The 57,671-nt window shown below is 23.0% G+C and carries 45 protein-coding genes and 1 pseudogene (2 of these 46 running past the window's edge); 6 read left to right on the forward strand and 40 right to left on the reverse strand.

Annotation, left to right across the window (positions count from 1 at the left end):
• The 8 genes from SCORR_RS05405 to SCORR_RS02905 form a co-directional block, all read right to left on the reverse strand.
• Nucleotides 1-56 carry the beginning of a hypothetical protein gene (locus SCORR_RS05405; protein ID WP_157705366.1) on the reverse strand. The gene continues 112 nt to the left of window position 1, outside the view, so only the first 56 of its 168 coding nucleotides appear in the window; its start codon is at nt 54-56; the stop codon falls past the left edge of the window.
• 209 nt (nt 57-265) lie between these two features.
• Nucleotides 266-751, reverse strand: coding sequence for a hypothetical protein (locus tag SCORR_RS02875; protein ID WP_094048944.1), 486 nt, complete (start codon nt 749-751; stop codon nt 266-268).
• Complete coding sequence (locus tag SCORR_RS02880; RefSeq protein WP_094048946.1) at nt 733-1,155, reverse strand: hypothetical protein; 423 nt, start codon at nt 1,153-1,155, stop codon at nt 733-735. The genes SCORR_RS02875 and SCORR_RS02880 overlap by 19 nt, the downstream gene beginning before the upstream one ends.
• 273 nt (nt 1,156-1,428) lie before the next feature.
• Entirely contained in the window at nt 1,429-3,222 is a 1,794-nt protein-coding gene (locus tag SCORR_RS02885; RefSeq protein ID WP_094048948.1) for a hypothetical protein, read from the reverse strand.
• Between the two features lie 348 nt (nt 3,223-3,570).
• Complete coding sequence (locus SCORR_RS02890; RefSeq protein ID WP_094048950.1) at nt 3,571-5,619, reverse strand: hypothetical protein; 2,049 nt, start codon at nt 5,617-5,619, stop codon at nt 3,571-3,573.
• A gap of 263 nt (nt 5,620-5,882) precedes the next feature.
• On the reverse strand, nt 5,883-7,697 hold the full coding sequence (locus SCORR_RS02895; protein ID WP_094048952.1) for a hypothetical protein: 1,815 nt from the start codon (nt 7,695-7,697) through the stop codon (nt 5,883-5,885).
• A gap of 174 nt (nt 7,698-7,871) precedes the next feature.
• Nucleotides 7,872-10,838 (reverse strand): glycoside hydrolase family 18 protein, encoded by a 2,967-nt coding sequence (locus tag SCORR_RS02900; RefSeq protein WP_094048954.1) that lies wholly within the window; start codon nt 10,836-10,838, stop codon nt 7,872-7,874.
• Nucleotides 10,839-11,164: 326 nt separating this feature from the next.
• Complete coding sequence (locus SCORR_RS02905; RefSeq protein WP_094048956.1) at nt 11,165-11,605, reverse strand: GNAT family N-acetyltransferase; 441 nt, start codon at nt 11,603-11,605, stop codon at nt 11,165-11,167.
• 386 nt (nt 11,606-11,991) lie between these two features.
• Between SCORR_RS02905 and SCORR_RS02910 the strand changes: the two genes are divergently transcribed.
• Together SCORR_RS02910 and SCORR_RS02915 are read left to right on the forward strand one after the other, a co-directional pair.
• Complete coding sequence (locus SCORR_RS02910; protein WP_094048958.1) at nt 11,992-13,476, forward strand: J domain-containing protein; 1,485 nt, start codon at nt 11,992-11,994, stop codon at nt 13,474-13,476.
• A gap of 646 nt (nt 13,477-14,122) precedes the next feature.
• A complete protein-coding gene (locus SCORR_RS02915; protein WP_094048960.1) occupies nt 14,123-15,643 on the forward strand; it encodes a hypothetical protein in 1,521 nt (506 codons plus the stop codon).
• 42 nt (nt 15,644-15,685) lie between these two features.
• Here SCORR_RS02915 and SCORR_RS02920 read toward each other — a convergent pair whose 3' ends face one another.
• The 3 genes from SCORR_RS02920 to SCORR_RS02930 form a co-directional block, all read right to left on the reverse strand.
• On the reverse strand, nt 15,686-17,251 hold the full coding sequence (locus SCORR_RS02920; protein WP_094048962.1) for a glycoside hydrolase family 32 protein: 1,566 nt from the start codon (nt 17,249-17,251) through the stop codon (nt 15,686-15,688).
• A 330-nt stretch (nt 17,252-17,581) separates the two neighbouring features.
• Nucleotides 17,582-20,341 carry a cation-translocating P-type ATPase gene (locus tag SCORR_RS02925; RefSeq protein WP_094048964.1) on the reverse strand — a complete coding sequence of 920 codons (2,760 nt, stop codon included), beginning with the start codon at nt 20,339-20,341 and terminating at the stop codon, nt 17,582-17,584.
• Nucleotides 20,342-20,622: 281 nt separating this feature from the next.
• Entirely contained in the window at nt 20,623-21,255 is a 633-nt protein-coding gene (locus tag SCORR_RS02930) for a bifunctional 4-hydroxy-2-oxoglutarate aldolase/2-dehydro-3-deoxy-phosphogluconate aldolase (RefSeq protein ID WP_094048966.1), read from the reverse strand.
• A gap of 43 nt (nt 21,256-21,298) precedes the next feature.
• On the opposite strand from SCORR_RS02930, the gene SCORR_RS02935 reads away from it, so the two are divergent.
• Nucleotides 21,299-22,096 carry a triphosphoribosyl-dephospho-CoA synthase gene (locus tag SCORR_RS02935; protein WP_094048968.1) on the forward strand — a complete coding sequence of 266 codons (798 nt, stop codon included), beginning with the start codon at nt 21,299-21,301 and terminating at the stop codon, nt 22,094-22,096.
• Here the strand turns inward: SCORR_RS02935 and SCORR_RS02940 are convergent.
• From SCORR_RS02940 to SCORR_RS03000, 13 genes and pseudogenes are all read right to left on the reverse strand, one after another.
• Complete coding sequence (locus tag SCORR_RS02940; RefSeq protein ID WP_094048970.1) at nt 22,093-23,118, reverse strand: nucleotidyl transferase family protein; 1,026 nt, start codon at nt 23,116-23,118, stop codon at nt 22,093-22,095. The two genes, SCORR_RS02935 and SCORR_RS02940, sit on opposite strands and share 4 nt — an antisense overlap.
• Nucleotides 23,111-24,259: a citrate lyase holo-[acyl-carrier protein] synthase gene (locus SCORR_RS02945; protein WP_094048972.1), complete on the reverse strand. Its 1,149-nt coding sequence runs from the start codon at nt 24,257-24,259 to the stop codon at nt 23,111-23,113. The genes SCORR_RS02940 and SCORR_RS02945 overlap by 8 nt, the downstream gene beginning before the upstream one ends.
• A gap of 3 nt (nt 24,260-24,262) precedes the next feature.
• Nucleotides 24,263-25,810 (reverse strand): citrate lyase subunit alpha, encoded by a 1,548-nt coding sequence (gene citF, locus SCORR_RS02950; RefSeq protein ID WP_094048974.1) that lies wholly within the window; start codon nt 25,808-25,810, stop codon nt 24,263-24,265.
• A gap of 1 nt (nt 25,811) precedes the next feature.
• Nucleotides 25,812-26,720, reverse strand: a complete 909-nt coding sequence (locus SCORR_RS02955) for an aldolase/citrate lyase family protein (RefSeq protein ID WP_094048976.1) — start codon at nt 26,718-26,720, stop codon at nt 25,812-25,814.
• Nucleotides 26,721-26,723: 3 nt separating this feature from the next.
• Nucleotides 26,724-26,987, reverse strand: a complete 264-nt coding sequence (locus SCORR_RS02960) for a citrate lyase acyl carrier protein (protein WP_157705368.1) — start codon at nt 26,985-26,987, stop codon at nt 26,724-26,726.
• Nucleotides 26,988-27,000: 13 nt separating this feature from the next.
• Nucleotides 27,001-28,992, reverse strand: coding sequence for a 2-hydroxycarboxylate transporter family protein (locus SCORR_RS02965; RefSeq protein ID WP_094048980.1), 1,992 nt, complete (start codon nt 28,990-28,992; stop codon nt 27,001-27,003).
• A gap of 239 nt (nt 28,993-29,231) precedes the next feature.
• Complete coding sequence (locus SCORR_RS02970; protein ID WP_157705370.1) at nt 29,232-30,107, reverse strand: viperin family antiviral radical SAM protein; 876 nt, start codon at nt 30,105-30,107, stop codon at nt 29,232-29,234.
• Between the two features lie 15 nt (nt 30,108-30,122).
• Nucleotides 30,123-30,473, reverse strand: coding sequence for a ClpB D2-like domain containing protein (locus SCORR_RS05410; protein ID WP_342746547.1), 351 nt, complete (start codon nt 30,471-30,473; stop codon nt 30,123-30,125).
• Nucleotides 30,474-30,938: pseudogene (locus tag SCORR_RS05530) on the reverse strand (AAA family ATPase); the annotation flags it as partial.
• Nucleotides 30,928-31,506, reverse strand: coding sequence for an exonuclease domain-containing protein (locus SCORR_RS02985; protein ID WP_094048988.1), 579 nt, complete (start codon nt 31,504-31,506; stop codon nt 30,928-30,930). The gene SCORR_RS02985 and the pseudogene SCORR_RS05530, both read right to left, overlap by 11 nt.
• Complete coding sequence (locus tag SCORR_RS02990) at nt 31,493-33,583, reverse strand: UvrD-helicase domain-containing protein (RefSeq protein WP_094048990.1); 2,091 nt, start codon at nt 33,581-33,583, stop codon at nt 31,493-31,495. Before SCORR_RS02990 ends, SCORR_RS02985 begins: the two co-directional genes overlap by 14 nt.
• 133 nt (nt 33,584-33,716) lie before the next feature.
• The gene (locus SCORR_RS02995; protein WP_094048992.1) at nt 33,717-34,760 is read right to left on the reverse strand and encodes an alcohol dehydrogenase catalytic domain-containing protein; all 1,044 of its coding nucleotides are present in this window, start codon (nt 34,758-34,760) and stop codon (nt 33,717-33,719) included.
• A gap of 751 nt (nt 34,761-35,511) precedes the next feature.
• On the reverse strand, nt 35,512-35,730 hold the full coding sequence (locus SCORR_RS03000; protein ID WP_094048994.1) for a hypothetical protein: 219 nt from the start codon (nt 35,728-35,730) through the stop codon (nt 35,512-35,514).
• A gap of 161 nt (nt 35,731-35,891) precedes the next feature.
• Between SCORR_RS03000 and SCORR_RS03005 the strand changes: the two genes are divergently transcribed.
• A complete protein-coding gene (locus SCORR_RS03005) occupies nt 35,892-37,379 on the forward strand; it encodes an MATE family efflux transporter (protein ID WP_094048996.1) in 1,488 nt (495 codons plus the stop codon).
• Between the two features lie 84 nt (nt 37,380-37,463).
• On the opposite strand, the gene SCORR_RS03010 is transcribed toward SCORR_RS03005, so the two are convergent.
• The 3 genes from SCORR_RS03010 to SCORR_RS03020 form a co-directional block, all read right to left on the reverse strand.
• Complete coding sequence (locus SCORR_RS03010; RefSeq protein WP_094048998.1) at nt 37,464-37,835, reverse strand: hypothetical protein; 372 nt, start codon at nt 37,833-37,835, stop codon at nt 37,464-37,466.
• A 62-nt stretch (nt 37,836-37,897) separates the two neighbouring features.
• The gene (locus tag SCORR_RS03015; protein ID WP_094049000.1) at nt 37,898-38,599 is read right to left on the reverse strand and encodes an ATP-binding cassette domain-containing protein; all 702 of its coding nucleotides are present in this window, start codon (nt 38,597-38,599) and stop codon (nt 37,898-37,900) included.
• Nucleotides 38,600-38,614: 15 nt separating this feature from the next.
• Nucleotides 38,615-40,669, reverse strand: a complete 2,055-nt coding sequence (locus tag SCORR_RS03020; protein ID WP_094049002.1) for a hypothetical protein — start codon at nt 40,667-40,669, stop codon at nt 38,615-38,617.
• Between the two features lie 154 nt (nt 40,670-40,823).
• Here SCORR_RS03020 and SCORR_RS03025 point away from each other — a divergent pair, with 154 nt between their 5' ends.
• A complete protein-coding gene (locus tag SCORR_RS03025; protein ID WP_094049004.1) occupies nt 40,824-41,027 on the forward strand; it encodes a hypothetical protein in 204 nt (67 codons plus the stop codon).
• Nucleotides 41,028-41,959: 932 nt separating this feature from the next.
• Complete coding sequence (locus tag SCORR_RS03035) at nt 41,960-42,139, forward strand: hypothetical protein (protein WP_094049008.1); 180 nt, start codon at nt 41,960-41,962, stop codon at nt 42,137-42,139.
• Between the two features lie 447 nt (nt 42,140-42,586).
• Here the strand turns inward: SCORR_RS03035 and SCORR_RS03040 are convergent, their stop codons facing one another.
• The 13 genes from SCORR_RS03040 to SCORR_RS03105 form a co-directional block, all read right to left on the reverse strand.
• Entirely contained in the window at nt 42,587-43,486 is a 900-nt protein-coding gene (locus SCORR_RS03040; protein WP_094049010.1) for a hypothetical protein, read from the reverse strand.
• A 788-nt stretch (nt 43,487-44,274) separates the two neighbouring features.
• Nucleotides 44,275-44,859 carry a hypothetical protein gene (locus SCORR_RS03045; RefSeq protein WP_094049012.1) on the reverse strand — a complete coding sequence of 195 codons (585 nt, stop codon included), beginning with the start codon at nt 44,857-44,859 and terminating at the stop codon, nt 44,275-44,277.
• 190 nt (nt 44,860-45,049) lie between these two features.
• Entirely contained in the window at nt 45,050-45,619 is a 570-nt protein-coding gene (locus SCORR_RS03055; RefSeq protein ID WP_094049016.1) for a hypothetical protein, read from the reverse strand.
• A gap of 295 nt (nt 45,620-45,914) precedes the next feature.
• Nucleotides 45,915-46,436 (reverse strand): hypothetical protein, encoded by a 522-nt coding sequence (locus SCORR_RS03060; RefSeq protein ID WP_094049018.1) that lies wholly within the window; start codon nt 46,434-46,436, stop codon nt 45,915-45,917.
• Between the two features lie 195 nt (nt 46,437-46,631).
• On the reverse strand, nt 46,632-46,853 hold the full coding sequence (locus SCORR_RS03065) for a hypothetical protein (protein WP_094049020.1): 222 nt from the start codon (nt 46,851-46,853) through the stop codon (nt 46,632-46,634).
• 66 nt (nt 46,854-46,919) lie between these two features.
• A complete protein-coding gene (locus SCORR_RS03070; RefSeq protein ID WP_094049022.1) occupies nt 46,920-47,150 on the reverse strand; it encodes a hypothetical protein in 231 nt (76 codons plus the stop codon).
• Between the two features lie 250 nt (nt 47,151-47,400).
• The gene (locus tag SCORR_RS03075; RefSeq protein WP_094049024.1) at nt 47,401-49,665 is read right to left on the reverse strand and encodes a hypothetical protein; all 2,265 of its coding nucleotides are present in this window, start codon (nt 49,663-49,665) and stop codon (nt 47,401-47,403) included.
• 87 nt (nt 49,666-49,752) lie between these two features.
• Nucleotides 49,753-51,183, reverse strand: coding sequence for a hypothetical protein (locus SCORR_RS03080; RefSeq protein WP_094049026.1), 1,431 nt, complete (start codon nt 51,181-51,183; stop codon nt 49,753-49,755).
• Nucleotides 51,149-53,677, reverse strand: a complete 2,529-nt coding sequence (locus SCORR_RS03085; RefSeq protein ID WP_094049028.1) for an AAA domain-containing protein — start codon at nt 53,675-53,677, stop codon at nt 51,149-51,151. The genes SCORR_RS03080 and SCORR_RS03085 overlap by 35 nt, the downstream gene beginning before the upstream one ends.
• Entirely contained in the window at nt 53,659-53,943 is a 285-nt protein-coding gene (locus SCORR_RS03090) for a hypothetical protein (protein WP_094049030.1), read from the reverse strand. The genes SCORR_RS03085 and SCORR_RS03090 overlap by 19 nt, the downstream gene beginning before the upstream one ends.
• Before the next feature lie 889 nt (nt 53,944-54,832).
• Nucleotides 54,833-55,024, reverse strand: a complete 192-nt coding sequence (locus SCORR_RS03095) for a hypothetical protein (RefSeq protein ID WP_094049032.1) — start codon at nt 55,022-55,024, stop codon at nt 54,833-54,835.
• A gap of 412 nt (nt 55,025-55,436) precedes the next feature.
• On the reverse strand, nt 55,437-56,399 hold the full coding sequence (locus tag SCORR_RS03100; RefSeq protein WP_094049034.1) for a PD-(D/E)XK motif protein: 963 nt from the start codon (nt 56,397-56,399) through the stop codon (nt 55,437-55,439).
• Nucleotides 56,387-57,671, reverse strand: the 3' portion of a protein-coding gene (locus SCORR_RS03105; RefSeq protein ID WP_094049036.1) for a Z1 domain-containing protein. It continues 140 nt past the right edge of the window; 1,285 of the gene's 1,425 nt are visible here — the last part of the coding sequence; the start codon falls outside the window, past its right edge — the gene reads right to left on this strand; its stop codon occupies nt 56,387-56,389. Before SCORR_RS03105 ends, SCORR_RS03100 begins: the two co-directional genes overlap by 13 nt.

Below are 57,671 nucleotides of genomic sequence, written 5' to 3' on the forward strand. Positions count from 1 at the left end.
AATCATCCATTTAGACTTTCGGTTGGTGCATTATGTTTAAAGCCTTTTTTAGACATAGAATGAACTATAAAATCATTTTGATTTACATAGTTAAAAATAAGCTCATTAGCAAAGGCAGAACCTCTATCAGATTGTATTATCTTTTGATTTGCTTTTTCAATGGCATAGTTATTTGTTTCTTTAAAAACAGATAATGCACTATTTGAATTTTCACTTTTATTAAAACTATAACTAACTATAGTTCTTTTTTCTCAATCATATAATATTAAACAATTAATTTTACTTCTATTTTTCCATTATTTAAAAATATCTTAAAGTTTGTTCCATCCATACCGGTTATATTTGGTCGACTATAATTCATTTCCACCAAGTCTTCTCTAACATAGATATTATGTTTTTTTGATTCTGATTTCTTTACACTACGTTTCTTTCTACTTGGATTATTTAATATTAATGGATGATCTACTCTAATTTTTCTAATCATTTTTTCATATACTTTTACGCCTTTATTTACATAAATTCACTTACTTATTAAATTTGCGCCGCTTGCTAAACTATTATTTTTTAGATTATAGTCTATTATTAGTTTTTTGGCTATTGTATATCTAGGACTATTAAAATTTGGTAAATCATTAAAATATAGACCATTTTTAAATATAATTATTGGGTTCTCTAAATTATTTTTTAGTTTAAACTTAGAAAATGTATTTTTATGAATTTTAAAATAACTAATTAATCTATTAGTTCCCAAGCCATGCGCTTTGCAATAAAATAATATATTTGACAGCATGCATAATGTTTATAAGCTTTTGTTGCCATTATCATTATCTTGTCCTTCATACTCATCTTCAACATGTTCAACATTATAGTTGCTGTGCAAGAAGGTATGGACTTTTCCAAAATTTCTTTACTTGCCATTGCTAATAGCTTTTCTTCTTTTTCGAACCTTACTTGTTTTTCTAAAAGTGTAATTTTTTCTTTTAAAACTTTATTTTCTTTTTCTTTTGTTTTTAAATCTTTAGATACAAAATCTTTTTTTAATTTTTTACTCATTATTTCAACTTCTTTGCATGTTTTAATTCTACTATCATAATGAGTAAGCTTACTTTTTTTATCTCAAATTCTTATTAATTGAGAACCAACCTTAATATTCATTTCTAAAGCAATTTTATCTAAATTCTCTCCTAACTAATACCTTTTTAAGGCTTTCTTTTTTTAAATCTTCACTATACTTTCTATGCATATTTTCCTTTCTAATATAAAAACCAGTTGTATATACAACTGGTCTACTTAGCTTCCTTTTTTCTTTTCCATTTTATATTATTATAAGTTTTACTTTATTATATTTTAAAATTCGGAACTAATATTTTTTTTATATAAAATGTAATTGGCTTTGTGATTGTATAAATAATTAATCATCACTTTTTATTAACCTATATCAGATTTTTTAAATTTATATAATGATATTAAAAACAATAATGATGTAAATATTATTAAAGAAACATTAAAATAAACCGGATTAACATAGTTATTATATGATAGTTTATTAATTTTATTAACTATTAATTCATAGTTAAATAAAATATATGGTAGAAAGAAGTTTTCTTGTTCATACATTTTTATGTTTGAATCACTATTTATATCAAATCACAAATCATTAAAATACACACCACTATTCAATGTATAATAACTTCAAGTACTAAAAAATGGATTTATAATAGAAGTAATATTATTTATTTTTTTATTTTTTATATACATTGTAAAATTATCATCTTGAATAATTGGGTAATTTGTTAAGTAATAATACTTAGTAGTATAGTTTAAGAAATATTGTTCAAGCACTCTTGTAGAGAATAATAATGGGAAATTAAAGTTCTCATTAAAGAAATTAGAAATAGAACCACTATCACATAGAGCTAAACCTTCATCTTTAGTAATATCAATTTTTGCGACAGCTGATTTAAAAATGTTTATCAAATCATCCTCAGTGAAGTTTAATGATTCATTTTTTTCAGTATTAAAGATAGTGTTTTTGTAGTTTTTATCAAAATAAATAAAGTCACCAAAATAACTATTCTTTTCTTTGTAAATATTAGGTATTTGACTAATAAGATCGTTAGTGAAATTATATAAATCATTTAAAATTAATTTATTATCTTCACTAATATCTCCTGTGTTAACTTTATCTTTTATATCTGATAAACCAATAAAATATGAATCTAATTTAAAAGATATTTCTACATGATTAGGTTTCTCATTATAATCATTATATGAACTTCATTTTTTACCTTTTGTTCCTGAAGATTGATTATTATTTTTTAAAATACCTTTTAAATTATATTTATGTGCATCATCACCCTTATTAATAACTCCAATACTGTCTCAAAAATTATTATATCTATATAAATATGGTTCTTTATTTGATGCATCATTCATATTTAGATACATTTTTAAAACTTCATCATCATCAAAGTTTGTTAAAAAAGAATTAATAGCCTTGCTTAGATATTTATACTTAATGTTTTCTTCATTTAATAGTTTTTCAAAATTAAATGTATCATACATTGTATTTGTTTTCATAATAATCGGTAAAGAGTTTGGCATTTTTATGTTCAAATCTAAATTATCATTTTTTTTGTCATATAACTTATTTGGAATAATTGCAATAAACCCCATAGAAATTAATAAAGAAGTTATTATTAAAGTTGGTTGTGTACCTAAAAATAATATTAAAAAAATAATTAAGTTAACTAATGAGTAAACTATAAATACTGAAAAAATTAAAAAGTAAAATGTTTTTCTAATGGTAAAGGTTTCAATTCCATTAATTATTATATTAATTATATTGAAACTTGCATATGAAAAAATTATTGTTGAAAATAATAATAATGAAATAGTTATATATTGTGTAATTAAATATTGTGATCTAGAAATACTATTGGAAACAATAATAAATATAGTTTTATCTTCTTGTTTTTTCACAAAAAAGAAAATCAATATCCGTATAATAAATAAAAATGTTAAGATATTTAAATAAATTATTACATAAAAATCAAATAATTCATTTCTAACATATCCTGTTTTTATAATTGAAAAAAAAATTGAAATAACAATACTAAATAAGTTTATCATTACAAAAAAAATCACAAATGATCTTTCATGAAATAAATTTTTAAACAAGAATCTAATTATACTTGTCATTTTAATTTTTTTATAATTCATTGTTTTTTTTCATACCTACTAATAGATATTATAAACTAATATTAATAATAAGCAATACTAAAGAGACCAGGTTGAAAGAAATTATATGGGGTTATTTAACTTTTAATTTAGTTTGACAGAGAGCCAAACTAAATTAATTACCCATGAATTATATTAAACTGCTAAAATAATTCTTATCTGAATTAGTAATATCACATTATTTTATTAAATAATCTAAAAAAATAAATTATTCTTAAAAATTATTACTTAATATTAAAATAATTTTATTATACAAGTTATGAATTTGTTTTATTATAGAATAAAAAAACCAACCATTAGACTTGGTTGGTTTATAATATCATTTTTATTTTAACTATTTGTATATTCTATGATTGCTTTTCATCTCATTGCTGAATTTCAAAATATTTTATCTACTCTAAAATTAATTTTCATAAAATCTAATTGAAAATACATATTTGTAAATCTATTTGGATTACCTCCATAGTAACCATCTGCAAGTACACCATATTCTGTTTTTCCCTCTGCAATTGAAGTTTCGGTTGGTAATATTCTATTAACTCTTATTGGTGGTCTATATCCAGGAGTACCATCAAAATTTCAACTATAGTGTGATTGATTTCCATTACTTAGCAATGAATTTCTTACTATCTGTTGTTCTTGATAACCAAGACCATTTTTTTGTGATAAACTTAAACTTTCATTAAATCTTGTTAAAAACTCAATATATAAAATTTCCATTCAATCATATTTAGCAGTTGGGTGAATATATTCCTTTTTAAATGTAAAATCTCAAATGTTTAATTGTTCATTTTCAAATATTCCATTCTTACCTTTTCCAGTAAACGCAGTTATAGCATCAACATTTCGAGTATTAGTTGTACCAAAAGTATCATGATATGATTGTATTCCCTTTTCTAAATTAGCTAGTACAGCTTTATAAGTAACCAATTCTTTATTATCTTTTAATGTAGATAAATCTTCATTTTTATTTATAGTGTAACCTATTGCGATATCAATATTATCAATCGGAGTTGTAATTCCTCCGTTTTCATTTCCACCATTAATTTCTAAAACTAATCCATTTAATTTAAATGTACTAAATTTAACGGTTTTGTTAATTTTTTCTTCAAATTTAGATTTATCTAAATCAGTATATAGTTTAAAAACACTTTCTTTATAGTCATTAAATCATGTTTCAAGTTTATCACCACTTAAATAGTTTTCAACTGGATTAACACCATCGGCACTGGTTATTACTTGGTTTCTAAAAATATAGTTATAAAGATCAGGATTTCCTACAATACTATCATCTTTTCAACCATTCTTATCTTTTTTCCAAGAATAAATGCTATCTTTTGAATTTAATGCATTAAAACTATTAGTTCAATTATTATTTTCGTCTAAATCATCAATTATTTTATCGGTTGTTGTTTTAATTTCAACATTTGAGATACCTTCTGGTGGGTTTAAATCAGTTGATAAACTTGTTTTAAGAGCAACAATCGCTTTTTTAAAATTACTATTAGAATCATTTAACTTATCATTTGATTCAAATTTATCATCTTCATTAGATATTCCTGATTCAATTAAAGTTGCACCACTTTCAAAATACTTATATTTTAATTCATTAGCTTTATTTTTTACATAATCAACAACATTATCTTCAGTTGTTATTTTGTAAGCAAAATTAAAAATATTATTTGCAGGTGGGTTTTCTAATTGTGTACCATCTTTTGATATATAATTAAAATTAATTGTAATTTGGGTATTATCTAACGAAGCCAAATAATTACTCTTAGATTCATCACCAGTTGTTTCATCAGTGCCACTTTCATATAAAGTTAGAGTTGCTTTATTATCATCAGAATTATTATTATTAAGTGTTGATAAACTAATTTCTACTAGATTATTAACATTATTAGTTAATATTGAATACTCGAATTTTTTAGCTATATTTGATATTTCAGTTTTAATAGTATCAAAATTTATTTTTTTAGCCACATCTTGAAAAAAATTATCTTTATAACTTGAGTTTTCTTGTTTATTAAACACTTCATCAAGATTTACTATATTAGTTTTAGAATTTGATTCACCATCTTTTGCACTTCCTTTATTTGCATTAACAAATTTTTTTAAAGTATTAATACTAAAGAATTGGTTTTTGTTATTACCATCGCTTGTTGCTTCAATTCAATTTGCTTTTGTTTCACTTATAATACTATTTGTTATTGCATTCACTTCTTTAAGATAACTATCTCTTATTGTTTCGTAAGAAACTATATCTTTATTTGGATCTGGTTCTTCTTCAGAATCATTACTATCACCACATGAAACAATACTAAATACCGGAGCAATAGTAAAAGATAATGATGATAATATTAACACTAATTTTTTCATTTCAATTTCCTTCCATTGATTTAAATGTACCACCTTATTATAGCAAACTGAAACCATATGTGTACAATATTTAATCTTTTTTTTAAATTGATGTAATATTTAAAAAAAACATAAATTAAATGTTACTACAAGTAATCAATTATATTGCATTTCTATTATCTTAAGTTTACTTTATAATATTTTCAAATTAAGACTAATAGTTTCTTTATAATAATTATCTAAATGCATTTAAAATTGAATAAATAATTAATTATCAAGTTATATTACCCTATATCAGATTTTTTAAATTTATATAGTGATATTAAAAACAATAATGATGTAAATATTATTAAAGAGCCATTAAAATAAACTGGATCAATATAGTTGTTATATGATAGTTTATTAATTTTATCATCTATTAAATCATAATTAAATAAAGTGTATGGTAAAAAGAAGTTTTCTTGTTCATACATTTTTATATTTGAATCACTATTAATATCAAATCAAATATCATTAAAATACATACCACTATTCAATGTATAATAACTTCAAGTACTAAAAAATGGATTAATAATAGAAGTAATGCTATTTATTTGTTTATTTTTTATATAAATTGTAAAATTATCATCTTGAATAATTGGGTAATTTGTTAAGTAATAATACTTAGTAGTATAGTTTAAGAAATATTGTTCAAGCACTCTTGTAGAGAATAATAATGGGAAATTAAAGTTTTCATTAAAGAAATTAGAAATAGACCCATTATCATATAGAGTTAAACCTTCGTCCTTTTTAGCTATACCAATTTTTGCAACAGCTGATTTAAAAATATTTATCAAATCAACCTCAGTAAAGTTTAATGAATCATTTTTTTCAGTATTAAAGATAGTGTTTTTATAGTTTTTATCAAAATAAATAAAGTCACCAAAATAACTATTCTTTTCTTTGTAAATATTAGGTATTTGACTAATAAGATCGTTAGTGAAATTATATAAATCATTTAAAATTAATTTATTATCTTCACTAATATCTCCTGTGTCAACTTTATCTTTTATATCTGATAAACCAATAAAATATGAGTCTAATTTAAAAGATATTTCTACATTATCAGGTTTGTTATTTTCAGAAAATGAACTTCATTTTTTACCTTTTGTTCCTGAAGATTGATTATTATTTGCTAAAATACCTTTTAAATTATATTTATGTGCATCATCACCCTTATTAATAACTCCAATACTGTCTCAAAAATTATTATATCTATATAAATAAGCTTCTTTTCCTTTATCTGATACGCCATTCATATTTAGATACATTTTTAAAACATCATCATCATCAAAGTTTGTTAAAAAAGAGTTTATAGCCTTGCTCAAATATTTATACTTAATATTTTCCTCATTTAAGAGTTTTTCAAAATTAAATGTATCATCCATTTCATTTGTTCTTATAGAAAACGGTTCAATAGAATTTGGTAATATAATATTCAAACTTAAATTATCATTATTTTTGTCATATAACTTATTTGGAATATTTGCAATAAACCCCATAGACATTAATAAAGAAGTTATTATTAAAGTTGGTTGTGTACCTAAAAATAATATTAAAAAAATTATTAAATTAACTAATGAGTAAACTATAAATACTGAAAAAATAAAAAAGTATAGTGTTTTTCTAATGGTAAAGGTTTCAATTCCATTAATTATTATATTAATTATATTGAAACTTGCATATGAAAAAATGATCGTTGAAAATAATAATAATGAAATAGTTATATATTGTGTAATTAAATATTTTGACCTAGAAATACTATTAGAAAGAATAATAAATATAGTTTTATCTTCTTGTTTTTTTACAAAAAAGAACATCAATATCCTTATAATAAATAAAAATGTTAAAATATTTAAATAAATTATTACATAAAAATCAAACAATTCATTTCTAACATATCCTGTTTTTATAATAGAAAAAAAAATTGAAATAACAATACTAAATAAGTTTATCATTACAAAAAAAATCACAAATGATCTTTCGTGAAATAAATTTTTAAACAAAAATCTGATTATACTTGTCATTTTAATTTTTTTATAATTCATTGTTTTTTTCATACCTACTAATAGATATTATAAACTAATATTAGTAATAAGCAATATTAAAGAGACCAAGAAAAAATTATGTTTTTTCTTTTTTTTCTGCAAAAAAACTATTAATTTAAAATAAAAAAAAACATATATAATTTATCTTTAAATAATATATGTTTTAAAGTTCAAATAATTAAAATTTTATAATTTATTTGGGTTTTTTACACCATCATCTCATTTACCGTTAAATGCTTTTGCAAAGTCATATTCATTTAAGTAACCAAGACCATGGTTTATTAATGATTTAGGTCTAGCAATATTATTAATTTTACCTCTATCATCATTCATTGATCACATTGCTATATATGATAAGTTAACAGCGTGTGCTCAATTGTATAATTCTTTTGCATCTTCTAATGTAAATACACCAGCAACTGTATCATTAACCCCTATCATTGGAGTTGCTCCAATTAATCTATGAATTTCTCCGTTTGTTGGGTTTGAAATTCCATAATTATTCATAATTGATTTTGCAATGTTTTCTTTAGTACTTTCAATAGCTTGTTGTGCTAAATCAAAATTTGTTAATCCTTTGCTAATTGCTTCTAAATAAATTGGGTCACCATAATCCATTAACATTAAGTTAATTACTGGCATATCTTTATATGATAAACCTGCTTCCTTATAAGCTTTAACAAATTTATCCATTACTTTATAACCAACACTAGTTAAACCACTTGGTAAAACTGGAAGAGTAATTGAGAAGTTTCAACTACTATCATCTTTTTTCATGTTTGCAAGAGTCATTGCTAATACATCATTTGAATCATCATCATTTTGTGCTCCACCTTCAATATCAAAGTCAATATTTTTAGGCATACTTAAAGTTTTATTACTTTCTGAAGCAGCATAGTCAGTTAAATCTTGGTTATATCCTTTTAATGCAGTTGCTAAACTAGAAGCGGCAGCATTTTTATCACCATTTGCTAATTTTAGTGCTAAATTTCATGGGTTTTTTTCAATATATCCACCAGTTGTAGCACCACCATAAGCTACTTTAATATTTTCAAAACTATTAGAATCAATTAATGGTTTTAACGCTTTGCCATAAAGAATAGATTTTCTTCATCATTCAAATCCATCACCTTTATTTTCTATACCAGCAATTGATAAATCTAAACTATCGTTATGTGCATTAACCTGTTGTACAAATGCTAATGTTAAATGATTCAATCCACTACTATCGGTAACTGATTTTATATCATTACCTTCATATAAACCAGCATCTAAATATGGCGAGAAATATGTTGAACTATCAACGTTATTTATTTCAGAAATGCTACTTTCTCTATTTGGATTTGCATCTTTTCATTTTACATATAAATTTTGTGATGATACTGTAGGAGTAGTTGGGTTTACAACATTTCCGTCATTTGTTGAACCACCATTTGATCACTGATTATCATTACCACCAATAACTCCATCTCATTGTGCAGCTCCTTGTTCTTTTTGGACTTCGTCAAGACTATTGTTGTTTCTTATGTCTTTATCATAATCCATAAATCCATCAAGGTCTTTGATATTATCTCCTTTTACTTCTTGTTTAGCTTTAGTTAGACTTCCATTTAATGCTTTTGCGAAAGTAAATTTTTCATAACCTGAACCAGATCTAATATTTTGGTCTAATGCATTTTTATCAGCATAATTATTGGCATTGTCTCCAGTTAATTCTAATTTTGATGGATAATCTCTTGTTAGATAAAACATTGAAACTTGTCCAATTTTCTTTTCATTAGCAAATTTTTTTAATTCAATTGCGTCATTTGCATCAAAATTATAGTAAGCTTTTTCTGCTCTAACTCCAATTCAAGGAGTAATAACCATTCTTGCGTAAGAATCTGATACTTCATATTTATTAACACCGTTTACATTGCTATTTAAAATTAATCTTTGTTCAGCAACTGCTTCAATTGCTTTTTTCATCACAGGAAGTTCTCAATCTTCTTTACCATTAGCATTATTATAGTCTGATACTGTTAAATAAGGTAACACAACATTTAATCTAAAGTTCATTCCTAAAAATTTTGTAAACATATATAATGGAAACTCTTCATCAGAAAGTAAACTTATATCACCATTTCAACCTTCTTTAACACCATTACCTGAAATTCCATCTTTTGTTGAAACAACCAATGAAAGTCTAATGTCAAATTCATTGTCACTTTCTAATAATATTTTTAATGCCCCTGCTAATAATCTTTGTGAATCTGCATAACTCCCTTTATTTGATAAATATGGAGATGCAAAATAAAAATCAAATTTTTTAGTTCCATAGTTTTTAGAGATTTCAGCTAATTTATCTGCAAGTTGTTCTTCATTATATCCATTTTTATAAGCTTCATGTCATAATGAATTTGCAAAAGGCCCAAATGAAATTGTAACTTTAGAAGCATCTAATTTATTTTCCCCATCACTTGGATTTGTTCATTTATCTCAACGTGCTTTAAATCAATCTGCTGATTTATTATCTGTTTTATTTGGTGCAGCATCTCACATTGGAACAAGTTCATTTTCATCACTTGCATTTTGCATAAACCCTAATGTAATTCCATCATTACCATCTTTTTTAAATAATGAACTATCATTTCATAATTTACCTAAATTATTATACTCATTATTTGCTGCTTTTGAAGAACCAAGATTAGCTTTATCTCTATAAGCTGAACCTAATCCTTTATTTTTTAATAAATATTCTTTACTATCTTCAACTATACCTATGTCTGTATATGGATTGAAACCTGTTCCTGTTCCTAATTTATCCTTTAATAAATCTTTTAAAGCAAGTGTTGATCTTGTATCATCACTTGAACTTGCAAAACTTAAATTATTTACTGATGCACTTCTACCTAAACTTGCACCTTTACTTAAACTACTATAATCTGTTTTTAATACACTAGCCCAATTCATTTCCCTAGTTTTCATTAGATTTTCACTTGTTTGAAAATCTGTACCACCTTCAGCGTTAGGGTTTTTAAAATCGATCGGATCATTCTGATTAGGATCAGAAAAACCGCTTGATTTATTAAACAATGGTGAACATGATGTTACCATTGTTGCTAATGGCGATACAACTAATACACCACTTAAAATTCCTAATAACTTTTTCATAAGTTTATTTTTCCTCCTATATTTGAAATATAACAAATTTAATAATTCAATGCAAACTATAGTGTTGAAAATAAGTAAAAAAACTTATAAAAACCTAGTGTTTAAGGGGCAAAAATAAAAAAAATAAAAAAAGTAAAAAAAAATTATTTTAATTATTGACTTAATTAATTTTTTTTGAGTGATTATGATTAAATTATTACTAAATTATAAATTTACTATACTATTCTAATTATATAAACTTTATTTTAATAATTATAAAGTAAAAAATTACCTTAAATTAATATAATAATTATCAAATATGTACTCTAACTGTTAAAAAGGGCTTTCTATAGGCACATTTTCATATCTATGTGTCTAATCCCATCTTCCATATATTCTTCACCAAATTCTTCAAAACCAAATTTTTTATAAAAATCTAGGGCATGGGTTTGTGCCTGAATATATACTTCACTGGCATATAGTTCTTTTTTTGAATATTCTTTTAAGAATTCTACAAGTTTTGAACCTACTTTTTTATTTCTAAATTTCTTGAGAACAGCAATTCTTCCTCAAAACCATCTATTACCTTTATTAAATACTCTTGCACAACAAACTGTTTCATTTAATAAATAACCTACTACATGATAAGCTTTATCATCATAATCATCTATTTCTACTGATATATCAACATTTTGTTCATCAACAAAAACTTCTTTTCTTATTATTAATGCATCAAAAAATACTTTATTGTCTACGTTAAAAACCGTTTTAAAATTAATACCTTCCATTTTGTGTTCTCCATATTTTTATTATAACTAATTTTCTTAAATCTTCAACACGACCAAGTAACATGAGCGATATAATTGATTAATAAATAAAACTAAATATTAGTTCAACAATTACACATTTATATACATCATTTGAAATATTACCAACTAAATCATATACTACAAAAGCAATATTTTGATATATTAGCAATTGATATTTTTTAATATTATTAACATTAATCAACAAACAGTAGAATTAACATTTATTACGTCTTTTTGTTGCTATTTGTTAGATTTATAAACTTTTTTATTAAATTAACATTGTATATTTTTTATTTCGCCCTTTTTGTTATAATTATTATATAAGATTTTTGACTTATTTAGCATTTAATGATAAGAGGTAAGATATGAATAAAATCAGGATATTGAAGAATATTATTTTGATTATACTTTTAAGCGTTGGATTGTCTGCTTGTCATTATCTTGAATATTTCCAACAAAGTAAAGAAAATTATCTTGAAGGAATTCTTAATTTGTATAATTATGATCTTATAAATAATACAAAAACATTAAATTATAATGGGAGATTATTCTGAATTATATTAATAATATTTGTAATAGGAGTATGATTCATTATTTATTCATTTTGAATGTTGGTTAATGGATTAATAAAAGATAAACAAATATTTAAAATAAATGTAGTTTATAGTTTTCTAGCATTTTTAACTGGTATATCAATATTATCTTTTGATTATTTAATTTTAAATGTTTTTAAGGAAATATTTTCGGAATTTTCAGAGAAAATTATAATAATTAATTATGATTCAACCTATATTATTATTAATTTTAAATATTTTTATATTACAATTTACTTCATTTGAATTATATTAGCTTTTATTAGGATGTTTAGTAATTCTTCACAAATAAAAATATTTAGATACTTATCATTTAGATATAAAATTGATGATAATGAAATGATTAATAATAAAATAGTAAAAAAAGATATAAAAAATAATAGTTCAAGAGTAAATAAGTCTACTAATAATTTAAGGTATGAAAAAGTATCTGCTAACTTTAATAGAGTATATTGAGAACCTGAATTTAAAGGTGATATTATTCTTGAAGCATTTGAACTTGAAGAATTAATCCAAAAATATAAAGAAACTTCTAGTTTCAAAAGTTTAATAGTATATAGTTATGAAAAAAAAATTAATATTTTTATTGCTGATGAAAACTTTAGTATTAGTCTATACCCCTCTTATGTAAATAATATTGAAAAGTCATATTTTGTAATTTCTTTATTATCAGAATACTCAAAAAAATTATTTATAACATCATTTTATAAATTCATTTATCATGTTGCCGCTTCACTTGAAAACAGTTTAAATATAGTATATTTACGAATATCAACACAAATATTAAAATTCAAAGAACTTGATAAAAAAATTCTTAATTTATTTTCAAAACATTTAATTGAGTTTATACAAAAATTATTTAACTCATTAAGACAGTTTGAAATATCAAATTATGAAAACTACTCAGAATGTTACAAGTTTATCGAAATTGGAAGAGAATTTTATAAAAACTTAACTTGAGAAATTTCTAAAGTATTTGAAAATACATATAACGAAATTATAAAATTACAAGATGAAATGTATACAGGTGAATATTGTGAAGATTTAATAATTCATAAAAATGATAAGGTTAAAACAGCATTAGACTTTTTTGGATTAGAATATAATTCAACCTATAATGAATTTAAGGCAAGATATAGAGAGTATGTAAAAATGTATCACCCTGATGCAAACCATTCATATACAGATGAATTTGTTAGAAAAACAACACTAATAAATATTAACAAAGAAATATTAGAAGATTATTATACTAAATAAATTATTTAATAATAAAAAAAATAAGTAATAGCTTTTACGATATTTTATTAAGTCTTTTAAAGTTTCAGATAAGATAACTTCATTAAGACTTAATACATCATCATTAAAAAATGTATCTATTTTAAAAATAGATACATTTTTTAATTATATATAATTTTGTTAAATTGAATAAATAAAATAATGTTTTAAATGTATATTAAAAAAACGCATTAATCCAAATTTACTAATATATTCTATATAAAAAAACAATTGTAAGAATATAACCCTTTCTTGTAGTAAGTTAATAACTCATATTCTATTGATTTAAAAAATACTCTTCTTATTTGTTTAATGATCGTTTAAACTTGTTTTTTTTATTTAAACTACCCTCTTAAGATAAACGATCATTCCTAAGTGTAATTAGAGTTAATTGATTTAAACAAAAAACTGTAAATTTACTATGTTTTTTTTGCTTTTTGCCATTTTATTTGAGTTATAATTTATAACTCTTTATAGATATATTATTAAAATATAGAAAATATAGTTTATATTTTAATAATATAAAAGTGCTTATAATTATACCATACATTAATACATAAATATATTAATATTGAAATTTAAACATAAAAGTGTTATAATAGTTTTGTAATTTAGGGAGGAAAAGAAAATGGCCAAATATAAATTGGCAAGGTCTATTTTACTATTAATTGTGTTAACTCTTACAAGTGTATCAATCATATTTATTCAAGTATACAATCTTAATATTAATAAATTTGATTATTATGTAAAAGAGTTATTAAACTATGACGATAATAACGGAGGCACTGTTATTAACCAGAATTCAAAATTATTTATTTTACTTATATGTATTTTGGTGTGCTCACTATTTTATTTATTAACTTCTGTAACATACTTGTTTGATTTTTTACCAAAAAAACACTTAGTAAAAACAAGCCACAAATTTGTTAATATTATCTATATATTTTATTTCTTTATTTCTGGATGTTTAATCTTATATTTTATATTCGAATTATATAATTTATACATTAAATCATTTTATTATGTAAAGATAGATGATAGTAATCAAGAACTTGTATATTATAATTCAAAAGATGTTTTTAATACTTCGCTTAAGCTATTTCTTATATTTTTTGTATTATATTTAACAACATTAGTAGTGCTAATACTTAATTTATTTTCATTAGATACTCAAGTTAAATTTTTTATACATATTTGTTTAATAACATTAACAAAAAGATTATTCGAAAGAAAGCTTAATGATAATAATAGGTTTGATAAAAAATATGATTATTATGTAACTCAATCATTTAAATACTATAGACATTCAAGACTATTTAAAATTGGGAAGTGAAACAAAGAATTTAGAGAAGATATAGTACTACAGAATAAAGAATTAGAAGACATAATAAAAAATTATGAATACAATAAATTTTGTAAGTACTTACACAAGAACATTGAAAGTAACAATTATAATACTTATTTAGGTGATGAAAGATTTGAATTAACACTATTTCCTTTTTATGTTAAAAATATTGAATCATCATTCTACTATATAAATTTATCAAATTATAATAGATTACTTTTTAAGGCAGCTTATTATAAGTTTGCAAATAATGCATCAATAACTTTAGATTTAAATCTAAGATTGATTAGTAACATTACAAAGATAAATATATTAACTTATAATAATTTTCACAAACAGATACTAAATGCATCTTCAACCATTTTAAGTGATTTTCTTTGTTTTCTATACAATGAATTAAGAAAGTTCGAATCAAATAATTATCAAGATTTTTACAGTATTTCAAAAATAATAGATTATGGTGAAGAATGATATTATGAATTAATTGATAAAGTTATTAATAAGTTAGAAAAAAACTATAATGATTTTCAAAATAAACACAATAAAAAAACAGGATCTAAAAATAGTTCTAAAAATAGTTCTGAAAATAATTCATTAGATAGTGCATTTAAATATTTTGGATTAAATACAAATTGTTCATATGATCAATTTAAAAGAAAATATAGAACCTATGTAAAACTATATCATCCTGATGCAAAAGTATTTTATGGTGGTGAAAGGTTTATTGATAAAGATATTGAAACTATAAATATTAATAAAAAAATTATAGAACATTATTTTAAATCAAAAGAAAATATTAGATAAAATAAAATCCATTTTTTTAATAAATGGATTTTATTTTATCTTTTATAAAGTATAAACATCATATTTTATTTTCAATTCATCTCCAGCTTCAAAGTTTATTAATTCAATATCATTTTCATCTAAAAATTTAAGCATAGTGTAAACAGATCCATCAGGAAACTTCATTTCAATAACAGTTTTATCAACTAATATCTCAATTTTATTTCTATATGGATTTTTTAAATTTACATTATACTCTCTAACTTTAGAAAATGGCTCATTATTCTTTAAAGGAGCAAATGATGAATCTCTTTTTACAGATATTTTATTATTTAAGAAATCTAACTTGACATTTGCATTATATAAATTAGCTTTAAAATTAAGAATAATCTCTTTATCATAATCAGTTAGATTTTCTAAATCAATTACCATTCTATAACTTCCACCTAATTCTGTAAAACTATTATTTTGATTTAAATAAACTGTCTTACTTAAATTAATGTTTTCAAATCCCATAAACTCAGAATTTATTATATAATTCGGATTAGATTTAGTACCTATATTTTGTAACTCTAATTCTCTAGCAACAGACATCGATCCAATTCTACCATCATCTGGTAAATTATAAATATAATTCCAACTTCCTAATCAACCTGTTGAAATTAATTTATCTATATTTAAAATTGACTGTTGGTTTGCCATAAATTTTGCAGCGTAATAATCAGGACCAAAATCATATCTTTTAGTGTTTTGATTTTCATCTGGTATAAATACAAAGTTTTTGTCAATATCCCCTACAACATAATACGTACCAGTATATAAATTATCGGCACTATCACCTCATCCACCATTACCACCATAAAATAAGACATATTTTTTTTCATTTGAGTTTTTTACATTCATTTGATATAAATTAGGACACTCTAACATTGGGTGTTTCGCATAGTATTTACCAGTTTTAAAATATTCCCCTGTTGGCTCATCTGCAACCCACACACCAAAATTATCATTTTCCGCTAAATACATTATATATTTTCCATCCATTTCAAAAAAGAATGGATCTCTAAAATCACCAGGATTATCATGCTCTTGTTTTCTATCAATAATTGGAGTATTTTTTATTGGTAAAAAATTGTATCCCCCATCAATAGAATAATAACCCATTATATTTTGCTCGTTTCTTGCAAATGATGAAACCATAGCAATAATTGTACCAGCTCCATAATTAAAGAAATTATTTTTATCTTCAAAAATTGACCCTGATGAAATATCGTTATAATAAGTTAAATCTTTATCCGCTGCAATACCAACATAATTTCAATTAATTCAATCCTTAGTTGTTACGTGATAAATTGTTGAACCTCATTTCCCATGATTATAACCATTATCATCAAATATAGCTTGATTGTTATATAAATAATATACATGTCAATATCCATCACGATAAAAACTTCCTAAGATATCATTCATTAGACCACGCTCTTGCATTTGGGCATGAAACTTATTATCAAATCTTTTTGAAAATGTTTTATCATAAACATTATATGAAGATACTGTTGCAAGTAAATATGCACCTATTGAAAAAATAATTAATAAAAAACTTGTAATAATTCATCGAAATTTATTCATATAGTGTCCTTCTATTTCATTAATACTAATAAGTAAATCACTTAAATTATTATATAGATTTATTTTTTTTAGTCATAATAATTTTGGTATTAAAACAAAATAAACCAGTTTATTATAACTAGTTTATATATAATTTATTATTATTCAGGAAAAAGTAAGTTAAGTAGACCAATGTTAATTTTGTTATACACTAATAACATTATTTAATAGTATGTGTATGTGTTTTATATATAAATTTAATTAAAAAATAACAACCAAGTATTATGATATATTAAACAAAAAAACATATATTTAAAATATATGTTTTTATATTCATTTTATTAAGAATAATTATTGACTTTTTATTGCACTCTTATTTTTTGAATAATAGCTTATAGTTTTTTTTAATAGGTTATATCCAAAATAAATAAATGGTAACTGAACAAATGAAAACAAGAAAAATAACAATCATAAATAATATGGCATGTTTTCAGTTCTAAATTCAAAGAATGCATTAAGTTTTTCTATTGGTAATAATGTTATCACAGTTGTTATTATTGCTAAAAACATAAAACTTATTAAATAATAATTAAGTTTAAATTTATCTTTTTTGGCAGTTTTGATTCTTAAACTAATTGGTAAAAATGTATCATTATATAATAAAGCATAAAATATTGGACCAAATATGATTGCAATATAAACACCAGTTTTTGCAAAATCAGCTCTATATGGATTTGTCGTATCTAAAATTAAAAAAGTTAATTGATAATTTAAAAATGCAAATATTGAATTAAATAATGTTGTTAAGGTTATTTGAAGTATTATACCTTTTAAAACGGACTCTTTTTTATTTAGTGGGGGTTTATTGTTCATTACCCCTTTTCTTTCCTTACCCATTCCAATTGGTATTGCAATAATTGTTTCAACAATAAAAATATGAAATAATATGTTAACTGAACTTAGGGCCAAATCTTTTTCAATCGCTAAAATTAATAAAATAGTAATTATTTGACTAATATTAGCTGCAATTAAAAATGAGATTGAGTACTTAATTTTTTCATATACATTTCTTCCTGAGTTAACACCTGAAATAATACTTTTAAAATTATCATCTGATAATATAACATCACTAACCTCCTTAGCAACACCACTACCATTTATACCCATAGCAATACCAACATCAGCTTTAACTAAACTAGGTGAATCATTAACTCCATCGCCAGTCATAGCTACAATGTTTTTTTCTGATTGTAAACAGTCAACAATCAACGCCTTATGTTCTGGATTAACTCTAGCAAATACATTGGTAGTTTTTAATTTTATTTTTAAATCTTCATCAGATAATTCCTCTATTTCTTGACCAGTTATCACATCATTGTGTTCATCATCAACAATTCCTAATCTAGAAGCAATTACATGTGCAGTTATTTTATGATCACCAGTTATCATAATTACTCTGATACCAGCATTACGAGCTATTTCAACAGCTTCCTTAACTTCAGGTCTAGGGGGATCTATTATCCCTAATGCACCTAAAAAAATTAAATCTTTTTCATACCTTTCTTTTGGCATTGTTTTTTCTTTGTATGCAAGACCCAAAAGTCTTAGCCCTTGACTAGCAAAATTTTCAATCGTATTAATAATAACTTTCTTATCTTCCTCTGTTAACTTTGTTTTCACGCCATCAATTAATTTATAAGAACAGTTTTTTAACACGTAATCGAGTGCTCCTTTTGAATAAACAAACTTTTTATCATCAATCAAATTTAATGTAGTCATCATTTTTCTTTTGGAATCAAAAGGAATTTCATCAATTCTTTTATAATCTTTTCTAAGTTTTTTGTAATTACATTTTGCTTTTATAGCTAATTCAATTGAAGCTAATTCGGTTGGACTACCAAGTTTTTTCTTACTAATAACCGCATCACTACATAGAGCAATACAATTAAAGAACTCTTTATTATTTTCTAAATCAACTTCATTTACTAAAGTTTCTTTAAAGTTGTAAAAAACTTTATCTACTGACATTTTATTTTGGGTTAGTGTACCAGTTTTATCAGTACAAATAACATTAATGTTTCCTAATGTTTCAATAGATTTTGGATTTTTTATTAACACATTTTTTCTAGCCATTTTTTTAGTAGCAACCATTAAACATATTTTAACTATAATAGTTAATGACTCTGGAATGACAGAAATTGCAGCTGATACAGCAATAAGCATTAATCTATTTCAAGATCTGACACCTTCATCTAGATTATCTTTGAATAATCAAGATAATCCAAATAAGATAAGACCTAAGATTAATGAAATTATACCAATAATGGTTGTTAATCTAATAACTTTTGCCTCAAGCGGTGTCTTTTCTTTATTTGATGTAGTAATATTTGTTGCTATTTTCCCAATTTGAGAATCTTTACCAGTTCCAAACACTACTCCTAATAATTTACCTTCCATAACCAAAGTTGACATAAATGCTATATTTTTTTGATCACCTAATACTAGATTATTAGAAGTTATAGCTTCATCATCTTTTAAAACTGGTTCATTTTCTCCTGTTAAAGCTGATTCATCTATAAGTGCTAATTGGTTTTCAATTATTCTAATATCAGCAGGCACAAAATCTCCTGCTTTTACATAAATAATGTCTCCTGGCACCAATTGTTCAATTGGAATTTCTTTTTTTACAGAATCTCTTAATACTAGTATTACTTTTTTCTCCTTAGAGTCTAAAGAAGATACATAATTTTGAGATTTAACTTCTTGTACTGTAGCAATTATAGAATTTATTATAACTATAAATGCAATTATTATTAAACCAACAATGTCTGGGGCTGTTAGTTTACCCACTACTAATGATATTATTAGTGATAAAACTCCTGCTACAATCATTATTAAACTCAATGGATCTAAAAATGTTTTAAAAAATATTAATAAGATACTTGGTTTTTTAGATGATGGCAATATATTTTCACCAAAAATTTCACGTTTTTTTAATACTTGATCTTTACTTAAACCTTTTTCAGGATTAACTTCTAACCTTTCAAATAGCGCATCATTTGATAATTGATACCATTCGAGGTCCTCATCAATGATAACCTTTTCTTCCATGTTACATTCTCCTCAAATAGAATATTACTCCTTATAATAATAATTGCAAATAATAATTATAAGTTTTATTTCATAAAAACCCTATTTTATTGGGTTCAAGACTAATTTTAAATTAATTAGTTTTTTACTAAATTATAAAGATTAATATAATCAAAACTACTAAATAAATAAAATTTATTATATGATGAATATAAAAAAATAAGCTAATTTAGAAAAATATAATAATTCTTGTATTTTACCCTATTTTTTATATAAATATTAGTTAAATATAATATATCATTTTATATATTATTAACCTTATTAACATATTTTCTTGCTATATTTACTATTTCTTCATAATCCAAACTTTCAGAAGCACCACCAAGATCAGCTGTTACACCACAACCAATACAACCAGCCTTAATAAATTTATCTACATTTTCATAGTCTATTCCACCAGTTGCTAATAATTCAAAATTAGGATGTGGATTATGAATTAATTGAATATAATTCATAGGCATTGAAGTAGCTGGAAAAAATTTGATTAGTTTTGCCCCATTTATATGTAAATTATACATTTCTGTTGGAGTTAATGCTCCAGCTACAAATAAGATATCATTATCATTTGATCATTTTAAAATTTCGATATTTGAAACTGGAGAAACCAAATATTGCGCCTTATTTTCTACCGCTTTTTTTGCTTCTTCTAAAGTTAACACTGTTCCAGCACCTATAAATAAGTCAGGGAAATCTTCGCGACAAGTTTTAATCAATTTATATGCATCAGGTATTGTAAGTGTTAACTCTATAAATTTTATCCCAGCTTCATGTGATGCTTTCACAATCCTATAAGCATTATTATAAGAATCAGTTCTCACGATTGTAGAAATACGATATTTTTTAAATTCTTCAATATGTTTTTTTATATTTGACATTAATTATATTTCCTTTCAATTATAATTTTATAGAGGTAATCATATGAAAAAAGTACTTAATAATGCACTTAAATCAATAAAAACAGAAATTACTTTTTATCCTTGTTTAGGATTAGTATCAAAAAAGAACTCTGGTAGTCACAATGATATGAATTATAAAACTTTTTTAAAAAGTTACAAAATATTAAAGCAATATTTAAAAGAGATAAATAATAAATTTAACACTATAAAGAATTTTGAAAATCTTAAAAATATTGGATTAAAGTATGAAATTGAAATGTTCAAAAAAACTAATAATATTAATACTCATAAAGGATTAATATTTGCTCTAGGTATTTTTTATTATTGTTACATAACTTATAATAAAAAATATAATAATCTAAAAAACTATATAAAAAGTTTTTGTAAAACTTTAGATAATTTTGATTATAAAAATATTAATACATATGGTTCTAAACTATATTTAAAATATAAAGTTAAAAGCGCTAGACATGTTGCTTGTGATGGTTATAGCGTAGTATTTGATATTTATAGTTTTTACAAAAAGAAAATTAAAGACTTAAAGTTAAAACATAATTACAAGTTATTTTTTTTACTTATAAAATGTTGTTTAGAAATTGATGATACAACATTAATAAATAAAATAGGATTTAATAATTATAATAAAATAAAAACCAAGATGAATAATATTTTGTTATTAATAGATAGAGATAAATTTGATAAAAAATTTTATTTAGAGATTAAAGAATTTAATGATTATTCAATACATAGAAATATTTCACCCGGTGGTGCTGCTGATATACTTGTTTTAGTTTTATTTCTTATTAAGAATAAGTATTAATTTTTTTTATATATATTTTTATCAATCATTCTTTTATTAAGATTTATTTTACTAATTATTTTTATTGTAGTATTAGGAACTAAATAATTTCATTCTTTGTTCTCATAAATGTTTTTTCTAACTTGAGATGCTGAAACAACTTCACCATTAATTTTTTGTCTTTCTATTTCTAAAAAAGAAATTTCGTTTTTATTTAGAATTTTATCTAAAACTTTATTATATAGATTAGTTGTTCTTGAGAATGGCTCATTACCTACTAATCTCGTAATAAATCTTTTCTTACTTTCAAATAGATTTACAAAAATTTTTGCATCAATCTCTGCCTGCGATAAGACAACTTCATTTTCATTATTTAAAAAATAACTTGGAAAAGTTACATTAGAAACAAGATAATTAGACCCATTTATTAAATCAACATTTTTAAAACTTTTAATATATGTAAGAATCATTTTTTGTCTTTCGTTATAAGTGAAAAGTGAAACATCTTCTTTAACTGGTATAATTAAAACCTTTTCAAAATTTTTTGATGCGTAGTCAATCAAAAATGCATGACCGTGAGTTAATGGGTTGCAATTCATCACTAATATACAAGTTTTATCAGCTGTAATAGATTTTAATAAATAATTTTTATATTTTAAATAATTGTCATAATTATTAGTCAAAAATACTACATTATCAGTTGTAACAATACTTTTAAAATTTAAATCTTCAAAGATATATTTATTTTTCTGTTTAGTATATACAAATATTTCTTTTTCGCCTTGAGAATAAATTAATCTTGATATTTCAGTAATTAATTTGTTTAATAAATTTTGATTTAAATAGTTTTCACTTACTGCAACACATTTTATTACGTTATTTAATTTACTACAAGTAGCAATTATATTTTGATTTTCATTTTTTATAACTAATGTAGCATCGACTAGGTTATAATCTAGATTAAATTTATTTAAAAATTCTTTCACTCTATTTACTTCAATTTTATTTTCTAAATCAATATAGTAAGTTGTTATATTATTCATTTTCCATTACCTTTATTATAATTTTTTGAATATCTTCAAAATATAACTCTATTGATTTATTTAATTCTTTGAAACTTTTTGTTAGTAATGCAATGCATATATTAATATGTTGTTCGTGTATAACATAAAAATAACTTTCAGCTTTTTTGCTAATTAAATATCTTACATTAGAAAATAATATTTCAAATTTATTAAAAAGGTTTTTGGTAAAATATTTATCTGAAATTGAAAATAATAAAGCATAAAACTCTTCATTTCATTTTTTTAATAAATCTAAATTAGATCTATCAAGAAATTGTAAGTATTCTAAAACTCTTTCTACAACAACTCTATGGTCTTTGTTTTTTATTTTTTCAAAAATATCTTTAAAGATAATTAACTTTGCACATTTTCTTAATTCTATTACTTCTGTTAATTCTGCATAAGTTAATTGTTTTACTATAACTCCAATATCTTTTCTTCAAGCTAATAAACCATATTCAGTTAAAGTAGCAATAACTTCTCTTATTTTTGTTCTTGATACATTATATTTTTTTGAAAGTTCTACTTCTTTTAATCTATCTGAAGGAGATAATTTTCCTTCTGAAACATCATTAATTATATCGTGCATTATATACTGTTTTGAAAATGCAAATGCTATTTCTAGATTTAATAAATTATCAACAACTTTTTCTAATTCTTCAATTGGATGTCTTTGTTTGAAGGCACAATTTTTTGCAAATTCATCACAAATCAAACATACCCTGGGTAACTTTGCTAGATTTTCTCTTGTAATTTTTTTGGTAAGCGAAAGATAAACATCAATATCTACTAAGCTTGAATGTTTTCCTAATATATCTTCAAAATCAAGGGCTAGTTTTTTTACTTGATATGGATCACCTTTTGCAACTTCAATGTAATATATGTATCCTGCTTCATCTTCAAAGAAATCGAAGTTTATTGTTTCATAAAACTTTTTCAAATTACTTAAATATTCATAGAAACATTTTTGGATGAACTTTAATTTTAAATCTCCTTTTTTACTTATTCCAGGAATATTGAGAGACAAGGTTACTACAAACTCTGAGTTTTCTAGTTTTGATTTTAATATCCTAGTTCTATTTTCACGTGCATCTAAAATTTTTTCTAGTAATTGTTGCATTTATTATAATTCCTTAACTTTATATATTATATCTATAATTGTCCCATCTCTATACTCAACTACTGCAACTGGTTTTGAATAATCGTACTCTATTTTTTTAGGTTTTCCAACTATACTATAAGCAAAGTCCATCATTTCTTTTAATGAAACTGTTTTGATGTTCTTGTTGTTTAAACTTTCTATAATATCTTTTCTTTTAGGATTTACAGCAATTCCATAATCAGTAACAATAACATCGACAGATGAACCAGGTGTAACAATTGAAGTTACCCTATCAACAACGCAACTCATTCTTCCTCTTATTAGTGGTAATGCTACAATTGTAATTTTAGCACCTTGAGCTGTATCTGGATGACCACCTTGTGCTCCTCTTATTACTCCATCACTACCAGTTATTACATTTACATTAAAATCTAAATCTACCTCTAATGCACTTAAGATAACATAATCAAGTTTATTTACAAATGGTGATTTATTATGTGCATTAGCATACATTGAAGCTGATATTTCAATATGATTTTTATTATTTGCAATAGAATTAACCGCTAGTGTATCAAAACATTGAGTATCAAATAAAGCTGTAGTTAATCCATCTTCTAATCATTTTACTTGATGTCCTGTAATACCTCCGAGACAAAATGACGATTTAATATTTTTTGCAATCATATTGTCAGTTAACGCTTTAATTGCTGATAATGAAGCTCCTCCAGTACCCATTTGAATAGAGAAACCGTTTTTAAATAATTCTGTATTTACAATTACTTTTGATATAAAATCTGCAATAATTTCTTCTTTTGGAGCAGAAGTCAATCTTATCTCTTTTGAAACTATTTTATTAGGATCTCCAATTTCATCTACAACAACCACATAATCAACTAAACTTTGTGATATTGATATTACTTTATTTGGATAATCAACCAAATGATCAGTTATTATAATAGTTTTTAAAGCATATTGAGCATCTACCATTCCATAACCCAAACTACCACAAGCAGATTTTCCGATTACTCCATTACAATTTCCCATTTCATCAGAAGAACTAGCTGCAATAAATGCCACATCAATTTTCAAATCACCAGATTCAATAGCTCTAGCTCTACCACCATGACTTCTTATGATCATTGTATTTTTAAATTCTCCAGATGAAACAAATTTACCTAATTCATCTCTACAACCTGATGTTTCTAAACCAGTTACAACACCTCTTTTAATATAATCAACTAAGAAATTATGTGCGTCAGTAAAACTACTACTAGCAATAGTTATATCTTTTATTTTTAACTTATCAATTATTTCCATTACAAGTTTAATAGTTTTATCACCACTTCTAAAATGATGGTGGAATGATATTGTCATTCCACTTTTTAATCCTGAATTTTTAATTGCTTCTTCAAGAGAAACAATTTTACTACGATTAACACCATAATTTGGTAGAGAAGTTTTATTTGTTGAAAAACCTGAAGTTTTTAATTCTTGAGGATTATATGCTTTAAGTTTATAACTTATATCTTTAATTTTATCTAATTCGGTTTGTTTTAATTTATCACTCATTTTAATAATCCCCTTTCTTAACTAAATCAAAATCTTCTGCTAACTTTAATATTTCTATTTGTTTTTCTACAACAGGTTTATCAACCATTGTTCCTCTAAATAAAAAGACTCCTACACCATCTTCAACACTCTTGTTAAATGCTTTTACCATTTCAAGAGCATACTCTACTTGATCTGGAGTTGGTTTTAATATTTCATTTATATATCTAATTTGATTTGGGTGAATAACTGATTTACCATTAAATCCTAATGATTTTACAAATTTAAATTCTTTTACAAACCCATCTTTATCATTAACATTTGAATAGACTACATCAAATACATCTAATTTAAGTGCTCTGGCAACATGCACAAGATGTTGTCTTGCATATAATAGTTCAGTTCTTTCAATTGTTTTATCACCTTTTAAATCTAGCAAGTAATCAAACCCACCAAGTGCTATTCCTTGAATTCTTTCTGATGATTTCGCTATTTCAAATGCATTTAATATTCCTAATGCACTCTCAAATGCTAAAAATAATAATACCTTATCTTCTCTATTGTATTTTTTTTCATATGTTTCTAAAGTTTTAACCGCATAATCAATGTCACTTACTTTTTCAACCTTTGGCAATCTAATCATATTCACATTAGATTGCACACAAGCTTCAATATCTTTCTCAAATCATTCAGTATCTATCCCATTAACCCTTACACAAGTTTCAATATTATATTTATTGTAATCCATATCAGTTAATATTTCTCTCAGTAAAATTCTTGTACTATCTTTTTCTGAATAAGATACAGCATCTTCTAAATCAAACATAATAGTATCAGGTTTATAAAATACAACATCACGATACATCGCTGGTTTATCTGCCGGTACAAATAACATATGTCTACGACTACGATTTATTTTCCAATTTTTCATAGACTATGAACCTCATTTTTCAAGAGCTGCTATGACTCTTGCTCTAATAACCGCTGGGATAGCACCTTGGTCATTTATTTCTATTTTTAAATTATTTACATTTTTTGATTTACATACATCATTAACAATTGAATAAATTTCATCCTTGTATTGTTTTAGAAACTTAGATTTAACATCTATTTCTAATTTGTTATTTGTTGAGTTGGAAATTACTACCATCAAATCTCCAGATTCAACACTACCTACTGTAATCGAAATATCTTTCATATTTTTACCTTTCTTATAACAATCCCACCGGAACTGCTTCATTTGCATATATTGAGAAGAAAACTCCTGCTAATATTAAAATAACACTTCCAGCTATCCTGCAAGTTATTTGTCCTCAAGGCATTAATTCCATTCTATTACTTGTTCCCAGTACCATTATTGCACCCGCTCCACCTTGGGCAGTCATGCATAAACCACCCGCTATTGCTGATTCAACTCCATAGAATTTGAATAATTTAGCAGCAAATAGTGGAAAAATTGATGCACCAACAACAAACGATAAACATAAAAGCAATGTAGTAGGACTTAAAGCATTAACAAATTTATCAAAATTAATATATACCATTCCAACAGCAAACATTAACAACCAAGTTGTTTGTTTGGAAATGAATATATTTACTTTACTAATTCCCTTTTTTATTTCTCTTGGAATTATATTTAATATATTTAAAGTTATACCAATTACAATCATTCAAGCATAGTTAGGTATTAGTATACCAATCATATCTTTTGTAAATACTTTATTTGCTAAAGTGTCTGATGCAATATAAATAATTCCAATAATTAATACAGCTACAGCAATATTTCTATCTTTTGCTTCTGATTTTCTTTCGGTTGTATGAATATCTTTTTTTACAAGTTTACCATCCCCAGATAATGATGGCCTAACTTTACCAATTGCTGATAAAATTCCAGCCATAATTACCGATAGAATAGAAGCAACAGTTGATACAGTTAAAGCAGAAGACATTCAATCTTTTTTATTAAAACCATTTTGAGCAGCTATTTCACCAATTGGTTGAATACCACCACCATTACCACTACATAAAATTGGTAATCAATAATTTAATAAAAATTCCTTCATTGACAAACCGGTTGCTAGCATTCCTAATAAACCGACAACTGTAGCTCCCAATGTACCTATAATAATAATGGCAAAAAAACCACCTGTTGCTTTAACAATCATTTTTTTTGGTATTAATATAACTGCACCAACCAATAAAACAGAAATATAGAATCCTACAAAATCCTGCTCTTCAAATCAAACTTTTATCGATGTTTCAACCTCTGTTGGCAAAACATTAAACTTAACAAACAAACTACCAATAATCATACAACCAATAAGTGCTCCACCTAAATATTTATTTCAAATAGGTATTTTTGTGAATAATACACCAAATACTATCGATAAAGTTAGTAGAATACTAAAAGCATAGATCATTTTATCTGTAACTATACCAGTTATAAATGCAGCTACAACAACTCCAACCATAATCAATAATAAATATAATGGTATAGTGTAAATTCTTAAAGTAATCCAATCCTTGAATGAATAATGCTTCATTTCAATCAATTGCTTTTGTTTCTTCAATTTCCATAATTCAAAATTCTCTTTTTTGCGTTGTTTTCAATTAATAAAAGCTAACTGAAAAGGAATATATTCCTTATTACTATTTTCATAAATACTTCTTTTGATTTCTAATAACCTTAATTTAAACTCCTTTTTATCAGTGTTTTTATTGATAATTTTACTTTTTTCTATTTTAAATTGTTTTTTAAAATCTATTTTAGCAAACTTTTTTTCAATTGATCTTATGTATACTTTTTCATTATAATTTACAGAGTTTTGAAACCCATCTTCTATGTCTTGCTTTGCTAAAACATAATTTTGTTCCATAATATCAAGATCTTCATCTAAATTTAATAATTTTTTTGAATATATTTCTTCAAGTGAGCTAAAATAATTATTATAATTAATATCATTTAATTTATTACTCTGATATTTTTCTTCTAGTACTTTTTTACTTAATTCAAGTTTATTTTTAAGTTTTTCTCTTTTATTTAAAAAACTAAGTTTACATTTTTGATAGTTTTTTTCCATTTTAAAGTACTCTTTTTCTTTATACGCATTTAATTTTTTGGATTTCTTCTCAAATATAACTAAAGAGTTACTCTTTTTACTAACATATTTTTCATTCTCTTCAGTCGTTAAAAACTTATACATACATACCTCTCTTTGAAACTATTATACACAATATTGTATACAATTATATATATTGTATACAATATTGTAAAAATAATTTATTTAATAATAAATAAAATTAAAGAAATACAAAAAAATGTCATTTCGCTTACAATGACATACACATTTTAATTGTTTTTATTGTTATAAATTTTTATTAGCTTACATTATATATTCTCTTTAACAACAAAGCATTATCATAACTTGTAAAATTACTAGAATTAAATTTCTTTTCTATATCTTTCTAACTGTGATTTCAAGTTAAACCCACATTTATTAAATTCTTTTAATAAATCTACATTTTCTTCCAATAAGCTAATAGCATCTTTTCTAGTTGCTCAATTAGAATCGTAAAAAATACCTTCTCCATCAATCATTACATAACTCGTAAATACTGTCTCTTCATCTTCAATAGAAGTTGAAAATTGGTTATTAGGTTTATCTAAGCTATTATTTTTAATAAAATACTCAAACTTTGCCTTAGTAATCTTATAATTAATAAACTCAGGTTGTTTAACATCTGTAACTTGCATAAGTTTTCATCTTTTAGGACCTAATTCTTTTATAAAATCTATTAGTTTTTCTTGGTAGTTCTGAGAATGTATTACAGAGTTAATTTTAAAAATACATCCTGCTTTTTTAATTCTCTCTGCTATTAACTTATAATCATTCTTTGTTAATGAACTTTTACCTCCTATTGCTCTACCTGAATTTTCATTATTAGATATTAAAGAAGAATCCATGCTTAAACCAACTGTATCAAAATTTCTCAGGACTTCTAGAACATCACTTTCTTCCTTTTTAGAAATTAGTGACCCATTAGTTATTAAACTTGTTTTAAGTCCTACTTCTTTGCTTCTTTTAGAAATGGATTTTAATTCATCTCAATATAATGTTGGTTCTCCACCAGCAAAGTTTATTGCTTTAAATACATTTAATTTTTCTACTATTTTTATTCAATCATCTAACTTATTAACAACTTTTTTAGCCTTCGCTACTTCAACTGCATAAAAACAAAAATTACATCTCATATTACAAAACATATTAAAATGAAAGTTTACTTTTAATTTTTTTAATTCTTCTAGTGTATAATTCATATTTTTTCCCATTATTTATTTAAGTTCAAAAATAAATTTATCTCCTTTAACTTTTACTTGTAAGGCTAATAATTCTTTGGAATTCTTAATTTTTTCTAAATTTTCAAATAAGAAATTACTTAAATCTCCAATAAAAATATCATCAATTGCATTTACTATACCCCTACCACCCATTTGTGGTTTATAATGACTTTTTACAAGATCACATATATTTAACAAGTTTTCTTTAAAATCAAGTTCTAAATTATGTTTAACCTGTAATGTTTTAGAAACTTTATTTAACTTACCTTCAATAATTTTAGAAATAACCTTAGAGTCATTAATAAAGTTAAATGGAACTATATTTTTTTGACCAATTCTGTTTAATAGTTCAGGTCTTTTAAGTTCTGTTTTAAAATATTGCTCAACTGCATCAATAAACTTAGCTCTAACTAATTCTTCAGGTTGATCGTGTTTTACAGTGCTTGCTCCAATATTTGAAGTAAAAATAATGAATGTCTCGGAGAAATCAACTAACTCCCCTTTACTTGAAGTTAATCTTCCGTCTTCTAAAATCTGTAAAAACTTATCTAGAATCTTACCATTTGCTTTTCCGACTTCATCAAATAAAAGAATTTAGAACGAATTTTCTTTAACTGCATTCGTTAACTCTCCACCACTATCATAACCAACATAACCTGGAGGAGCTCCAATTAATCTTTGATCTGATTGTTCAGCACTATATTCAGACATATCAAATATTAACAACTTTCTTTCACCACCAAATACTTGTTCTGCAATTGATTTTGATAGTTCTGTTTTACCTATTCATTTGTAGTTTTTATTTATCATATAACTCTTTAAATCTTTTAATTCTTGTTTTTGAAGAATTAAGAGCTAAATTGAATGAAGTATCATTATTAAAACATTTTAATAAAACTTTTGAAGTTGCTTCAGAATCAGCTAAAGCATCATGGTGATTAAAAGTTATTCCTAATTCTTTTGCTAAAACTCCAAGTCCGTGTTTTGAAAATCTTCCAGGAAATGAACTTCTTATAAGATCAACACTACATGCATAATCGAACATAAAAGGACTAATGTCGTGTAATCTTAATGCTCTTTTTAATACACTCATATCAAAACCAGCATTATGTGCAATAACAATATAACCTTGCGTTAGTTTTTCTCTTATAATTGGTAATACTTGTTGAAAATTTGGTTGTCCTATTAAGTCTTTATTAGTAATTTTATGTATTTCTGTAAATTTTGGATGTATAAAAACTCCTCTTGGAAGACTAATCAGTGATTGATAGCGATCAACTATTTCACCATTTATACATGTTACTATCCCTACTTGACACGGAATTTGCATTCAATTAGCCGTCTCAAAATCTATAACCACAAAACTAGGTTTCTTCATAAATATTTAACTCCTTAAAAAATTGTTCATCTGTTTTAATACTATCTTGTATACATTTATATTTTAATAAATCATATAATATATGTTCAAACTTATTAAAATCTATTTTTAACTCTCTTATTTCAAGTTTATAAATATCAAATAAATAAATATGTTTAACTTCTTTACCTGAATTTTTTAGCATATATGCATACATAATTGTTTGAAAATACATTATATCATCAATATCTTTTGTTAGTTTAAATTCTCATAAAGTTTTTTCTTTTTCATTATATCCATCACAACGTCCATCAATTCTTAATTCGATAATATTTAATTCATTAGCAACTTTTATTAATATATCATTGTTATTATTATCAATATATAATTGCTTTTCAAAATATATATTATTATTTGGATCTATCTCTTCAATTAATTTTATTGAATCATCAAAAAACTTATCTGATAATCATTCAAAATTAGTTTGTTTTAATTGTAGATATTTATAGTTTCTTCCAGACTGCACTGTATCAATTACACAAGCTATTTCAGTTAGTTCTGTTATCGATAAAGTTTTCTTAGATAATATTTCATTTATTCTATCAACTTCTTTATTTAAATGAAAGTTTATATCTTGTGCTTTTCTCATTTCTATAATTTTGTTTATTCAAGATAATATTTCATCATTAAAGTTACCCTTATTATAAAGTTGTATATAAGTAATCAATGAACCATTAAATGCGGATACATCTTCTTTAATTATTTTTTCTTTATATTCAACTGTTTTATTAAATGGAGTTTGTGAAAAATCTACTTGATTATTATTAGTAAATTCAAATATTTCAATATTTAATAATTTAATAAAGTTATAAAAAACTGAAGCATCAATATACTCTGTTAAATCAGTAACATCAAATCATCGGTCATTACTTTTAAATTCTTTTACTAACTCACACGCTTTATACAAATGACTTTTATTACCAATTACATTTGTAGTACTAGTTATTTTTTTTATATCTAAAAAACATAAAGGAGCACTTCATTCTGATTGTAATAGAATTACTTTTTGTTTTGCTCTTGTAATTGCTACATAAAACTTATCACAAGGTAATAAATTATTTTCATTTTTAGCATAACCTTTAAAATAAAAATCATCAAAACCATAAATGATAACTAAATCTTTTTCACGTCCTTTAGTTGAATTCATAGTTGTAATTTCTATTTTATTTTTTTTTAATGATTTATCTTTTCTAATTAAATTTTCTTTTACATATATTGCATAGTTTTGGTTTATCAAATTAAGAATATTATTTAATGGATTTGAAGTATTACTAGTTTTAGTTGTGTTAGAAAGTAAAAAAGTATTTTCTATTCCATATTTTTCAATTTCATTAATTATACTTTTACTTACATTATTTAAATTATAAGGATCATAAATTATATAATCTATTTCTACATCAGTAGTTTTAGTTGAATAAATAAAATCATATTTATAAAATACTTTATTTATAAAATCACATACTTTATTTGGAACTCTAAAACTTAATGATAATTTTAATCTTAATCAAGGTTTATCGTTAATTAAAAATATTTGATCTGCTTTTTCTAAATAACGAAAATCAGAACCATTAAATTGATAAAGAGTTTGTTTACGATCACCTAGTACACAAAGTGAAATATTTTTATTATTAAAATCTTTTACTAATTTAACAATTAATTTGTAGTAATGTATTGTCATGTCTTGAACTTCATCAAGAATAATAACATCAGGTATTTTAAAATTTTGTAGTGTTATTTTTTCATCTAATACTTTTAAAATTGCACTATCATCTTTACCATTCTTTATTCCATAATAATTTATAGTAAGTGAATGATAGTTTTCAACAGTAATATTATACAAATTATTATTTTTAACTTTTTTTCTAGTATCTTCTTTTAATCCTGCATTATAAGTTACTAAAAGAAATTCCTTATCTGGATATCTTTTAGCCATCTCTAACGCAGTTGTAGTTTTTCCACTACCTGCAACAGCTTCAACAATTATGTTATTGTTAATAATATTTTCAATTATATTAATTTGTTCATCTGATAGTTTCATTTAAATTTCCTAATAATATTCCTTATTTTACTTGCTTTTTAATATTAACATATATTGTTTATTGATAGAAATAGATTTAGAACAAAAAAAAGACTTTCGTCTTTTAAAATAGAATAGAGTTTTATTTTTTTTATTAAAATTTAATTAGCACTTTTAATGCTTTGTTATCTTTAGCGTTTTTAAATACATCAAATGCTTTTTCTATTTCACTAAAATTAAATCTATGAGATATTAACTTATCAATAGGAATTTTGTGTTCGTCAATATTTTTAATTAATTCTAATGATGAATAAGCATTTACTAGTCCTGTAGTAAGTTTGATGTTTTTGATTCATAAGTCTTGTAAATTAAATTCTACTGACTCACCAAATACACCAACAATCGCAATGTTACCTGCTATTGAAACTATTTTTTGAGCTAAATCAAATGTAAATTTAGTTCCGATTGCTTCAATAACAACATTCGAACCTTCGTTATTAGTCATATTCATTACTTCTTTAATTGCTTCATCGCCTGTTGCACAAATTATATCTGTAGCACCATTTGCTTTTGCAAAGTCTAATCTTGATTGATCTAAATCAATCATAATTATTTTTTTAGGATTTTTTTGTTTGGCTGACATTAATCCAGCTAATCCAATTGGTCCTGCGCCAATTATAGTAACAATATCTCCTTCTTTAATTTCACCATTTAGCACACCGATTTCATATGAAGTTGGAAATATATCACTAATTAGTACTAGATTCTCAAAACCAGGTTTAGATGAATCTACTTTATGTAATGAGTTGCTTGCATGTGGCACTCTTATATATTCAGAATGAGTTCCGTCAATTAAGTGACCAAATATTCAACCACCATCAATACAATGAGATTGATAATTTTTTTTACAATATTTACAAGTTCCACAACTTGTTATACAAGATATTATTACAACATCTCCTACTTTATGGTTTTTTACATCACTACCTAATTGTTCAATTACACCAATACCTTCATGACCTAATATACAATTATCAGGAACTTCAGGAACATCTCCTTTAAGAATATGTAAATCTGTTCCACAAATTGTTGTATACATCATTTTTACTATTGCATCAGTTTGTTTTTGAATTACAGGTTTTTCAACATCTTTAACCACGTATTTTAAACTATTTTTTTCAAAGCACGCTGCTTTCATATTATCACCCTTATTAATAATATCACTTTCAAGGGTCTTATAAATAAAAACTTGGAATTTTTTTTAATTAATTTATATAAATGGAAAATATTTTAATAAGTTGATAAACTTATTTTAGAATATATATCTTAGAAAATTAATTAAGTGGTGTTTTCTGATTGAAGACATTGTCAATTTATTTTCTAATCTTTTTAATCCATTATTTTGATGTAGTATCCTAAAAAATAATAAATCCTATAATTGGAATTGCTTAAATTATAAATTATTTAGCACTAATTTGTCATCTTTAATATAATATTTGGTATTGATAGCTAGCGAAACACAAAGTGAATAACTAATAATTAATATAAAAGCTAAGGTAAAAGTTAATAATTAACAATAAAAATTATATGAAATAAACTCTTCCTTATTAATTAGATCAAATTTAAAAGTTAAAGATACTCAAACAATATATCCAATAATTAAAAATAAGTTTATAAATATTAATGGTTTGATTATCACTTTTCTTTTATTAATTCCATTTAATTGCTAATTATTTTCGAAGTTGCTTTTAGTATTTACTTTTTTTAAAGTTTAAAATATTTATTAAATAGAAATATATTTATAAAACTTAAAAAAGTTAGTGATGATATAAACAAGGTTATTTTAATGTAAATCATTATTTGATCAATCAAATAATGATTTTTAGCTTGTGCAGTAGTGAAACCAAATTACAGTAAATTATGAAAAAAATATAAAAACTTAATTACTATTAAAATAATATATAAGTATATAAATTACCATTTCATAGCTTATTTATATGAATGTTGTCTGGATTAAAAGTATAATGAATTGCAAATCAGATCATTAAAATTCCTAAAATAATTAAGACTAATGAAAATAATTTAATAATAAACTCAAATTTTAAAACATTTTTGTTACCGATCGCTAATTTTGTAGAATCATCACTATTAAAATTCTTATCGTTCATAATTATTTCCTTTCTTATATTAAAAATAATAATAAATTAATATTATAAAATAAGAAATAAGTGAAGTTAATATTAAATATGTAAATAATAAATAATATAATATTTTTATAATGTGATTATTAGTTAAGTAAGTATAATAATTATTATAAAGGAAAAAAATAATGGAAGATAATACTTTACCTAAAAAAGAATTAAGCAAAAAAGAACTTCGTAAAAGTTATATTCATGAACCTTTTGCAAAAATAACCACCCCTTTTTATAAGATTGAAAATGCAAAAGATATTTTTAGTATGGCTATACCAATATTTATACAGTTATTATTTACAATATTAATTACTCAAATAAATTTAATTGCTATAAATAATTATAAAGCTGGTGCATATGCTGAAGGAACTTCTAAAGCAGTATTAGCATATAATACTTTACAATTTGTACCAAGTTTAATTGCAACAGGAACTATAATTGTGGCCGGTAACTTAATTGGTCAGGGAAGAAAAGAAGAAGTATCAAGAGTTATAGTTACTGGTATACTAGTTAACTTATCAATTATGCTACCGATATTTATGATAATAACTATACTAAGTGATACAATTGTTGGTTGAGTAGAAGCATCAGCAAATGAACCTATTAAAGATGTTAGTGGACAAGTTATCTTAGAACCAACTGAATTAAAATATGTTTCTGATTATTATCGTTTTACCAATATTAACTTAGTTATGATGAGTGTCTATCAAGTATTTGTCGCTGGTTTACAATCAATTAAAAAAAGTAAAGTAGTTACAATCGGAACAATGATGGCAAACGTTATTGATCTTTGTCTTATATCAATCTTATTATATGGAACTAATATTGCTCCAGTATATAGTTCATTAGTACTACCAATTACAGGATTATTTCAAATATTCTTTATGATGTTTATGTGTTTTAAGTATTTTGATTTTAAAATAAATCGACATAAACAACTAAGTTGAAACTATGCTAAAGAAACATTAAGAACAGGTTTACCTATTACTATTGAAATGGGAGTTTGAAACTTATGTAACTTTGGCACATCAGTTGCGATAGGTCAATTACATTTAGGTACTGGTAATGTTTGAATAATATTACATAGAAATGCAAGTAGTATTGGACAATACTCATCAGCATTTATTCAAGCAATTGGTACTGTAACTGCTGTTTTTGTATCTAGAAAAATTGGAGAACAAGATAAACAAGGAGCTTATGAAATTGCTTTAAATTGTTGAAAGACCGCAATATATGTAACTATAATATCTAACTTAGTTATGATTGCTATTAGTTATCCATTATTATGAATATTAAACTCTAAAGATACTGCTATTCCTTGAGGAGTTTCATTACTTACAATCTTTTCAGTAAAAATATTATTTGATACTGTTAACATGACATTATTAAGATCATTATGAAGTGTTGGAGATTTGTGATTCCCTATTATTATTTCATTTATTACAATGGGTCTTGGTATGGTTATTCTTCCTTTTATAATTGTTAAAGGATTTAATATTGTTGAAGGACCAGGGTTATTATGTATTTATGCATCAGTAATTGTTGATCCTCTACTACGATCAATTGTATATGTAAGAAGATGACTTAGAGGAAGATGACAAAAATATATTCATATGGTTAAATAAATTATATTGGTTATTTATATTTAATAGCTTAATTTATATAAATACTTATTTTATACTTTATAAATTTTAAAAGATTAATAATTATTAAATATTGGTGTTATTAATAAATCCAAACCCATTTTCAAAATTTGGATTAAATTCATCACCTTTTATTTTGTTACATATAACATGCGTTATTTGTTTATTTTTTTTATCATTTACATTATATATATTTCTAAGATTTGCGTAATTAGTTAATTCATTAAATCTTGATTTTGGAATAATATGATCAATATTTCATTTATACTGACTAGTTGGTTGACATGCTTCATAAGAATTAAAGATAATAACTTTTTTACAAAGTGCACATAATTTATGATTAGATATACATTCATCTACTTCACAATCGCAATCTAGAGAATTATTTCAAATTTCTATATCCGTATTTGTTAGAAAATAATAAGGGCTCTGGTTCATATAATTTATCCTTTCTTTAGGAAATTAATACGTTTTAATAAAAAAAATATTTGTTTTAATTATTATCATTTTATAATACTTTTGTTTGTAAAATTTTCTTCTTTTATACCATCATCTTTGATATGATTTATAATTTTATCCCCTTTTTTGTAATTTTTAATATTAATTACTTTTGTATTCTTTATTACTAATAACTTGTTTATAAACCTCTCTAAAAAATCATATGAATGGGAAACAATTACGATTGTTAAACCTTTATTAATTAATTCACTCAATATATTTTTAAAAATTTTATTATAATCTTCATCTAAGTTATCAGTAGGTTCGTCATAAAAGAAAATGGTTTTTTTTATTATTAATTGGATTAACATGTAAACTCTTTTTTTCTCACCAGTACTTAATGTTTTCATATTATTATTTAGTAAATTATTTAAATTCAAATAACTTGCAACCTCATTTATTTTGGTTTTAATGTCTTTCAACTTAATATTTGTTAGGTTACAATAGTGTTCTATAATTTCAATTGGTTTAACATTAGTAAACATATTTGAAACATCTGGAAAATAATTAAAATCTTTGTTTTCGTATATAATTTCTCCACTATCATACTTATTTAATCCAAGTATTATTTTTAATAAAGTTGATTTACCACTACCATTTTCACCAATTATTCCTATCACATCTCTCTCATTTATTTCAAAAGTTACTTCATCCAAAATAATTTTATTTTTAATTTTTTTAGTAATATTATTTATTTTTATCATCTTTTTAAGTCCTTTCTAGATGTTGTTTTCAAATCTACGAATAAATAAAAAATAAGTACATATGTCTAATGTTGATAAAATTATAAACCAAGGCAATATTAAAGCAAAGTAATTTAAAATTTGACCTTTTTTATTTGTAGAAAAATAATTTTCACTATAAATATCAATTTTATAATTATCATCTATAATTGAAGAATCACCTAGAAAATTTGTATCTTTATCATTAGAATAAATTAGTAAATCATCTTTTGTGGGTTTATTATAACTATCTTGTGCATCTCTGTATTGAGAAACATAAACATTTTTCAAGTTACAAATAGAGTAATTTTGATTACTATAGATCTCACTTATTGATTTAACTGACTCGGCCTTGCAAATAGTTGGTGGTTTTTCAACTCCTTTTGGAGGCTCTATATTAAACAATACGGTTCAATATTTTTTATCTAATGATGAGAGTGGATATTCACTCATTATCATTTTATTTGTAACTTTAATCAGTTCTTTTAAATTAGAATTGCTTGCTCAATATTTTTCTTGAAAAATCGTAGATCTATATTTAAATTTATTATTTAGTGAACTGAACTTATTATAATCATAAGTAAAGTTATAAGAAAAATATCTATATTTATTTAGATTATTAACATCATTTACAAGTCTTGTATATTTCAAATTGCTTATTGGTCCAAATATTTGATTTGCAATAAAATAATCATACCTTTCATCATTAAAACCATATAACATATTAGATAAATGGTTCAATAAATTAAATCTAATTGCATTAAAATAGGCATCATTAAGGTCTGTTTGTTCTATGTAGATTTTAAATATATCAGTATTATAATTATTCTCTTCATTTATGTTGTAGAATTCATCTAAAATACTTATATATAAATTAATTAATATTGCGATTTCAGGGTTATTTTTTATTGTTGTGTATCCATTATCTTTTACATCAGCAACTTCTGAGTTATTTTTCTCATCATCAAAATTATACTCATTTGGGATTAAATATTTAAATGTTTTATTGTTTCTATTTATATTATTATCATTTATTCTATTAATATAATTATCATATAATTTCTTATAAAAAATATTATCGGTTACTTTATAAAAGTTATTTCAAATACTTAAAATTAAATTATCTAGCTCATTATCTGATAAATATTTTATTTCATTTAATTTTAAATTAAAAATAGATTTATTATTCTTTATAGAATTTAGTTCGTTTAAAATGAACTTTATAAAAATATTGTCTTTGTTTTTATTTATATATTCATCATTAAATATATAACTATTATAATTAAAATTATTATTAAAATTATATTCAATATAATAGTCAAGTTTAAGATCAATCAAAGATTTTATTAAAGTAGTTGTATCAAGATTATTATTTTCTCTAAAATTATTATAGTTATTTAAAACATTATTTATCATTCTATAAGATGTATTAATTTTAACCTCACCATACCCATTTGTATCGTTTTTTTTAGTTAAACTATTAAGTAGTAATAAGGATGCCATTATTATGGAAGTCAAAAAAACTAATAATGTTATGAAAGTTTCTTGTTTTATGAAAAGAACTAACATATGATAAATTAAATCTAAAATGAAGGATACAAAAAATAAAAAAATTCAGAAAAATAATCTTTGAGAAATTAGTAAAGGCTGGTAGTCCTTATTATAGAATATTAATAATATATTGACTATTATCATTTGTATTATTATTGTTAATGTAATAAAAATTTTTTGTGATAATAATTTAGAAAATCATATAATTTTTTTATTATAACCATTGATTATTTCCATGCTTACTTTTCCGTTTTTCAATGAATCATAAAAATTCTTATTATTAAGTATTATAGTCATAACAGTTAAATAAACAATATTTATTAAAATAAAATAAAAAGTTATCTGTAGATTTACAATTTTTTGCTCATACTCTTCATCCTTACCTATAAAAATTAGTAAAGAAAAAGATACTATATTAGTAATTATCATTAAAGTTAAGACTATACTAAAGAATTTATTTTTTATATTAATTTTTGAATAAATTTTAATTAAATTCTTCATAAACACCTCATAGTTTTATAATATCACTTATATGTTAAATATTAATAAATCAACCCTATAAATTAGTAAATTTTTTTATAAATAATACGCGATTATGTAACAACAATTAACCAGCGATTATGTCACAAGTATAATTTTACTTGGAGGTAATTATATGAAAGGAATTAGTTTAGACATAATGAAACAAATAAAATTAAGCGTAATTAGAGACCTATCAAATAAATTAAATGATATTAACACTAACGCTCAGAAACTCGGTTGATCTAAAAGACATATATATCGTAAACTTAATGGACTTAGAACTATTGGACCTAAGGCTTTTATTCATAAAATCAATGGTAAAACACCAAAAAAATAAGATAAATAAAAGTACTAAAGTTGAGATTATAAAAATTTTTAAAGATAAGTATTTTGACCTTAGTATGTTTGATTACTGAGAAAATTATTGAAAAAATAAAGTTAGTTATTCATAATTAAGAAATATAATGAAAGAAAATAACAAAATTAATTTTACAATGCACAGAAAAACAAAAAGAGAAATTAAATTAAGAAATAAGTACTTAAATTTAATGAATGATATTCCAAATAAAAAAACACCCCTTATACCTATCTTGAAACACCCACGTCCATCTTAAAAAAGAGAGCAAAACTTTGTTCTGTTTTTAAAGCCGATGCTTCAAATCAAGAATGAATAAAAGGTTTTAAAACACAATTGAACATTGTAATCGATAAATCTACTAAAAAATATTAGCAGGTTATTTTAGTGAGCAAGAAACTATAGAGATTTATTATCAAATATATAAAGAAGCTTTTATGAAATATGGTATTCCAATGAAAAATGTTATAGATAACAGAAATGTATTTAGCTCTGAAATAAATAGAGACTCTGAAGGCTATTCAGAGTCTCGTGCTAAATTTCAGTTTATTTTTAATTCTTTAAAATTGCAACAAAATAGACTTCAATATCACAAGAAAGAGCTTTGATTGAACGTACTTTTGGCACACTTCAAAAAGATGACCACAAAGTATTAGAATAAAAACATTAAAACAATTGAAGAGCTAAATGCATATCTTTCAATACTAATTCAAGAATATAATGAATTATTTTCAACTCCTATTAATTACTCTAAATCACTTATTTGAAAATTTACAGAAAATCCCAATATTGTTTTCTCATATAGATCAACAAGAATTGTTAATAATGGTTCCAGCATAAATTTTGATAATAAAAATGATTTGTATGTTTTGGGTTTAAACCATTATATTTAAAACCAAAACAAATTCATTATTATGAAAACACAAGATAATAAATATTATTATTCAATTGGTAATGATGTTTATAACCTTATTGAAATTGAAGACCCTAGAATCCATGGGAATAAATATACTGTTGATAATGAAGGTTATATTAAGATGCAACCTCCAAAATGGAGAGTCCATGAAAATATAGTAATTAATACTTTTCAATAACAAAAGAAAAAATACAAGAAGTGTATATTAAATTCTTGTATTTAGTGAAATAATCGCTTACAATTTACAAGAATTAAATATTTTCAAATAGCATTATCAATACAGATACAAAAATTTGTTATAAAGGATCTTATTTTATTAGCATTTATTAATGCATTAAAAATTAATATTACCTTCCATTATCGGAATGAATAATAGGATTTTTATAAATATTATTTCTATGAAGTAAAGTTTTATCAAGAAAAAATTTTTAAACATTTTATCGTTTTTTAAAGATAATTTACGACACTATACATTAAGTATTTTCATCACTGTTTACTATTGATAAATTTTGAAATATAAATTCTGCAACACTTTCTTTTGTATATTTTATATTTAATAGTTTAAAAAGCAATTTAAATTTATTATTTATCAACCTAATATGATAAATAATTATTAAATAATATACTATTCATAATCAATATCATACTCACCAATCAAGAAATTAGATGTAGGAGTAGCTTTTACATTAATTTTTTGTAAATTTCCATTTCCATATTCATCTTGATCTAATCAAGTTATATTAAGTACATAATCAACATCAATTTCAAGAATCTTATTATACCTTTTTACCCAATAAACAAAATTCTGTTCAACATATCCATAATCACAATAACCAGACCCAAGATCTAGTGTTTCTTTACTAGGGAAATTATACCTTGTTGATAAATCAATAGGTTTGATATTTCATGTATGATTTGTTTGACCTTTAAAATAAAGTGCATTTTTTTTAACTTCTACTGTGAACACCGCACCCTTTATAACATTTCCATTTACTACAAACTTATCATCATATTTAATTGTTAAATCAGATTCCTCAATTTTTTTCATAGATTCTCTGCTTGGCTTTCTTGGTCGAATTTGCAACAAGCCTAATACAATAGAATATTTAATATCTTCAAGTGTCATATTTGCTAATCATCAAGTTTCATCTTTGTTAAACGAACTATTTATATCAATAAAACTTGAAACTAATATATTACTGATTCCCTTATAGTAAATATTGTCATTAATTATTGAAATACTAAAACTTATGCCCCCTTTTAAGAAATCATTATTATCAACTAACTGATTTAAATTATTAATTTTATAATCTATACCATAAACAATACCATTGTAAAATGAAGTTATATCTTCTTTGATTTCTTTAAATGATGTGCCGGCTATAAAGTTAATTTTTGAAAAGTCAATATCTTTTAAGTCTATTTTCTCCTGAGATTTATTGTAAGGATCTGTGCAAGCTATTGATGTTAATGTTAAAGAACTTAAACTTGAAACTTGAAATAATATTATAAAAATCTTTTTCACTTTAATAATCTCCTTTTAATTTTATTGAAATACTTATTGAAAATTTTATTAATTAATTTATTGTAATGTTTATTAATTTCTACCTTAATAGTTTTTATAATTTAAAATATTACTATAAATTTTAATACATCTGTTCAAAGTTTGTATCTCCAATACCCATTAACCCAGAAGATTTAGCTCAAGCTGGATTTCAACCAAAAGCTTCTGCTCCAATATATAATTTAAAACCAACTTCTAATGTATAATAATTTATTCATTTGTAGATTATTCCATTTTACACTTTTATTTTCTAAATTAAAAACTCCTTATGTTTTAATTTTTTGATTAGTAGAATTTAAAAATACATTTGTTCATGATAAAACAATAGTAATATCGCTAAGTAAACTTAGCATTTATTAATTAAATTTTTCCTTCTTTCATGTATTTATATTAATTTTTTTATAACTTATGTACACTTTAATATGTACATTTTTATTATATACTTAGCATAAAGTAAAATTAAATATATATTAAAAGTAAAATTTATTTTATTTATAACAGGCTATTATGTAATAGGTATAATTTACTTAAAGTTAATCTCTTAAAAGCAATTATATCAAACATAATAAAACACACAAAATTTAATATAATTAGATACCTATGATTAAATATATTTTAAATAAAAAGACTTTTAGCTAATTTTGAAATGTAAAATCTAAATTATTAAATTCTATGCTTTATAAAATCAAAAAAAACTCTGCACTAGTAAAATTTTCAGAGTTTTTTAAATTATAATAATTAAATTGCTTTTATGATAAAGTTAATGAAATATTTTTGTGGAATACTTTTTCCATTGAACCACCTAAACTTTTATTATCTTTATCAATTTTAGTTGAAACTTTATAAATATTTAAAATAAAAGTTAGATCATCTTTATTACCTTTTATAGAAGCATTATAAAAGGTTACATTTAAATTTTCGCCATCTTTAGTTGAAGTTGCTTTTAAATCAGCTATTTCTTTATATATTGTATCGAAGTCTCCAAATAGACTTTTTCCTTCTTCAAAACTACCATCAATAAAGTTTAACAAACTCCCTTCGAAAGTTCCTATACTAGTTCCATCAACAATATTAGAAGAATCCAAATCATGGTAATCTTTCCCGAGTTTTTTATCAACTATACTTAATTGTTCATATTTTTTTGTTTCTAAGTTATATACCCCAACTTTTAATGGGTTTGTTAAATATTCAACAGCATCACTATCCTTTTTGTTATCTTGATATGTTAATTCTTTTGATGTATCACTATCACCGCATGAAACAACGTTCATAGACAAAGATGAAGAAGTTGTAACCAAACCAATAGAACTTAATAAACTTAAAATCTTTTTCATTTTTCCCCTTATTTACACTTTTATTCTATCATAGAATAAGTTTAAAAGTAAGTAATAAATTAGAAGTGGTTTAAAAAAACTAAAATATATAATTATAAATAAAAAAAATTTTAATAATATTTTACTAATTAATTTATTTGAAAAAGAATTAATACTATTAGTTAAAAATAGATTCAAGATCAATATTTTCTTATACTCCATTTATAAAGAAACCCTGGAACTTAAACACTTCTTCATTTTTTATATCATTTTGATTACTCGCTGCTTCAATGGTTATATTAAACATATTACCTGCATTAGGTTTATTTTTATTAATAGCCGTTCCACTCTTTAACAATATTTTATTAATCTTTATTAGATTTAAATTTTTATTTAGAATAATAAAGTATTTTAGTATTGCATTAGTTATTTTAGTTTTATCTGTTAAATCATTTAATTTAATATTATTAATATATTGTCCTTCAAATCTTAATTGGTTCTCTCTATTAGATAAATCTATTGGACTTGCTCTAAAAAATACATCGACAAGTTTTCCTTTTACTACTTTAGAGTTTAATGATGATGATAAATTAAACTTACGGTTTATCTTTTGTCCTTGAATAGAGTGAAAGTTATTTAATGATAAATCTATTATATATTTTTTATACTCATTATTTACATAACCATTTAAATTAAATAACTCAGATATTAATTTCTCTTTATCATCAATTGTTAAATCAGAGTCTTTATTTTTATTTTCAAATCCTTCAACATAATCCATTTCTATTTCAAATTTACTTATATCAAATAAATATGTTATGGTTACTTTAAATGAACTATCAATAGCATTTTTATATTTTAATATTATAGCTGTAGAACCAATTGATAATGGTTTAACCGTTAGTTTACTAATATCATCATCATAAGTTACATTATCTATATTTGGTGAGTTATTATCAACACTTAGTTTTTCTCCAGTAATTTTATTTTTATATTAACAGTTTTGATTAATGAGTCATCTTTAATTGATAATTCAATATCATCAACCTTATCAATAACTAGAGTATAAGTTTCTGTTACAGTAACTTTCAAATATTCTGATTTAGTACCATTAGATGCATAAATTCTAAAGTATCACTTCCATCTTTTACTGCTTCAATAGTAATGATAGATTCATTAATAATTACTTTTATAAAAATAGAATTTGTTTTAAGTTTTAGATCTATAACTTGATTATTATATTTAACAATTTCTTTTGATTTAACTCCATCAATTATATTTAATATTAATTCATTTTTACTTAAGTTAATATCAAACTTAGCATCATCTTTATAAACTATAACTAATAAACTTTCTTTTAATGTGTTTGATAAACTAAAATCATTTATAGTCTCTCCTACTTCATTAGCTATTAAATTTACTATAAAGTTATTATTATCAATTGTTGCATTAATAATATTACTTTCAGAATAAGAATCTATTTTTAAATTAATTACATTTTTATTGTAATCAACTTCTAGATTACTTCCATAAGAAATTCTAATTGGTGATAAACTATCTTTAAATATTTTTTCAGATTCAGTAACTTTAATGTTCAATCTCTCTCTTGTATTGTATATATTAGTGTTGAAGTTAATATAATAATTACCAACTACTGTATTTTTATTAATCTCTAGGTTAATTAAATGATTTATGTTAACAACATTTACTATAAACTCATTATCAAACTTTTATCGTGTACTTCTAAATAATTTATTAAACTATTATATGAAACACTCTTGTTTGTTCCTACTTTATTTATAAGATACTTCATTATTATTTAGTATATTTATTTCTTTTTCTTTATCATTAACTTCATCAGTTGATCTTGGTAGATTAATAAATAATGTAACAGCTGATAAAAATGCAATTAATAATATTAATAAAAGTAGTAATATAATTCAAATAATTTTTTTTCTTATTATTATTTTTAATACCAATATTATTATGCTTATTTCTATTAAGAACTTCAGCATTTACACTGCTATTATTATTAAATATTTTATCTTGATTATATGTTTTATTAGTTTTTCTAATTCTTTTTATTCTATTGGTTTATTAAAAGTTTTTTCGACTACTTCTTGATTATTATTAATATCTAAATTATTATAATCAAAATTATTTTGATAACTATAATTAAATAATAATTTAAAATATATTCATAAATTACATATTTCTAATAAAGCTATGCTATTAATCGCAAACTTATAAATAAAATTATATTGTGTTATTGTTATATAAACTGGTATTTTAATAAGAATAATATAAACCATAGTTCTATGATCATTGCTTATATATAAATCTTTTATATAAGAATATGCATCTTTTAAAAAATTAAATCCAATAAAATTCTAATATTTATAATATTTACAACATAATAATAATCTTGAATTAAAATTCAATACAAAATCTCTTCTACTAAATCTTATATTATTATTAAATTGAAATTATAAAGTTTGTTGTAAGAATATTAAATAAAAAAAACTATTAATAAATAGTTATTCAATTAAGTTTTATTTAGTGTTAATAATTATTATTATTTATATAACTTATAATTTGTTTATATAGTTCTATTATATTTTCAATATCTAAATCGATTAATGGTTCATACATAAAGGAATTAATATGTATTAATTCGTTTGTCATTGATAATGCTTTTCTAACAATGAATCTTAAATCATCCGGATAATTTTTGTTATTTCTTAATAAAGAATGTAAGGAGCTTAATCTATATTCTTTAATTTTAATTTCTTCTTTTTCCAATAATATGACAAGACATTTTTCAACCAGTAATCTTATTGAGATTGATAATATTATTTTTCTTTTCAACAAATCATATATTGGTAAAGAGTTAAAATTATTTTCCTTAATTATATTATTTGAGTTATTAATAATAGTATCAATTATATTATCATTTAGAATAATAACTTCATTCAATTTTATACCTCATCTAGAGTAAATTTTAGTAAGATCTAATCATTTTTTATTCTGGCAACTATAATAGTGCAAAGATTCATCTAATAAATTACTATCATCAACAATACTATTTATATTTCTTAAAACAGGAAGTAATGCTGTTACAATATATTTTTTATTATCAGAGTTTTGTAAATTATCTATTCAATTTTTAAATACTTTAATAGCATTATCTTTATTATCATATAATTCTTTACTATCTTTATCAAAGAAATCACAAAAGTCTAGAAGACCTGTAGTTTTATTTTTCGATACCATAATAGTTTTAGTTTTGTTCAAGTCATACTGGCATGACCTAATAAAATCAAAATTATGAGATAGTATAATTAATTTGTTTTTTTTATTATCATGTATAAAATCAAATAGATATTTCAAAATTGAATGTTTATTTTTATAATCAAATGATTCTACTAAATCATCCAATATTAGTAAAATAGGACTTTCATTTTTATATTTCTCTTTAACAATATTAATAGAGAATAATAACTCAAGGAAGAATACAACTTTTTTTTCTCCTGAACTAAGAGTGTCGTCCATTAATGAATCAAAATTTTTGTTTACATTTCCTTCACTATCCTTAACTTCAAAAACAAATTGTGGTGAATCATAACCTAATATAGAATTATATCTATTTTCAATTCTAACATCAAATGGAAAATCAAATAATTCATTATAATCTTTTATTATTTTGTCTCATTTTGTGTCATCATACTCGTTAATTAATTTCTCCTTACTTTTAAAATATTCTTCTACATTCTTAACTTCATTTAAATATTCAATGATAATTTCCTTTTGATCTGAGAAAACTGATTCAAAATAGTCAATTAAAAAATTATCAAGGTTTTCGGTTTCCTCAAATACTCATGAGTTGTTCTCATTTATCATATAACTAACTATTTTTTTTGATACTGAACCAGTTAATTCTTTTTCTATAATTTTTATAAGATTTAAAGTATCCTCGGACTTATATATATCATTTAATACTCTATTATATAAATCATTTAATTTATATTTATTATCAATAATCTCTTCAATGTTATTTACTAAATCCTTAATTACTAATTTATTTCCTACATTAAAAAATTTTTTATTTTTATCGCTAAAAAGTTTGTGTATTTGTTCTAACTCATTAAATGTAAATGAATCATTAGTATAATGAGATGACTTTTTAGTAAATATATGTTCTCTATATGCTTTAATTTTATCAGAGTTTTCCATAAAAACTTTTACCTTATTGTCTAACAAAATCTCTAACAGTTTACAATCTAAATTCTTATCAATAAACTTATTTTCTCATTTTCTAGCTCTAAGAAAATCAATGACTTGTTTTCAATCTAATTCTTTATTTGCATTTGTAATTCTACAAATAATATTATTAACTTTTGAATTGTCCCTAAAATTGAATTTTGACTTTAGAATTTTATAAAGCTTGTCAACTGATATTTTTCTTTTTTCTCACTCTTCTTCAATCTCTTTTTTAAGAAAATCATTTTTTATTAATGAAACAATTCCTTCAATATTAGATAATTTAACTTTATCATATTCATTAACAAAACAAATTACTCTATCATCTGAATCTGATTTAACATTTGTGTAATTTTTATTAAAAATAGTAACGTCATAATCAGGCATTTTATGAAATCATCTCTCTTCAATCTCTTTTGAATTAGTTATATTTTTTAAAGCTTTTACCAATGATGTTTTCATAGTTCCATTATTTGCATAAATTAATGAGCATTTATCTTTAGATAAGTCTAAAGATTTATTAAAACCTTTTATTCCATAGACATTATTAAATTTATTTATAATCATTATATACCTCCCCAATATTATGATTTTACAACTTAATAAAGAAAAAAACACTAATAGTTTGCATTAGTGTTTTTATATATAAGGAAATTATTTGATAAGTTTTAAAACCTTATCATGTACTTTTTTTACTGATTGGAAATAAATTAACTTTTCTTTTAGATTTTCTAAGTTTGTTTCTTTATTTATAGAGTTTTTATGAGCCATGTGTTTATTATAGAATTTTTTTAATGCAACCAAATCATTACTATCTATTTTTATTTTCTTCATATTTTCTCTAACACCTGATTGTGACATTTCACCAACCAGTATGTTAATTTCTTTATGAAGTTTTTCTACATCATTCAAATGATTTGTAACTTTAGTTATATCTTCTTCACTCATAACTCTTTTATCACTATTAAAAATTTCTATTAAATTGCTAATAGTGTAATCTAATTTATTATTTAAACTATAAATTACTAATAACTCTTTTAAATTTGTGTAATTACTTAAGAAAATTTTTAATACATCATCACTTCAATTAAAAGTTTCTTCTTTATTAATTAATAACTTTAGTCCTAATGTAATAAAATTGTTTGAATTCTTAATTTTTAAATATGAATTAACGGTATTGCATTTAATTAAATAAGAATTAATATTTTCTATTATATTTAATAATAACTTATTTTTAACTTCGTATATTTTATTGGAATCTATAAGAAAGTTTAGAGCTAATTCAGAAATATTTTGATCTTTACTATATTCAATCACCGAAGAAGAATATCAGTATGTACCAAAGAACTTACAAATTTTAACTTGTCTAACTCCAACTTCTTCAATAATGTATAGATCACTATCTTTGAAAAATTTAAGTTCTTTTTCATTAAGATTCATGACGTATTCATTATTTAATTGATCAAATCTGCCTTCTAAAATTTGATTATCGTATTTTAAATCTAATAAATTTATGTTCCTCTCTTCAATAGATGAAGTAAAATCCTTTAGTGATAATTCATAATATTTATTAGAGTTATTTACAAGTTTTATTTTACATATATTATTCTCATAAATATATTCATAATTATCATAGTCATCATCGATCAAAATGTTTTGAACTACTTTTGAACTAACAAAGTCTTCATCAGGGTTTAAGTTATTAATTATATAATTCCCATCTTTATAAATATCACCTGCAAATACTTTATTACCAATAATAGTTATATCTAATGACGGGTAATAATAATATTCTCAATTACTTACTTGAAATGTTGGGACTAAGGAATTGTTTAATATATTTTCTATATCTTCACCAGAAAATTCTTTAGACTTTTTAAGATATAGGCTAGAAAATAATTTATATAAACTTCCATTCCCAGTAATTTCTTTTATGAATTCAATAGCTTGTATTGGATCTTTGATATTTTTTATTATCGATGCAACTAAATATAAGTCAAAAGAGGATTTTTTAAATATTTTTGTAACAACTTCAATTTTTCTTAAATACTTAGATAATTTTAAACTTACTATCCCTTTTGTCATAGTTTATTTCTCCATTTGGTGTTATGCTAATTTTTATTCCTTTTGACTCGATATATTCGATAATATTATTTAAGTAATTATTTTTACCACTATTAGGAGCAGACATAACTAATTTTTTTAGATTTATGTTTCCGAACAAGAATAACTTATCTTTCGCTCTTGATAGTGCAACATTAATTCTTCTGAAATCTTTCAGAAAATTAAGTTTATTAATATCCGTAACAACTGTGCTTACCAAAACAATATCTGATTCTTTACCTTGAAAAGCATCTATTGTATCAATCTCGTAACTTCTAAATTTTATTTTTAGTTTATTTATTAGTTTGCTATTATCTCTTATGAAATTCCTCAACTGATCTTTATAAGGAAATATTGTTGATATCTTTATTTCTTGTGGATTTTTAACATTATTAATTAAATAGTTTAACATTACTTTAATTGCTTCGTTTTCATATATATTGAAACGTGATGTAGAGTTTGAACTACTAGATTCAGTTCCATTTAAAGGTTCTATAAAATAAACATCTTTATCATTACTAATTATTTCTTGGTCTTCTTTAAATGCAACTAATTTATCATCTTTATCTTTTCTATTACATTTTAATTGATTATCATAGAACACATTATAAGTAGAAAGAATTTGTTCAGTTGATCTATAGTTCTCATTTAACAATACTAGTCTGTCACTTTCCTCAGCTTTTTTTATAGTTTTAGAAAAGATTGATTCTATATATGTTTTTTCAAGTAAGTCGAACTTTTCTTCATCATAAGATTTTAAATCTTTTACATCATCTTTAGAAAACTCTAAGATTGGTGATAGTTGATAATCATCACCTACTAATATTATTTTTTCTACATACGGTAAGTATCTTAAAACTTCTGTGATTGGGCATTTAGAAACTTCGTCAATAATTAATCACTTAAAGTTTTCTAATACTTGATAACCTTTTCTTCCAGAAATTGCAGTTGTAGTTGTTGTTGCGCCAATCACATAATAATCATCTGGTAACTTTTCAGTAAATGATATTTTCTTCTCTCCCTTAAATTTTTTATAATCATTTAATATGTTATTTTTGATCTCTTCATTTTGATAATCATTAATGTATTCTTCAAATTTTGAAGCTCATGTATCAAATAAAGTTTCATCAATATTATTTAAATCATATCTATTATATTTATTTGTAATTCTTCTCGGAATAACTGGGTCTTTATTCTCAACTAATTTATCCAGTACATTATCAATAGCAATGTGTGTTTGAGATGAGATAATGACTCTCTCTTTTAATTCTTTTGTAATGTATTGGATTATTGAGTTAATAACATGAGTTTTTCCGGTACCTGGAGGACCTTTTATCAATGTAATCGGATTTGAATCAATACCTTTTAGGAATGCTTTTGTTTGAGAAATGTTCAATCCTTTAGTATATAGTTCAATATTATTTATTTTATTATAGATTGTTTCATTTGGCATTTTTGCATCACCAATTAAATATTCTAATAAATTAATTGCGGTTCCACTATTACCTTCTTCAATTAGTTTTAATGAATTTTCAATTGACTCAATTTTTATTTGTTGACCTTTATCATATAATAATAAATATTTGAAATCTATTTCTTTATCATAACTAACACTTAGAACTAAGCTATCTCTATCTTCTTTTATATATATTAATTCAACTTGAACTAATCCATTAATATTATTTGAATTAACTTCACTATAATTACTCAGGAATAAATTTTCTTTTTGTCTAGTTATTTTTTTATATATATTAGTTTTCTTTTTTACTCTTATTTTTTTTAATGTAAGTATATCTTTTTGAATTGATTTATTAATGTTCTCCTTAGAAGAAGGAATTGTATAACCGATTAATATTTCATTATTATCATATACTGGTTCGAAATCTTTATAAATTGTTTGTAACTCATTATTATTATTAAATAATTCTTTACAAGTTGAACTAATAAAATATTCTTTTTTAGATACGTTTTCAATCACAAAATTATCATTATTATTTATTTCATTATATAGTTCTTTATAGTATTTAAATATATCCATAAAATCAGAGAATTGAGATATATTGAAAACAAAATCCTTACTATTGATTAAACTCTCAAATAAAGTTCTTAATTCTTCAATACTACTTGGCTCTAAATCATTAAAACTAATTGATTTAGTAAAACCTTTTGTTTGTTCATACGATTTATTTTTGAACACTTTATACTTATAAATAAACATATTAGCACCTAATGGTGTTCTATAATCACAACTTAATGAAGCATATAAAACTAATAATCCAACTGATAATTTTATTATTACTTCTACATCTTTTATTTCTTTAATTAAATCTGGATATTTTAAATCTTTTTCAATAATTATTTTTTTTGTAGTTATTTTAGAATTAATAAAAGAATTTTGTTTTAATTCAGTTTTGATAATTTTAAATTCCTCAACATTATCAAGGAACTTTGCATTTGTTAATTTGAATTTAATCATTGTTGAACCTCTTTTTTACAATATAATTCTGATATTTTATTTTTATTATACCTATATAATCTTTCACTTTTATCTGTTCTTCTTTTATACAATTTTTTATTTGTTTTTAGTTTGTTAATTCTAGTGTAATTTTTTTCATCTAACATTCTATCAGTAAATAAATTTAGTCTAGATCTAGTTTTTCTTTCTTTAAAATAAATGTCATTCTTCAATGCTGCTTTATATAACTCATATTCTGCTTTTAAAATTAATCTTGGTTTTTCCAAACATCAATCTTTATGGTCTTTCTTAATACCTCTAATTTCTTTAGCTTTGTGACTAGCTTCTTTAAAACTATATGCAATTATAGGTAAATAAATAGCAAGATATTTATTTCTCCCAACATGACCAAATTTACATAATATTAAATAGTATTTTTTGATAGTATCACCTTCCTAAATTTGTAATCAAAAAAAATAACGTCTTATTTTGTTTTTTTTGTTAGGTGTACAACCTACTCAGATTTAAAAACCTTTTTGGGTGTATGGACTTTATTAAAAAGTTCCTTCGTTTTGCATAATTATAATAACATATAGAAAATAAAAAGCAAACATAAATATTTACTTTTTTTAATTTCTTTTAAATGGGTGTACACCTAGTTGTGCAAAACGAAGGAAATACACCCTTGGTTTTTACGTTTTGCAAGTTAATTATAACTTAAAGTACACTTAATGTCTATAAAAAAATAAAATTTAAACGTTAATCTAACAATATCAATATTAATTTATTTTTGTATTTTTTGATTCTAGCATTTCTAAATTTATAAGTAAAATCGATATCATAATTATTTAAAATGTTCTCTTTAACTTTTGATTATAGTTCACTTATTTTTAAAAAGTTGTTATCAAATACTATATATAATCAATAATTTGAATCAAATATCACTTCGTCTTGATTTTAATATAATCATCTTATTAATATCATAGGTTCATTTTTAATAATATCTTTATAGTTACCTAATTTTGACAATTAATCTTTTAATTTTTGACCCACTGACTTAGATACATTTTAATCATACATAACACCATTAATATAAAGTTATCAGATTTATTATGAACTAATGTAGGGATAATATCTTCATAAAATTAAAAAATTACACAATCAATTTAATCATTCCTAAAAGTATTTATTTTTTTTTATTTTTCTAAACTTCTTAACAGAGATAGTTAAAATTTCATCTTTTTCTTCTTCTGCTAGTTCATCTTTTCTATTTAAAACATTAACATAATAATCAAAACCATTTGCATTGAAAGGTCAATTTATATCATAACCATAATATTTGTGGTAATCATCCATTGCAATATTCATTTTACAAAAAGAGTCTTTACCATATTTATATTCGTTTCTTAACTCGGTGAATAGTTTTTATAAATATCACAAAGTATTATGATATCCTTTAAAATAATTAAAATTCGGTATTTTCTTTATAACCATCAAACAATATGCTTGTACATAACTATAATATTGAATATCATTAACAATAAAATTATAATTATATTTCTTAAATTGTTCTGAAACATCACTTGTTCCAGAAAAAATATAACAAAATAATTTTACTTCCTTTGTTATATTATTTGCTTATCAATCACTTCTTCAATATAATTTAATAATCTCTTTTTTAACCAAGATACTACAAAACACTAACTTCATAATTACTATTTTAAATATTAATATATAAAAATAATTATATATAATATAACTCTATATAATATATATTTTTTTAGTTATCAAAAATCTCTTCTAATGTTAAATTTTTAAATGAAAATAAATTAACTTCATAAGTAACTTCTTTAATCAAATCAGAATGATTTTCAATATATGGAATTTCTTTTGTGTCTATAAACTTAAGAATAACATTCTTATGATCGAACCTAACAAGAGTTCTATTATCATGTGATTTCTTTATTTCCTCAAAGGTATCTTTAATCTCGCTTGCTAATTGAGGAATTTTTAAAAATCAATCAATTAAATCGATTACAGTTTGTCCGCTTTTTTTTACTAATTTAATACTTACAGCTGCATAATAATCATTTATATTTTTATTAACTTGGTCATTTTTCATCTTAAACATTCCATCTTGGCTTGTTGTAGTCTTAACTTCAATATTAATATTTTTATTATTATGATCAATTTGAAAATCTGTTTTTGAAGTAAACTTTTTACTTTTAATATTTTCAATGTGATAAGAACTTGAAAGTTCGTTTAAATATTTTTGGTTTTTTTGTATAACCAATAACTCTCCAATTAAACCTATTTGAAACTTTTTATCTATTTTTCAAACAACTCCAAATATATTTTCTAATTCACAAACAATATCATAAATACTATTTTCAGTTGCTTGTTGTAAAAATATTTCATAAATCATTCTAGCTATTTTTTCTGGGCAATTTTTCACTAAAAAAATTATTTCTGCATCTGTTTTAGTATCGTCAATCTCAAGTAATAATCTATCAGATGGGAAACCAATTGCTCTTTCATCTTCTTTAGCTGCTACACCTATTCCACTAATTGATGGGTAATATGAGAAGTTGGGTTTATTAAGAGTCTTAACACCCTTTGGTAAGTTACTAAAATCTTTGATTTGTTTTAATATAAAATATTGATTTGAACTTTGTATTTTGCCTCAAGCAAATCCATTTGAGTTTTCTAAAATATTAATGTTTTCCATACTTAACTTGTTCATTTCAAAGACATTGTTTTAAACAATTCTTCTATTTTCTCCTTTTTTCCAGAATTATGTTCATATAATTTACTATACATATCTCTTATATTACTTTCTAAATAATAAATCTCTTCATAAAATTTTTTAGCTACTTTAGTTACAAATATTTTCATTTCTTTAATGAATTGTTCTCTGTACCCAAACCACCTTGCTCTTTGTAACAATGTGTCTGATGTCAGATTATTTGGTGAAGCGTGATTTATCATAATTTGATACAATAAATTATCAAATGTAATACCTCTTGATAATAAATTACCACCAATAATTATTTCTGGTGTATCTTCTCTAATATAATTAATTCCTTCAATCGTATACTTAACTTTTAATGCATTTAAATATAATTTAAATTCTTTTAATTCATCTCCACCAACATGATTTAAAAAAAAGTCATCTTTTTCAATTTTTATTAAATTTACAATAAATCTAAAATAAGTGGCTAGGTTTTTTATCTTATTTTTACTACTATCAACATTTATTAAAAACTGAAAATTTCTTGAATACTTAAAACATATACATAGAAAATCTGTAATAGTATTTTTCATAAAATTATTCAATTTTTCGTTGTTATAACTAATATTTTTTAAACCTTCTACTAAGTTTTCCTCAAGCTCAATATAACTATTATTATCAATAAATTCTTTTAATCCACAATAACTTTTAGAAGAACTTAATGGCACTAAATAATCTGGAGTTAATGAATCTGTATATGATAATAAATTTGCGTAAGGTGTAGCTGTAACAGAAAAATATAATTTATTTTTTGTTTTATAACTTAGTAATTTGTCAATATTTGTATTAACTGTTCTATCTACTTTGCTTTTCTCGGAAGAAGCTTCGTCTGCTTCGTCATCTATTATAATAATCTTTCAATCTTCATAATCAACTTCTGATAAATCTTGAAAATTTTTAAGTAGATTGGAAATGTTTTGTTTAATCCCATACAAGAATTGACAATTTTCTGATTTAAGAAAAAAATTATTTAGTTCTTTAAAATCTTTGAAACTACAATCCTTATTAGATTCCTTGAATCTACTTACGTTTTGTATATTTAAATTATTTTTTGTACCAGTAAATAATATAAATTTATTAAATCCTTTATCTCTTAACATAGATGTTAAAAATATCATATTATTTGTTTTACCTGATTGAACTTCACCAAATAATAAAACTTTTTGTATACTTTTATTAAGATCTATGCATTTGATAACTTTATCCATATTAACTTCAATAACA

The sequence above is a fragment of the Spiroplasma corruscae genome (assembly GCF_002237575.1).
In the GTDB taxonomy this organism is placed as follows: domain Bacteria; phylum Bacillota_I; class Bacilli_A; order Mycoplasmatales; family Mycoplasmataceae; genus Spiroplasma_A; species Spiroplasma_A corruscae.